The 51,663-nt window shown below is 59.0% G+C and carries 45 protein-coding genes and 2 pseudogenes; 5 read left to right on the top strand and 42 right to left on the bottom strand.

Annotation, left to right across the window (positions count from 1 at the left end; translation table 11 throughout):
* Positions 1-37 precede the first annotated feature (37 nt).
* Positions 38-952 (bottom strand): heme o synthase, encoded by a 915-nt coding sequence (locus CRD20_RS10955; RefSeq protein WP_172954651.1) that lies wholly within the window; start codon positions 950-952, stop codon positions 38-40.
* Between the two features lie 289 nt (positions 953-1,241).
* On the opposite strand from CRD20_RS10955, the gene tkt reads away from it, so the two are divergent.
* Together tkt and tal are read left to right on the top strand one after the other, a co-directional pair.
* A complete protein-coding gene (gene tkt, locus CRD20_RS10950) occupies positions 1,242-3,341 on the top strand; it encodes a transketolase (RefSeq protein WP_070653084.1) in 2,100 nt (699 codons plus the stop codon).
* 170 nt (positions 3,342-3,511) lie between these two features.
* The gene (gene tal / locus CRD20_RS10945; protein ID WP_187405398.1) at positions 3,512-4,627 is read left to right on the top strand and encodes a transaldolase; all 1,116 of its coding nucleotides are present in this window, start codon (positions 3,512-3,514) and stop codon (positions 4,625-4,627) included.
* Between the two features lie 268 nt (positions 4,628-4,895).
* Here tal and CRD20_RS10940 read toward each other — a convergent pair whose 3' ends face one another.
* The 3 genes from CRD20_RS10940 to CRD20_RS10930 are packed head-to-tail and all read right to left on the bottom strand — an operon-like array spanning position 4,896 to position 6,690.
* A complete protein-coding gene (locus CRD20_RS10940) occupies positions 4,896-5,615 on the bottom strand; it encodes a hypothetical protein (RefSeq protein WP_187405397.1) in 720 nt (239 codons plus the stop codon).
* Entirely contained in the window at positions 5,612-6,331 is a 720-nt protein-coding gene (locus CRD20_RS10935) for a hypothetical protein (protein WP_187405396.1), read from the bottom strand. Before CRD20_RS10935 ends, CRD20_RS10940 begins: the two co-directional genes overlap by 4 nt.
* Positions 6,328-6,690, bottom strand: coding sequence for a GntR family transcriptional regulator (locus CRD20_RS10930; protein ID WP_016422738.1), 363 nt, complete (start codon positions 6,688-6,690; stop codon positions 6,328-6,330). Before CRD20_RS10930 ends, CRD20_RS10935 begins: the two co-directional genes overlap by 4 nt.
* A 134-nt stretch (positions 6,691-6,824) precedes the next feature.
* Between CRD20_RS10930 and zwf the strand changes: the two genes are divergently transcribed.
* Genes zwf through pgl form a run of 3 tightly spaced genes read left to right on the top strand, consistent with a single transcriptional unit; the run spans position 6,825 to position 10,260 of the window.
* The gene (gene zwf / locus CRD20_RS10925) at positions 6,825-8,429 is read left to right on the top strand and encodes a glucose-6-phosphate dehydrogenase (RefSeq protein ID WP_070547093.1); all 1,605 of its coding nucleotides are present in this window, start codon (positions 6,825-6,827) and stop codon (positions 8,427-8,429) included.
* Between the two features lie 50 nt (positions 8,430-8,479).
* The gene (locus CRD20_RS10920; protein WP_016422736.1) at positions 8,480-9,496 is read left to right on the top strand and encodes a glucose-6-phosphate dehydrogenase assembly protein OpcA; all 1,017 of its coding nucleotides are present in this window, start codon (positions 8,480-8,482) and stop codon (positions 9,494-9,496) included.
* A complete protein-coding gene (gene pgl / locus CRD20_RS10915; protein ID WP_048731884.1) occupies positions 9,493-10,260 on the top strand; it encodes a 6-phosphogluconolactonase in 768 nt (255 codons plus the stop codon). The genes CRD20_RS10920 and pgl overlap by 4 nt, the downstream gene beginning before the upstream one ends.
* A 117-nt stretch (positions 10,261-10,377) precedes the next feature.
* Here the strand turns inward: pgl and secG are convergent, their stop codons facing one another.
* The 38 genes and pseudogenes from secG to CRD20_RS10725 form a co-directional block, all read right to left on the bottom strand.
* Complete coding sequence (gene secG, locus CRD20_RS10910; RefSeq protein ID WP_005510775.1) at positions 10,378-10,614, bottom strand: preprotein translocase subunit SecG; 237 nt, start codon at positions 10,612-10,614, stop codon at positions 10,378-10,380.
* 89 nt (positions 10,615-10,703) lie between these two features.
* The gene (ppc, locus tag CRD20_RS10905) at positions 10,704-13,532 is read right to left on the bottom strand and encodes a phosphoenolpyruvate carboxylase (protein WP_255468837.1); all 2,829 of its coding nucleotides are present in this window, start codon (positions 13,530-13,532) and stop codon (positions 10,704-10,706) included.
* A gap of 202 nt (positions 13,533-13,734) precedes the next feature.
* Positions 13,735-14,523, bottom strand: coding sequence for a triose-phosphate isomerase (tpiA, locus tag CRD20_RS10900; RefSeq protein ID WP_101687866.1), 789 nt, complete (start codon positions 14,521-14,523; stop codon positions 13,735-13,737).
* Positions 14,524-14,591: 68 nt separating this feature from the next.
* Entirely contained in the window at positions 14,592-15,803 is a 1,212-nt protein-coding gene (gene pgk / locus CRD20_RS10895) for a phosphoglycerate kinase (RefSeq protein WP_070602596.1), read from the bottom strand.
* 110 nt (positions 15,804-15,913) lie between these two features.
* On the bottom strand, positions 15,914-16,918 hold the full coding sequence (gap, locus tag CRD20_RS10890; protein WP_048731894.1) for a type I glyceraldehyde-3-phosphate dehydrogenase: 1,005 nt from the start codon (positions 16,916-16,918) through the stop codon (positions 15,914-15,916).
* A gap of 183 nt (positions 16,919-17,101) precedes the next feature.
* Positions 17,102-18,100, bottom strand: a complete 999-nt coding sequence (gene whiA, locus CRD20_RS10885) for a DNA-binding protein WhiA (protein ID WP_049190810.1) — start codon at positions 18,098-18,100, stop codon at positions 17,102-17,104.
* Between the two features lie 191 nt (positions 18,101-18,291).
* Entirely contained in the window at positions 18,292-19,239 is a 948-nt protein-coding gene (gene yvcK, locus CRD20_RS10880; protein ID WP_048731879.1) for a uridine diphosphate-N-acetylglucosamine-binding protein YvcK, read from the bottom strand.
* 23 nt (positions 19,240-19,262) lie between these two features.
* Positions 19,263-20,153, bottom strand: a complete 891-nt coding sequence (gene rapZ / locus CRD20_RS10875) for an RNase adapter RapZ (RefSeq protein WP_005510809.1) — start codon at positions 20,151-20,153, stop codon at positions 19,263-19,265.
* A gap of 112 nt (positions 20,154-20,265) precedes the next feature.
* Positions 20,266-22,314 (bottom strand): excinuclease ABC subunit UvrC, encoded by a 2,049-nt coding sequence (gene uvrC, locus CRD20_RS10870; RefSeq protein WP_187405395.1) that lies wholly within the window; start codon positions 22,312-22,314, stop codon positions 20,266-20,268.
* A gap of 29 nt (positions 22,315-22,343) precedes the next feature.
* Positions 22,344-22,838: a PH domain-containing protein gene (locus CRD20_RS10865; RefSeq protein WP_187405394.1), complete on the bottom strand. Its 495-nt coding sequence runs from the start codon at positions 22,836-22,838 to the stop codon at positions 22,344-22,346.
* Positions 22,839-22,840: 2 nt separating this feature from the next.
* Positions 22,841-23,323, bottom strand: coding sequence for a 6,7-dimethyl-8-ribityllumazine synthase (ribH, locus tag CRD20_RS10860; RefSeq protein ID WP_016422726.1), 483 nt, complete (start codon positions 23,321-23,323; stop codon positions 22,841-22,843).
* Positions 23,324-24,586 carry a bifunctional 3,4-dihydroxy-2-butanone-4-phosphate synthase/GTP cyclohydrolase II gene (locus CRD20_RS10855; RefSeq protein ID WP_070642964.1) on the bottom strand — a complete coding sequence of 421 codons (1,263 nt, stop codon included), beginning with the start codon at positions 24,584-24,586 and terminating at the stop codon, positions 23,324-23,326.
* An 11-nt stretch (positions 24,587-24,597) separates the two neighbouring features.
* On the bottom strand, positions 24,598-25,185 hold the full coding sequence (locus CRD20_RS10850) for a riboflavin synthase (protein ID WP_016422724.1): 588 nt from the start codon (positions 25,183-25,185) through the stop codon (positions 24,598-24,600).
* A 69-nt stretch (positions 25,186-25,254) separates the two neighbouring features.
* Entirely contained in the window at positions 25,255-26,307 is a 1,053-nt protein-coding gene (ribD, locus tag CRD20_RS10845; protein ID WP_016422723.1) for a bifunctional diaminohydroxyphosphoribosylaminopyrimidine deaminase/5-amino-6-(5-phosphoribosylamino)uracil reductase RibD, read from the bottom strand.
* Positions 26,308-26,323: 16 nt separating this feature from the next.
* Entirely contained in the window at positions 26,324-26,992 is a 669-nt protein-coding gene (gene rpe, locus CRD20_RS10840) for a ribulose-phosphate 3-epimerase (protein ID WP_070642965.1), read from the bottom strand.
* 11 nt (positions 26,993-27,003) lie between these two features.
* Positions 27,004-28,461, bottom strand: a complete 1,458-nt coding sequence (locus CRD20_RS10835) for an RsmB/NOP family class I SAM-dependent RNA methyltransferase (protein WP_187405393.1) — start codon at positions 28,459-28,461, stop codon at positions 27,004-27,006.
* Positions 28,462-29,436 carry a methionyl-tRNA formyltransferase gene (gene fmt, locus CRD20_RS10830; RefSeq protein ID WP_070602588.1) on the bottom strand — a complete coding sequence of 325 codons (975 nt, stop codon included), beginning with the start codon at positions 29,434-29,436 and terminating at the stop codon, positions 28,462-28,464.
* A 94-nt stretch (positions 29,437-29,530) separates the two neighbouring features.
* Positions 29,531-30,034 (bottom strand): peptide deformylase, encoded by a 504-nt coding sequence (gene def / locus CRD20_RS10825; protein ID WP_016422719.1) that lies wholly within the window; start codon positions 30,032-30,034, stop codon positions 29,531-29,533.
* 60 nt (positions 30,035-30,094) lie between these two features.
* Positions 30,095-32,131 (bottom strand): primosomal protein N', encoded by a 2,037-nt coding sequence (locus CRD20_RS10820; RefSeq protein ID WP_101687873.1) that lies wholly within the window; start codon positions 32,129-32,131, stop codon positions 30,095-30,097.
* A 49-nt stretch (positions 32,132-32,180) separates the two neighbouring features.
* Positions 32,181-33,398, bottom strand: a complete 1,218-nt coding sequence (metK, locus tag CRD20_RS10815; RefSeq protein ID WP_016422717.1) for a methionine adenosyltransferase — start codon at positions 33,396-33,398, stop codon at positions 32,181-32,183.
* Positions 33,399-33,516: 118 nt separating this feature from the next.
* Positions 33,517-34,797, bottom strand: coding sequence for a bifunctional phosphopantothenoylcysteine decarboxylase/phosphopantothenate--cysteine ligase CoaBC (gene coaBC, locus CRD20_RS10810; protein ID WP_070602584.1), 1,281 nt, complete (start codon positions 34,795-34,797; stop codon positions 33,517-33,519).
* Between the two features lie 27 nt (positions 34,798-34,824).
* Positions 34,825-35,103 carry a DNA-directed RNA polymerase subunit omega gene (rpoZ, locus tag CRD20_RS10805; protein ID WP_005510796.1) on the bottom strand — a complete coding sequence of 93 codons (279 nt, stop codon included), beginning with the start codon at positions 35,101-35,103 and terminating at the stop codon, positions 34,825-34,827.
* Between the two features lie 117 nt (positions 35,104-35,220).
* Entirely contained in the window at positions 35,221-35,793 is a 573-nt protein-coding gene (gene gmk / locus CRD20_RS10800) for a guanylate kinase (RefSeq protein WP_016422715.1), read from the bottom strand.
* 5 nt (positions 35,794-35,798) lie between these two features.
* Entirely contained in the window at positions 35,799-36,125 is a 327-nt protein-coding gene (gene mihF, locus CRD20_RS10795) for an integration host factor, actinobacterial type (RefSeq protein WP_016422714.1), read from the bottom strand.
* A 421-nt stretch (positions 36,126-36,546) separates the two neighbouring features.
* Positions 36,547-37,416 (bottom strand): orotidine-5'-phosphate decarboxylase, encoded by an 870-nt coding sequence (gene pyrF, locus CRD20_RS10790; RefSeq protein WP_049172959.1) that lies wholly within the window; start codon positions 37,414-37,416, stop codon positions 36,547-36,549.
* A 1-nt stretch (position 37,417) separates the two neighbouring features.
* Positions 37,418-40,777 carry a carbamoyl-phosphate synthase large subunit gene (carB, locus tag CRD20_RS10785; protein ID WP_070858626.1) on the bottom strand — a complete coding sequence of 1,120 codons (3,360 nt, stop codon included), beginning with the start codon at positions 40,775-40,777 and terminating at the stop codon, positions 37,418-37,420.
* Positions 40,778-40,801: 24 nt separating this feature from the next.
* Entirely contained in the window at positions 40,802-42,034 is a 1,233-nt protein-coding gene (carA, locus tag CRD20_RS10780; protein WP_255465687.1) for a glutamine-hydrolyzing carbamoyl-phosphate synthase small subunit, read from the bottom strand.
* Positions 42,035-42,072: 38 nt separating this feature from the next.
* Positions 42,073-43,434 (bottom strand): dihydroorotase, encoded by a 1,362-nt coding sequence (locus CRD20_RS10775; protein ID WP_016422710.1) that lies wholly within the window; start codon positions 43,432-43,434, stop codon positions 42,073-42,075.
* Positions 43,435-44,388 (bottom strand): aspartate carbamoyltransferase catalytic subunit, encoded by a 954-nt coding sequence (locus CRD20_RS10770; protein ID WP_101687877.1) that lies wholly within the window; start codon positions 44,386-44,388, stop codon positions 43,435-43,437.
* On the bottom strand, positions 44,385-44,954 hold the full coding sequence (pyrR, locus tag CRD20_RS10765) for a bifunctional pyr operon transcriptional regulator/uracil phosphoribosyltransferase PyrR (protein ID WP_016422708.1): 570 nt from the start codon (positions 44,952-44,954) through the stop codon (positions 44,385-44,387). Before pyrR ends, CRD20_RS10770 begins: the two co-directional genes overlap by 4 nt.
* A gap of 434 nt (positions 44,955-45,388) precedes the next feature.
* Positions 45,389-45,910 (bottom strand): annotated as a pseudogene (nusB, locus tag CRD20_RS10760) (transcription antitermination factor NusB); the annotation flags it as partial.
* A gap of 48 nt (positions 45,911-45,958) precedes the next feature.
* Entirely contained in the window at positions 45,959-46,522 is a 564-nt protein-coding gene (gene efp / locus CRD20_RS10755; RefSeq protein WP_016422706.1) for an elongation factor P, read from the bottom strand.
* A gap of 87 nt (positions 46,523-46,609) precedes the next feature.
* Complete coding sequence (locus tag CRD20_RS10750; protein WP_149420735.1) at positions 46,610-47,782, bottom strand: Xaa-Pro peptidase family protein; 1,173 nt, start codon at positions 47,780-47,782, stop codon at positions 46,610-46,612.
* Positions 47,779-48,255: a type II 3-dehydroquinate dehydratase gene (aroQ, locus tag CRD20_RS10745; protein WP_070438372.1), complete on the bottom strand. Its 477-nt coding sequence runs from the start codon at positions 48,253-48,255 to the stop codon at positions 47,779-47,781. Before aroQ ends, CRD20_RS10750 begins: the two co-directional genes overlap by 4 nt.
* On the bottom strand, positions 48,252-49,361 hold the full coding sequence (gene aroB, locus CRD20_RS10740) for a 3-dehydroquinate synthase (protein ID WP_149420736.1): 1,110 nt from the start codon (positions 49,359-49,361) through the stop codon (positions 48,252-48,254). Before aroB ends, aroQ begins: the two co-directional genes overlap by 4 nt.
* An 87-nt stretch (positions 49,362-49,448) precedes the next feature.
* Positions 49,449-49,970, bottom strand: coding sequence for a shikimate kinase (locus CRD20_RS10735; RefSeq protein WP_048731844.1), 522 nt, complete (start codon positions 49,968-49,970; stop codon positions 49,449-49,451).
* A 40-nt stretch (positions 49,971-50,010) separates the two neighbouring features.
* The gene (gene aroC / locus CRD20_RS10730) at positions 50,011-51,198 is read right to left on the bottom strand and encodes a chorismate synthase (protein WP_187400145.1); all 1,188 of its coding nucleotides are present in this window, start codon (positions 51,196-51,198) and stop codon (positions 50,011-50,013) included.
* A 94-nt stretch (positions 51,199-51,292) separates the two neighbouring features.
* Positions 51,293-51,663, bottom strand: a pseudogene (locus CRD20_RS10725) (hypothetical protein); the annotation flags it as partial.

The raw sequence follows: 51,663 nt of genomic DNA, 5'->3' as shown, positions 1-51,663 counted from the left end.
CCGGAAAGGGCCTCTTCAAAGGAGCTCAGCAGCTGACCTAGAACATGCTCGAAATTGTCTGCAATCCGAGTACGGCATCGAGAGAAAGCGCCACACAGACGATAGACAAGTAGTTGTTCGACATGAAGAACAGCTTCATCGGCTTGATCTTGCCACCGGTCTTAACGTGGCGGTGCAGGTCAATGGCGCCCCACAGGAACCAGGCACCAGCGCCAACGGCGCCAATCAGATAGATCCAACCAGCGTACGGAACCAACAGCAGAGTGGTGATCACGGTCGCGGCGGTGTAGTAAATAATGCGCTTGGAAACGACGATTGCCGGCTTGACCACTGGCATCATCGGCACGCCAGCGGCCTTGTAGTCCTCCTTGTAGCGCAGGCCCAATGCCCAGGTGTGCGGCGGAGTCCAGAAGAAGATAAGCAGGAACAGGATGAATGCCTGCCACCAGTGAGCCAGCCCCGTAATCTCCGGGTTGTTGTCAGTGATTACGGCCCAGCCGACCATCACCGGCATACACCCCGCAGCGCCACCCCAAATCACGTTCTGATCAGTACGGCGCTTCAGCCACAACGTGTAGACGAAGATGTAGAAGGCAATCGTAATCAGAATGAAAACGGCGGCCAGCAGCGAGTTACACAGCAACCACAGCCATAGGAACGACGCAATCATCAAGACAGTGCCGAAAATCGCTGCCGCTCGACGGCTAACCTGGTTGCGCGCGAGCGGGCGACGGCGAGTACGGCGCATCTTCTGGTCAATGTCGTAATCCATGACCATGTTGAAGGTGTGCGCAGCCGCTGCACCCAGCCAACCACCGAACAAGGTGAGAAGAATCAGTCCAACGTGAACATGACCGCGATCAGCCTGAAGCATTGCGGGAATGGCCGCGACGAGCAGGAGCTCGATAATTCTTGGCTTAGTCAGTGCAATATACGCCTTGACTGTTTCCAACAAAGCAATGTCCCTTTCACGCGCCATAAACAAACCCCCCGTTTACAGATAGTCGGATGTAACGGTCGGAAAGTTCCCGACGAGTTTTTCCGCAAAATTAAATGAGGGGCAGGCAATCAGTTTACCGGTAATCATAACGGTTCCAATAATGACCGTCGTAAAGCATGTGCGGCGCGCCCTCTGAGACTTATCTCTCAGCTATTCGGCCCGGTTTGAACCCGGAGCGCGCAATCCTAGTTAGTATGGAGGAGAATTTTACTAATCCATTTGGATACTAGGAGTCATTCACGTGACACTGTCGACTGAGCATGAAGCACGGGTTGTGCGCAACTACCCCTCGGACTGGTCTGACTTGGATACGAAGGCCGTTGATACGGCCCGTGTGCTGGCCGCAGACGCCGTTGAAAAGGCAGGTTCGGGGCACCCCGGCACTGCGATGAGCCTCGCACCGCTGGCTTACTCTCTTTACCAGCGCGTTATGCGCCATGACCCGAAGGATACGAAGTGGATCGGCCGTGACCGTTTCATTCTCTCCTGTGGTCACACCTCTCTGACGCAGTACGTCCAGCTGTACCTCGGCGGTTTTGGCCTGGAGCTCGATGACCTGAAGGCGCTGCGTACGTGGGACGCTCTCACCCCGGGTCACCCGGAGTACGGCCACACTGACGGCGTGGAAATCACCACTGGCCCGCTGGGTCAGGGGCTGGCGTCGGCTGTCGGTTTTGCCATGGCTTCGCGACGGGAACGTGGGCTGTTCGACCCGGAAGCTGCTCCGGGTGAGTCTCCGTTCGATCACTACGTGTACGTCATCGCTTCTGATGGTGACGTTCAGGAGGGTGTCACTGCCGAGGCCGGCTCGCTGGCCGGCACTCAGCAGCTGGGCAACCTGATTGTCTTCTGGGATGACAACGGCATCTCCATCGAGGACGACACCACCATTGCTTTCACCGAGAATGTCGCGGACCGCTACCGTGCTTACGGCTGGCAGGTCATTGAGGTCGACGGCGGCGAGGACGTCGCAGCACTCGAGGCTGCTGTCGAGGAGGCCAAGAAGGATACGGAGCGTCCGACCTTCATTCGCGTTCGTACTGTGATCGCTTACCCGGCTCCGACGAAGATGAACACCGGCGCATCGCACGGTGCTGCTCTTGGTGGCGAGGAGATTGTCGGCATCAAGGAAGCTCTCGGCTTCGATACCGACAAGAGCTTTGACGTCGCTGACGAGGTCATTGAGCACACTCGCAAGCTAGTTGAGCGCGGTGCTGAGGCTCATGCACAGTGGCAGGTCAAGTTCGACGAGTGGGCTGCGGCTAACCCGGAGCGCAAGGCTCTGCTGGACCGTCTGACCGCTGGCGAGCTGCCGGAGGGCTTCGACGCTGAGCTGCCGACTTGGGAGCCGGACGAGAAGGGCGTTGCTACCCGCAAGGCCTCTGAGGCCGCGCTGCAGGCACTGGGCAAGACCCTGCCGGAGCTGTGGGGTGGCTCGGCTGACCTGGCTGGCTCCAACAACACCGTCCTGAAGGGTGAGCCGTCCTTCGGCCCGAAGTCCATCACCACCGGTACCTGGACCACCGACCCGTACGGCCGCAATCTGCACTTCGGTATCCGTGAGCACGCCATGGGCTCGATCCTCAACGGCATTCTGCTCCACGGTGGCACCCGTCCGTACGGCGGCACCTTCCTTATCTTCTCGGACTACATGCGTCCGGCTGTCCGCCTAGCATCGCTGATGGGCATCTCCCCTATTTACGTCTGGACTCACGACTCCATTGGTCTGGGCGAAGACGGTCCGACGCACCAGCCTGTTGAACAGCTGGCTTCGCTGCGCGCTATCCCGGGCGTGTCCACTGTCCGCCCGGCTGACGCTAACGAGACTGCTCAGGCTTGGGCCGCTGTTCTTCAGGGCGAGGCAGGCCCGAAGGCTCTGGCCCTGACCCGCCAGAACGTTCCGGTCTTGGAAGGTACCAAGGAGAAGGCTGCTGAGGGCGTCCGTCGTGGTGCGTACGTGCTTGTCGACGGTGCCAAGGAGACCCCGGACGTCATCCTGATGGCTACCGGTTCGGAAGTTCACCTCGCTGTCGAAGCTGCTGACAAGCTGGCTGAGGAAGGCGTCAGCGCCCGCGTGGTCTCCGTTCCGTGTCTTGACTGGTTCGAGCAGCAGGACGATGCCTACCGCGAGCAGGTTCTGCCGAAGTCCGTCCGCGCTCGTGTCTCGGTTGAGGCCGGTATTGCAATGCCGTGGTACCGCCACCTGGGTGATGCTGGTCGCGCTGTCTCCCTGGAGCACTTCGGTGCATCGGCTCCGTACAAGGAGCTGTTCGAGAAGTTCGGCATCACAGCAGAGGCTGTTGTCGATGCCGCCAAGGAGTCCATCGAGGCTGCTAAGTAAGTTTGTTAAAACCTGGCGCTATCGGCCGTTGTCGGGACGGGATTTGTGAAAACCGTACCGCGCTCCGGTAGCGCCAGTATTGTTTGTGACGCACAGTAGTTTAAGGACATACAACTTTTAGCGAAGTCTTTAGGCAACGAAGCGGTATTGACAGAAAGGCGTTAAACACTATGGGAAACACCACGATGGAAGCGCTCGCCAAGGTAGGGACTTCGGCGTGGCTCGACGATCTTTCGCGCCAGCGCCTCACCTCGGGCGATTTGAAAAATCTTATTGAAGAGCTTCGGGTTGTCGGTGTCACTACTAACCCGGCAATCTTCTCTTCGGCGATGACCGCCGGTGAGGATTACGACTCTCAGCTGGCGCAGCTCACTGCAGAGGGTGCGAACCCGGCAGATGCTGTGTTCGCGATGGCAATCGACGACGTCCGCGATGCCTGTGACCTTTTCGCTGGTGTATCCGAAGAAACCGACGGTGTCGATGGCCGTGTCTCCATCGAGGTCGATCCTCGCTACGCCGACAACTACGAGGCCACGATTGCGCAGGCCCGTAAGCTCTGGGAGCGCGTCGGCAAGCAGAACGCGATGATTAAGATTCCGGCGACCGATGCTTCCCTGCCGGCTGTCACCCAGGCTCTGTCCGAGGGAATCTCGGTAAACGTCACCCTGATTTTCTCGGTGGAGCGCTACCTGCAGGTCATTGATGCGTTCATCGAGGGCATTGAGCGTGCGAAGGACAACGGCGTAGACCTGGCTTCGGTTCACTCTGTTGCGTCGCTGTTTGTTTCCCGCGTTGACACCGAAATCGATGCTCGCCTGGACAAGATCGGCTCCGAGGAGGCCGTGGCTCTGCGCAGCAAGGGTGGTCTGGCCAATGCCCGTGCAGCTTACGCCACGTTCGAGGAGACTTTCTCGGCGCAGAATATTCGCTGGGCACAGCTGGAAAACGCCGGTGCTAAGCCGCAGCGCCTGCTGTGGGCTTCGACCGGTGTGAAGAACCCGGCTTACCCGGACACCCTCTACGTCACTGAGCTGGCTGCACCGCAGACTGTGAATACCATGCCGGAGAAGACGCTGCGTGCTGCCGCGGGCTTCGAGGGCGAGGTTCGCGACGCCGTCAGCGGCCAGGGTGACGCAGCCAATGCCGTTATGACTCAGCTCAGCGAGATTGGCATCGACCTCGATGACGTCTTCGCTGTCCTGGAGCGCGAGGGCGTGGAGAAGTTCGTGGACTCCTGGCAGTCCTTGCTCGAGTCGATTGCACAGCGCATGGAGCAGCTGAAGTAAGCCTGCTGATTATCTAGGTGCCTGTTGGTAGTGGCTGCGTTTCTGGCTGGCGCCAGCAGGTCGCCTGGCGATCCGAGTTACTGACTGCGGTTATGTCAAAAACGGCCCGAAAAATAGCCTGAAGGTGTCATAAACTTGCACAGTTTCACATCTGCAGCCCGTAACTTTTGGGGTTGTCAGTTTCGGTTCGCCTGTTGTGTTACTTAACCCGCATGTTCAACGTTGGACATGAAAAAGCTCCCCTGCGCGGGGAGCTTTTCTATTGGTGCTAGGACGTGGCGAAGGTGGGACGCACAGAGGGCAGTGGGCGTTTGTCTTCCTTTAAAGCCCAGGCCATCACGAACGCAGAGATTACGGTGATGATTGAGGCAAAGATCGGCACAGCCGGCCAGGGGGCGCCCGGTACGGAGTCGGTCACGTCCAGCAGATAGCTAAAGAGGAAGAGCGTGACCAGGGCCAGGCCAATGGTGATCGATCCTGCACGAGTGCCCTTCGCGCCGGCGACGGTGCCGACTGCGGTGCTCGCCACGGTAGCCATGAGGAAGCTCAAAAAGACGCACAGCGCGGTGAGCAGAACTGTGGTGTAGTTCTGCCCGGAATCCTCAATCATGTACAGCTCCCCGTTAGTGTCCGGAAACAGGGCCGGTCCGGAGGTGACAATGAAGCTATCGAATCCGCGGTAGTAACCGGACTTGTTCTGTTCGATGACCATCGCCGTGACGATGAAGGCGGTAGCCACCAACGATGTGCCCAAGATTGCGATGATTGCGGAGCGTACCCAGCGGGCGGTGCTCACGCCGTAGTCACGCAGGGTGACCGAACGCCGGGCTGTGATGAGGAAGAGGATGCCCAGCGCGATAATGCCAAGCAAGGTGTTGCCGGTTCCGCTGCCCACGAGCATGCGCCCGAAGGCCGAGTACAGGATGGCCACGGCGGCAACACCGAGGAAGGTTTTCTTGTTGGTCGCGATGAAAGCTCCGGTGCTCATTTCTTGCTCCGTTCGATGTAGGAGGAGGTGCTTGCGAGGTCGATGAGGGCCGCGGGGTCGAGGTAGCTCACCTCAACGCCGAGGGCGCGGGCATGCGCAGCGGCAGACGAACTGAGCTCTGTAGCCAGGATTGCCTCGCAGCGCTCGCCGAGGGTTTTCTTAGCGAGCACTGGGCCGGCCACCTGCGCCACGAGATCCGTAGGGCCTCGCAGCACCGGATGGCTAGCGCGCAGCTTATCGACGTCATAGGGCCCGTACGCATCCTGCTTGTGGATGACAATCAAGGTGTCGACTAGGCCGGCTAGATCCTGGGAGTGCTGCGAGGTGACCACAATGTTGGCCGATTCGGCCGAGTCGATAAGCATGCCGCGCAATGTGGCGCGGTGCTCGACATCGAGGCCGTTGAAGGGCTCGTCGAAAAGCAATGCTTCCTTGCCCGATGCCAGGGTGGCAGCGGCGATGAGCAGCTGGCGCTGGCCCAGGCTGAGCTTTTTGATAGGGGTGTCAGCGGGGAAATCGAGGAGGGACTCCGCGTGGGGCACATCGAGCTGATCCCAGCCGGTGCGCAGGATCTGGAGATATTCGCGCGGGGTGGCACCGAAGACCTGGGTGTCGGGTGCAGCCTTCGCCAGGGCCGCCGTAGGCATCTGCGCGAGGGTACGCAGGTAGTAAGTCTTGCCGGCGCCGTTGGGGCCAATCACGCCGTAGATGCTCATTTCTCCTCCTCCAGCATGGCGATGATGTCGTGGAGCGTGAGGCCGAGAATGCCGGCCTCCGCTTTTAACGGCTCGATGTAGGTGCGCTGGAACGCTTCACGACGCTCAGCGCGAATGCGCTCACGGGCATCTGGAGTGACAAACATGCCGAGTCCTCTTTTCTTCTCTACAAGCCCCACCATCGACAGTTCCGTCATGGCCTTGGCGGCCGTGGTTGGGTTGACCTGATAAAACTCCGAGAGCTCCTTGGTTGAAGGGGCACGATCCTCAGCCGAGAGCTCCCCGGACAAAATCATTGATTTCAGATCCTCGGCGATCTGGACGTAGATGGGCCGAGGGTCCGCCTCCTTCGCCTGCATATCCACCTCCGTGGTTTATGGGTATACCACCTAGGTCATAAACCTAAGGCAGAAGAAAGGGACCCGTCAAGGCCCCATCGGAGGAATCGGAAACGATTCCACCGGACTTTTCTCGATATGACATTATGTAAACCGTGAGTGATTCTCTGCAACGCAACGATTCGAACTCCCCTACTGCCAGCTCTCCGCACAACGGAGACGACAGCACCAACCACGACGGATACATCAACCCGCTGCGCGACCCGCAGGATAAACGCTTGCCGCGTATTGCGGGCCCGGGCGGCATGGTGATTTTCGGAGTGACGGGCGATCTGGCCCGAAAGAAGCTTCTGCCTGCCATTTACGATCTGGCCAACCGCGGTCTGCTGCCTGCCTCCTTCGCGTTAGTTGGCTACGGTCGTCGCGAATGGTCGAAACAGGACTTTGAGGATTATGTGCGCACCGCAGTGGAACAGGGCGCCCGCACAGACTTCCGTGAGAGTGTCTGGCAGCGCCTGGCTGAGGGCATTCACTTTGTCACCGGTACCTTCACCGATGACGAGGCCTTCGATCGCCTGGCCGCACAACTTGAGGAGCTCGATCGCTCCCGCGGCACCGCTGGCAACTGGGCCTACTACCTGTCCATTCCGCCAGCTAACTTCCCCGATGTCTGTCATCAGCTCGATCGTTCGGGGCTGGCGCAGTCGGGCGAGGATTATTGGCGTCGCGTGATTATTGAGAAGCCATTCGGACACGACCTAGCCTCCGCTCAGGAACTCAACCGGATTGTGAACTCGGTCTTCCCAGAAGACGCTGTGTTCCGCATCGACCACTACCTGGGCAAGGAAACCGTCCAGAACATTCTGGCCATGCGTTTTGCCAACCAGTTGTTCGATCCGATGTGGAATTCTCACTACATTGACCACGTCCAGATCACCATGGCCGAGGACATTGGTTTGGGCGGTCGCGCTGGCTACTACGACGGTATTGGTGCAGCTCGTGACGTGATTCAGAACCACCTACTCCAGCTCCTGGCGCTGGTGGCAATGGAAGAGCCCATCGCCTTTACCCCGGAAGAGCTGCAAGCGGAAAAGATCAAGGTTCTGCGTGCCGTCGAGCCAGTGCGTCCGTTTTCGAAATACACCGCGCGTGGCCAGTACACGGCGGATTGGCAGGGCAGCAACTTCGTGCCGGGGCTGCGCGATGAGGATGGCTTCGACCCCGAATCCACGACCGAGACCTACGCCGCCTGTACGCTGCAGATCAACTCCCGTCGCTGGGCCGGTGTCCCCTTCTACCTGCGCACCGGCAAGCGCCTCGGCCGCCGCGTCACTGAAATTGCGCTGGTCTTTAAGTCCGCACCTCACCTGCCCTTCGCAGAGACAATGACTGCCGCTCTCGGCCAGAACGCAATGGTCATCCGTGTTCAGCCAGACGAGGGCGTGCTCATGCGCTTCGGCTCGAAGGTCCCGGGCTCGGCCATGGAGGTGCGCGATGTCAACATGGACTTCTCCTACTCCGAGGTGTTTACCGAGCAGTCGCCAGAGGCCTACGAGCGCCTGATTCTGGATGCACTTCTCGACGAGGCCAGCCTCTTCCCCACCAACGAGGAAGTCGAGCTGTCCTGGAAGATTCTTGACCCCATCATCGAGTACTGGGCCAAGCGCGGTCGTCCCGAGGGCTACCCCGCAGGTTCGTGGGGGCCTTCCTCCGCCGACCACATGCTCGAGCGCGACGGTCGCGCTTGGCGACGGCCATAGGTTGCCGACCTCTCAGTTCTTAAGAATTTTCTGACAGAAAGAACACTTTCATGATTGTCAATTTGCCAGACACTGACACCGCGAGCATTGCTCGTCAGTTGGTGCAGCTTCGAGAGCAGGGCGGCATCGTCACCACGGGCCGTGTCCTCACCCTGATTGTTTTGGCCAAAAGCGAAGACGACCTGGAAAACATTATCTCCACGGTCAACTCCGTTTCCCGCGAGCACCCATCCCGTGTGCTGGTATTGGTCTCCGATGATCCACGCCTGGACAATCGCCTCGACGCGGAACTCCGCGTCGGTGGTGATGCCGGTGCCGCTGAGATCGTCGTTATGCACATGTCCGGAGAGATTGGTCAGCACCACAGCTCTGTGGTGACTCCCCTGCTGCTGCCGGATACGCCGGTCGTGGCGTGGTGGCCGTCTGAGGCGCCGCAGGTCCCAGCGGCGACACCAATCGGCCGAATTGCCCAGCGCCGTATCACCGATTCACTCTGTGACCCGAATAGCAACGCTATCTACACGCGCCGTACGGGCTACACGCCCGGCGATTCCGACCTGAGCTGGTCGCGGCTGACGAACTGGCGCGGTGTGTTGGCATCCGCTTTCGACTTGCCGCCGCATTCGCCGGTGACCTCCGTGTCCATCTACGGCCCACAGGACTCGCCATCGGTCGAGGTCGCCGCCGGATGGTTGGCAGATCGCCTGGGGCTGCCGGTCAACCGTTACTCCACCGGTGAGAAGAAGATTCCGGTGGACGAAAAGGGCCGCGCCAAGCCACCGGTGACCTCCGTCGCCTTTGAGCGTGAAAATGGCCAGACTTTGCGCATCGATATTGAAAGCGCCACCACTGCATCGGTCACCAACGGAGAAAAACCCCCGTTCAAGGTCGCAGTATCGCGTCCAACACGCTCCGAATGTTTGGCAGAGGAGCTGCGTCACCTCGACCACGATACTGCCTACGGACGTGCCCTGCGTGGCCTCAGCCAGATTCACACGGTGGGAATGCAACCTCCGACGTCCACAACAACTAGCTTCGCTAACGAACCAGGAGTCTCTGACAAGTGACCACCGATAACGCGTCGAATACCGTCCCTGCCCCTCAGTTCCACCGCGCCGCTGACCAGGCGGGCATCGTCGAGGCTGCACGTCAGCGCTTCATCGATGCGGTTGTCGCCGTCCAACATGGCAACGCCTCTCCGGTCACCGATGACGGTTTCGTACGCGTCGTTCTCACCGGTGGCGGCGCAGGTACCGCTTTGCTCAGTGCGCTTGCCGACGATTCCGGAGACATCGACTGGAACCGAGTCCTGGTGTTCTTCGGAGATGAACGCTTTGTCGCTGCCGACTCGGCAGATCGCAATGCGTTGGCTGCTCGTAAGCGTCTCTTGTCCCCTGTCGGCGTGCCGGAGGAAAACATCTTCGAGTTTGCCGCTGCCGACAGCGGCGTGACCACCACGGAGGCCGCCGAAAGCTACGAAGCTATCGTTCGGGAGAAGGCTCCAAATGGCTTTGACCTTCACCTTCTTGGTATGGGCGGAGAGGGACACATCAACTCGATTTTCCCACATACCGCAGCGCTGGCTGAGCAGGAACGCTTGGTCGTGGACGTGCATAACTGCCCGAAGCCACCGCCGACCCGCATCACGTTGACGATGCCGGCCATCGCCAGCTCTCAGCGTGTGTGGCTACTTGTAGCGGGCGGCGAAAAGGCTGAGGCAATTGCAGCTATCGCTCAGCAGGACGACCCAGCGCAGTGGCCGGCGGCCGGGGTTCGCGGTGTTCAGGAAACCGTTGTCTTTGTTGACGATGCTGCGGCTGCGCAGCTCTAGGCTTCCGCTTCACCGCTAACAGCCCAGAAACAGCAAATTCCCGTCGATAAGCGAAATGCTATCGACGGGAATTTTTATTGCTTAAAGGCCTGCGGTGGGGCGTGCTGCGTGCGGAACCTACCAGCCGAAAGTATTGAACAGCAGCAACAGGACAATGCAGAGCAACCAGATAATCACGGTCACAATAGTGACGCGGTCAAGGTTCTTCTCCACCACAGTCGAACCGGACAGATTCGACTGCATGCCGCCACCAAAGAGGCTGGACAGTCCGCCACCCTTACCCTTGTGGAGCAGGATGAACAGCGTCATCAGGATGGATGTGATGACCAGGACAATCTGAATGGCGAGGTACACGCGCACTTCCTTTTGAAACGTCGCTTCTTTAAGAACTCCAACTATACTAGCGCAATTGCTCCGCTGGCTAGGTATCCCTAGCCGTATCCCTAGCCGGAGTTGCGCAGTGCAGTTGCCAGACCATTCATGGTCAGCTGAATGCCCCGACGCACCTTGTCGCGATTATCGCCGGCACGGTAGCGACGCAGCATCTCAAGCTGGATGATGTTCAGCGGCATAAGGTACGGGAAGCGCATGTCCACCGAGCGCCTGAGCAGCGGGTTGTCCTCCAGCAGGTGCTTGTACCCGGTTACCTTCAGGAACATCTCCAAAGTCAGGTCGAACTCAGCCTTGATGATGCCGTAGATGCGCTCACCGTCGGCCTTATCTTGGCACAGGCTAGCGTAGGCGCGCGCCAGGTTCAGGTCAGCCTTGGACATGACCTGCGCCATGTTCGACAGCACCGAATTGAAGAACGGCCAAATCTCGTTGAGCTGACGGAGCTCAGCCAGGCGGGAACCGTCTTCGTCCTCGCCGATCCACTCCTGCAGTGCAGAGCCGACACCAAACCAGCCCGGCACCATAGAACGCTGCTGCGACCAGGACAGTACCCACGGAATTGCGCGCAGGTCAGAAATGGTCTGGGTCTGCTTGCGTGAGGTCGGACGCGAACCGATGTTCAGGCTGCCGATCTCATCGACCGGGGTCGACGACGTGAAGAAGTCAATAAAGCCCGGGTCCTCGTGCATGAGCTTCGAGTAGGCCTCGCGAGACAGGTCGGAAATCTCCGACATAATCTCGTGGGCGCGAGCTGGGTTCTTCAGGTCATCGACGTCGAGCAGAGTCGACTCAATCGTTGCCGAAACCAGCGCGGCAAGGTTCCTGCGTGCCGCTGCAGGGTGACCGTACTTTGCAGAGATAATCTCGCCCTGCTCAGTGATACGCACGGACCCCTGGACTGCACCCGACGGCTGCGCCAGAATTGCCTCGTAGGACGGACCGCCACCACGGCCGACAGTACCTCCGCGCCCGTGGAAGAGACGCAGGCGAATGTCGTTGTCCTTCGCGGCTGCCACGATGGCGACCTCCGCGTCGTAAAGCGCCCAGTTTGCAGCGAAGTACCCGCCATCCTTGTTGGAGTCAGAGTAGCCGAGCATGACTTCCTGCAGATCTCCGCGTGCGGAGACGTATGCACGGTAGACCGGAATGTCCCACGCAGCACGCAGGACGTCGGCACCAGCCTGCAGGTCTTCGATAGTTTCGAACAGCGGGATGACGTCAACAGAACCGGTCGGCTGCGAGCCATTCGGGCGAATCAGACCGACTTCCTTGAGCAGAATCATCGGCTCCAGCAGGTCGGAGACCGATGTACACATCGAAATGATGCAGTGCGGTACCGCGTCGTGACCGTACTTGCGCACCGCACGAGATGCCGCACGCATAATGCCTAGCTCGCGAGCCGTAGCTTCGGAAAGATCTGCGGAAGTCGAAACCAGCGGACGGGAGGACTGCAGTTCCTTGGTCAGCAGCTCGACCTTGTCGGCTTCCTTCAATCCCGCGTAGTTGTCCACCACACCGGCAGCGGAGAACAGCTCGGTGAGAATTTCCTCATGAGAGTCCGAATTCTGGCGGATATCAATCGAGTACAGGTGGAAACCAAATACTTCGACTGAATCAATCAGATCGCGCAGGCGGTGATCGGCGATGAGGTCATCGTGGCTGGACCGCAGTGAGTCGTCGATAATCGAGAGCTCTTCAAGTAGCTCCTCGGCGCTGTTATACGGAGTGAATTCCGACCAGTCGCCCTCGATGATGGACTCGTCGAAGAAGTTCACCGCTGTTGCCGCCACGCGACCGCGGATACCGTGAACCGCACGACGGTACGGCTCATCTTCGCGGTTAGGTACGTCATTGTGGCCGCGGCTGGCCAGAGCGACCAGATCCACGGTGACCTTGGTCAGGCGGTCGCTGAGACTGAGCTCGCGCTCCAGCAGGTGCAACTGCGAGAAGTAGTGACGCAGAATCGTACCCGCCGCCCTATCGGAGGCATAGCGCAGCGTCTCCTCTGTCACGTATGGGTTGCCGTCGTGGTCACCGCCAATCCACGAGCCCATGCGAATCGTTGGGTTAGCCGGCAACTTGTTGCCGCCGAGCTGACGCAAGTGCTTGACGACGTCTCGGTTAATCTGTGGCACAGCTTCCAGCAGAGAAAGCTGGTAGTAGCGAAGACCAACTTCGACCTCGTCGCGAATATCCGGGCGGTTCATGCGAATCAGAGCCGTTTGCCACAGCGTCAGGATCCGGCGACGGATATCGGCATCAATCTCAGCGAGTCGGTCCGCGGTGCGCGCATTCATCGGGGCCGCCTGAATCTCGTGGCGGCGCCGCATTGCGGCCGTGATGTGCTTCTGCACATCGAACACTGTGCGACGACGAGTTTCCGTTGGGTGTGCGGTCAGAACCGGGACGACCTCAATGTGGTCCATCATGTCCGCAATGGCGCTGCTGGAAACCTTGGCGTCGCGAAGCTTCTGCCATGTTGCCTCCAGAGTGGAGTCCTGCGGTGGATCGCCAGCATCGAGAGATGCCTCGATGCCCAGCTCCTCGTGCAAATCCTCAGCGAGGTTAGCCAAAAGTGCGAAGTGCGTGAAAGCACGGATGACAGGGCTTGCCTCGGCTGGGTCAATATCGCGGAAGAGGCCGGTGAGCTTCTCGATGTCGCCATCGCCACGATGGAGTTCGAAGGCTGCACGGCGAGCATTTTCGACCAGGTTAAAGACCTCGTCACCCTCTTGCTCGCGGATTACCTGCCCAAGAATTCGACCCAGGTGGCGAATATCCTCCCAGAGCAAGTCCTGCTGCTTCGCGGTAGCGGTCGATGAAGATTGCTCACTGCTTGCAGTGTGTCGGTCAGTGTCACGATGTACTTGTTCGTTCATTGAGCACGTCCTTTGAAAATTGCCGGGCATTCCAAGTGGAAAGCCACGGGAAATGTATTGCGCTAAAACATTGCCAGTCGGTGTGCCTGGGTTGAGTCCGCCTAAAGGCAATAACCCCGAATCGGTTTTATGAGAATCAATAAAACCAATCCGGGGTCGCGCATGACGCCTATCTTATCAGTTGTTCTGAATTTATATGCACTTAGGCGTTCTGAGCGGCATCTGCAGCAAGTGCGCAGAGCTTCGCGAATGCTTCACCGTCGAGCGAAGCGCCACCGACGAGGCCGCCGTCGACGTCGGGCTTGCCGACGATCTCAGCGACGTTCTCGGCCTTGACGGAACCACCGTAGAGGATGCGCATCTCCTTTGCGATGTTCTCGTCCGCAATTTCTGCGACGGTCTCGCGGATAGCTGCACAGACTTCCTGCGCGTCTGCAGCCGATGCGACCTTACCGGTGCCGATAGCCCAGACAGGCTCGTAAGCGATGACGGTCTTGGCCAGCTCAGCGTTGGTCAGGTTAGCCAGGGATCCCTTGACCTGAGAGACAACGTACTCGACGTGCTCTTCGGCCTCTCGGACCTCCAGCGGCTCGCCGACACAGACGATTGGGTTCATGCCCTCGCGCAGTGCTGCCTTGGCCTTCTTTGCGACCAGCTCATCGTTCTCTGCGTGCATATCGCGACGCTCGGAGTGACCGACGACGACCCAGGTGCAGCCGAGCTTTGCCAGCATCGATGCGGAAATCTCGCCGGTGTAAGCGCCGGACTCGTGGACTGAGACATCCTGCGCGCCGTAAGTGACGCCGAGCTTATCGCCCTCAACCAGAGTCTGGACCGAACGCAGGTCGGTAAACGGCGGGATGACAGCGACGTCAACCTTGTCGTAGTACTCCTTCGGCAGAGCGAACGCGAGCTTCTGCACCACACCGATAGCCTCGAGATGGTTCAGGTTCATCTTCCAGTTACCAGCAATAAATGGTGTACGTGCCATAGTGGTGGAATTCACTTCCCTATCAATTAGCGGATTTTTAAGCGATGAAAATCCGGTGGTGAAAAAACTTAGTCTTCCAGGACGGAGACGCCCGGCAGAGTCTTACCCTCGAGGAACTCCAGCGACGCGCCACCACCGGTTGAGATGTGGCTGAAGCCCTCCTCGTTCAACCCCAGGGTACGTACTGCCGCTGCGGAGTCACCGCCACCGACGACGGAGAAGCAACCGTTGTTTGTGGTGGCATCGATGATCGCCTGTGCAACCTCGCGGGTACCAGCTGCGAAAGCCTCCATCTCGAACACGCCCATCGGACCGTTCCAGAACACAGTCTTGGACTCAGCCAGCACCTTGCCAAATGCCTCGGCGGAAGCCGATCCGATGTCCAGGCCCATCCAGCCTTCCGGAATCTCGGTGGCATCGACGACCTTGTTTTCAGCGTCAGCAGCGAACTTGTCGGCCACGACTACGTCGGTTGGCAGAACAATCTTGTCGCCGTAGCGGTCCAGCAGATCCTTACAGGTGTCAATCATCTCTTCCTGCAGCAGGGATGCACCAACGGCGTAGCCCTTGGCAGCCAGGAAGGTGAAGCACATGCCGCCGCCGATGACCAGGGAGTCAACCTTCGGCGCGAGAGCCTCAATAACGCCCAGCTTGTCGGAAACCTTGGAACCGCCGAGCACGACGGTGTACGGCTTCTCCGGGGTCTCTGCAACCTTGCGCAGAACCTCAAGCTCAGCCTGAACCAGGTTGCCGGCGTAGTGCGGCAGCTTCTTAGCGACGTCGAAGACGGAAGCCTGGGCGCGGTGAACAACACCGAAACCGTCGGAAACAAATGCTCCGTCCGGAACAAGTGCGGCCAGCTCGGCTGCGAACTCGGCGCGTTCTGCCTCGTCCTTGGAGGTCTCGCGCGGATCGAAGCGGACGTTCTCCAACAAGAGTACATCGCCCTCGGTCAGACCATTTGCGCGCTCGTGCGCGTCCTCACCGGAGACATCACCGGCGAGCGCGACGTACTGCTCCAGGCGCTCAGACAGCGCCTCAGCGACCGGGGCCAGGGAGAACTCGGACTTAACCTCGCCCTTCGGTCGACCCAGGTGAGCCATAACAACGACCTTGGCACCGGCCTCGACAAGCGCGGACAGGGTGGGCAGCGAAGCATCGATTCGACCCGGATCGGTGATAACGCCGTCCTTCAACGGAACGTTAAAGTCGGAGCGGACGAGGACGTAACGGCCTTCAATACCTTCGTTGATCAGGTCTTTGACAGTCTTAACAGTCATCTCAATGAAATCCTTGTGAAAGTGTGTAAAAAACGGGCCGTGGGTGGCGTGCCCTACTCAGGCGCAACCACCCCGGCCCGTTCGGGGTCTGGGATTAACCAGGTGAGTTATTAGAGGCGCTCACCGACGTAGACAGCCAGGTCGACGAGGCGGTTGGAGTAGCCCCACTCGTTGTCGTACCAGGAGACAACCTTGACCTGATCGCCGATGACCTTGGTCAGCGGTGCGTCGAAAATCGAGGAACGCGGGTCGCCCTCGATGTCCTTGGAAACGATTGGGTCCTCGTTGTAGCCCAGAACACCCTTGAGCTCGCCCTCAGCAGCTTCCTTGATGGCAGCATTGACGGACTCGACGGTGACCTCGCTCTTCGCAGTGAAGGTCAGGTCGGTGACAGAGCCGGTCGGGGTCGGAACACGCAGTGCGTAGCCGTCCAGCAGACCCTTGAGCTGCGGCAGAACCAGAGCGACTGCCTTTGCAGCACCGGTGGAGGTCGGAACAATGTTCAGTGCAGCAGCGCGGGCGCGACGCAGGTCCTTGTGCGGAGCGTCGTGCAGACGCTGGTCACCGGTGTATGCGTGGATGGTGGTCATGAGACCGCGCTCGATGCCGAACTTGTCGTCCAGGACCTTAGCCATCGGAGCCAGGCAGTTGGTGGTGCAAGAAGCGTTCGAAATGATGTTGTGCTTCTCTGGGTCGTAGTCAGTGTGGTTGACACCGACAACGAAGGTTGCGTCTTCGTTCTTAGCTGGAGCGGAGATGATGACCTTCTTGGCGCCAGCCTCGATGTGAGCCTTGGCAGCGTTGGCATCGGTGAAGAAACCGGTGGACTCAATGACGATGTCGACCTCGTGCTTGCCCCACGGCAGGTCCTTCGGGTCGCGCTCAGCGTATGCCGCGATGCGCTTGCCGTTGACGGTGAGGGACTCATCGTCGTAGGTGACCTCTGCGTCAAGCTTGCCCATGATGGAGTCGTACTTGAGCAGGTGAGCCAGGGTCTTGTTATCAGTGAGGTCGTTTACAGCAACGACTTCCAGGTCAGCGCCCGCAGCGAGCAGGGAGCGGAAGAAGTTGCGGCCAATGCGACCAAAACCGTTAATACCTACACGAACCGTCACAATAATCTCCTTAATGGATTGGCGAATCGATGCCACTTGTCAGGGCGCTGATTGCGCTCCAACAGGTTCACTACAGAAGTGTACGTTGGGTTTTTCATTCGCGCAGCGGTGGTTTGGTGCGAAAACCCCAAATAAACGGAGATTTATCAAAAATTACGCACCTGACTAGGCATAACAGGTGCTTTACTCGTCAACTTCTTTGTCAAAAAGTTCGTCTGTAACGACTGCAGTTGTGGGGGGAATTCCGAGTTCGTTTGCTCTTTTGTCCGCCATGGAGAGCAAACGGCGGATGCGTCCTGCGACGGCGTCCTTGGTCATTGGCGGATTGGCCAGCTGCCCAAGTTCTTCCAGTGAAGCCTGCTTGTGCTCGATGCGCAGCTGTCCTGCAGACACCAAATGGTCTGGTACATCGTCACCGAGAATCTCTAAAGCACGCTCTACTCGCGCTGCTGCAATAACGGCCGCACGAGCCGAGCGCCGCAGGTTGGCATCGTCGAAGTTTGCCAAGCGGGTGGCCGTCGCTCGCACTTCACGACGCATACGCTGTTCTTCCCACTGCAGGCGAGTAGTCTGGGCCCCCATTCGCGTCAGCAGCGCACCGATTGCATCGCCCTCCCGGATGATTACGCGATCGCCACCGCGGGACTTATTCTCCTTGCTCTTAGCCGTAATTCCGAGCCTACGAGCACATCCCACCAATGCGAGTGCCGCTTCAGCAGAAGGAGCAGTGACTTCCAAAGCTGAGGAACGCCCCGGCTCAGTCAGTGAACCATGTGCCAAAAAAGCACCCCGCCATGCAGCTTCTTGATCAATTTTCTGCCCCATGATCAGCTTGCGTGGTAGCCCACGTACGGGACGTCCCGCAGAGTCAATCAGGCCAGTTTGCCTAACGACGAGTTCCGCGCCATCAGTTACCCGCACGATGTACTTCGAGGTCTTTCGCAAGCCACCGGGAGACAAGACATTGAGGCTGGCTTTGACATCGTAGAGTTCGGCCAGCATGGAGCGCAGGCGGCGTGCGACAGCGCCGGAATCCAACTCAGCCTCCAGCACAATCGAACCTGCCACCAGGTGGAGTCCTCCTGCGAAGCGGAACAGGGTCGCAATCTCCGCTGCCTGAGCGCTTTCCTGCGAAACTGACACGCGGGCTAGTTCGTCTTTGACCTTCGCCGTCAATGCCACGATGCTGTCCATCCTCATTTCATGTGTACGAGCTGGGTTTGAGCCTGGTTAATTTAGGTGAAATTAACCCCATTTGAGCTTTAGCAATAAACCTCAAGGATAGTATCCGGAACCAATCGAGTGGCAATTAGTTGATTGTCTGTTGCATCCTCGCAGGAGAATGCATAAAAATCCTCGATTGGCCGGACGCTTTAGAGGAACTGACGAAGTGCGACAGCTAGTTTCTCCGGCGAATGCCGACCCGTCAGAGCTCCGTGGTCATCAACTTCTTGCACATCGGCGAAGACAACCTGCGCGTCTAGGCTATCCGCCGCTCGCTGCAGGTATTCTCGTTCGGTATCCGCGAGCGGCGTGTTGTCGTCGACAAGCACGTAATTGAGCTTCAAGTTAGGTGCATGCTGCGTGAGCATATGGATGTGCCGTTCGGAAGAAAAACCGGCGGTCTCCCCCGGCTCGGCGACAAGATTCAGCACCACGACGGTTGTGGCATTGGTTTCTTGCAGAGCATCCCGCAGCCCGGGCACCTGAAGATGTGGCAGAACCGAAGTGAACCACGAACCCGGACCCAGCGTCACCAAATCGGCATTGAGGATAGCTTCAATGGCCTCCTCGGATGCCGGCGGAGTCTCAGGAATCAGCCGGATTCGGCGCACCTGGCCAGGTGTCGTGGCCACTGCGACCTGGCCACGGACCTGGCGCACAACGCGAGCATCCTGCTCCAAGCCAACGACTTCGGCCTCAATCTCTAGCGGGATCGGCGACATGGGCACGACGCGACCCCGGATTTGCAGCAACCGGCCAATTTCGTCAAGCGCGTCGACTTCATTTCCCATCACACTGGTGAGGCCAGCGATAATCAGATTGCCAATCGCATGCCCTGCCAGTGCGCCAGTTCCGCCAAAGCGGTGCTGCAGTGTCTTTTCCCACAGATCGCCTTTTTCCGTATCTGCGGAAAGCGCGGCGAGTGCCATGCGAAGATCTCCAGGGGGAATCTGCCCCAGCTCACGACGAAGGCGACCCGAGGATCCGCCGTCGTCGGCAACTGTGACCACCGCTGTGACATGGTCCGCAACCTGACGGTCAGCTCTCAGCGTGGCAAATAGACCATGACCGCCACCCAGACTGGTAATTGATGTCAATTTCTACACCTCCACGAAAACCGCTAGTTGCGGTCAATATCGCGGTGGACGACGTTGACGTTGATCCCGGAAACTCCCTCGAGCTTCTTAGCCAGCGCCTCCGACATGGCCACACTTCGGTGATGGCCTCCGGTGCATCCCACAGCGATAGTCATAAAACCCTTGCCCTCACGGCGGTACCCGGGCAAAACCAATTCAATCAAGTTTGTGACGTTGTCCAAAAACCCCTGAGACTCAGGTTGGGACAGCACGTAGTCGGCCACGGCTTTGTTGGTACCGCGGCCCGCACGCAGCTCAGGTACCCAATAGGGATTGGGGAGAAAACGGACGTCGAAAAGCATGTCGGCATCGCGCGGCGCACCGTGCTTAAACCCAAAGGATTCGATGGTGATCTGCTGAATCTTGCTAGCGGTATCCGACAACTGATGCTCTAACTCACGGCGCAAATCGTGCACGCTCATGTCAGAGGTATCCACTACTAAATCCGACATGCCCTTTATTGGCAGCAACATCTGACGTTCAGCGGCAATACCCTGTGAAAGCGTGCCATTTTCCTGCAGCGGATGGGTGCGGCGGACAGAGTCGTAGCGGGCGATGAGGGTGTCGTCGTTGGCATCAAAGAAGATGACATAGGGCTGGCGCCCCTCATTGCGGAGTCCGTCGAGCACCTCCCCCAAACTGCCGGCGAACGCGCGCGAGCGCACGTCGGTGACGATAGCGAGGCGCTCTACTGGAGAGTCCGCTTCAAACGACAACTCGACCATGCGCATAATCAACTCCGGGGGCAGGTTGTCTGCGACATACCAGCCCATCTCCTCCAAGACGCTGGCGGCCGTATTGCGTCCGGAACCGGACATGCCGGTAATCAACACAAGTGACTTTTCAGCCTGAGGGGAATAACCCGAAGTAATCATGCCATCACTCTAATACAATTCCGCCCAACCGCTCTCGGTTTTACTAGCGGAAGTAAACCCCCTAGCACTGTTTCAAGTGCGGTTTTAGCCACTTGTTTACCTACTTCTACGCCTACTCTCCCGGACCGACATCCGAGTTTGGCTCTGACGACTTCTCGTCTGGATGGAGGTAATCGTAAACAGTTTTCGCGAGCATCGGCCCGAAACCAGCCACTTCTTCGATCTGCTCGACGCTGGCCTTCTTCAGCGCCGCAACGGAACCAAAGTGCTTGACCAACTCACTGCGGCGTGCTGGCCCCAGCCCCTTAATGCCATCAAGCATCGACGAGCGCATGCGTTTAGATCGCTGCTGACGGTGATAATTAATGGCAAAGCGGTGCGCCTCATCACGAATTCGCTGGATTAGGTACATCGCTTCCGAATTACGCGGCAGAATGAGCGGCTCATCATCGTCGGGAATCCACAGCTCTTCTAAGCGCTTGGCAATTCCCACCAACGTCACATCGGTGACCTCGAGTTCATCGAGGACCGCCTGTGCGGCTGCGACCTGCGGTGCACCACCGTCGACGATGAACAACTGTGGCGGGTAGGCAAACTTGCGGTTACTCCGCGACTGCTCATCGACGGCATCAGTCGTCTCTTCGACGAACATCTCGCTTGCATCATCGGGCATGGCGAGCTTGTCCTCGTTATGGCGCAGAAAACGACGGCGCACCACCTCAGCGATAGAACCGACGTCGTCCGAGCGACCGTCACCCGCTGCATCTTTGATTCGGTAGCGGCGGTAGTCGGACTTCTTGGGCAATCCATCCTCGAAGACCACCAACGAGGCCACCACATCGGTGCCCTGAATATGCGAGATGTCAGTGCACTCGATGCGCAGCGGCGCTTCATCCATAAATAGCGCGTCCTGGAGTTCGGAGAGAGCCTGCGATCGAGTAGTTAGATCTCCACTTCGCTTTAGCTTGTGCTGGCGTAGCGCTTCAGCTGCATTTTTCTGCACGGTCTCCATGAGCGTCCGCTTGTCACCGCGTTGTGGGACGCGAATATCTACATTGGTGCCACGAATATCGGCCAAAAATGCAGTAACCTCGTCAAGATCGTCGGGCGTGGCCTGAACGAGAATTTCGCGTGGCACAACCTGGGCGGCAGTGGTTGATTCATCGCCGTCGACATCCGCGTGCTTGGCGGCGTCGCCATAGAACTGTGTCAGGAACTGCGTTAGCAGCCCACCCAAGCTGGGGTCAGTTTCTCCCTCTCGAAACTCCGTAGTCGCGTACTCGCCGGACTTCTCCACTACCCAGCCGCGCTGACCGTAAATGCGTCCCGCCCGAACATGGAAAATCTGCACGGCCGCTTCCAGTTCGTCGGTTGCTAGCGCAATAAAGTCGGCATCGGCGGCGTCGGAAAGCACGACTGACTGCCGCTCCATGACCTTGTCGATGGCAGCGAGGTTGTCGCGCAGACTAGCGGCGCGCTCGAAGTCTAACTCGCCGGCAGCTTCCTCCATTTCCTTCTTTAAGCGCCTCGTGACCGGGCCCGTATTTCCCGACATGAAGCTGGTAAAACCACGGACAATTTCGCGGTGTTCCTCGGCACTGACACGGCCGACACAAGGCGCCGAGCATTTGTCGATATAGCCGAGCAAACAGGGCCGCCCCAGGGCTTGCTGCCGGTTGAAGACTCCCTTTGAACAGGTGCGGGCTGGGAAAACTCGTGTAAGCAAGTCGAGCGTTTCTCGGATAGCCCACGCGTGTGAATAAGGCCCGAAATAACGCACGCCCTTCCGGCGCGGTCCTCGGTAGAGAAAGAGCCGCGGGTACAGCTCTCCAACGCTGACGGCCAACATCGGATACGACTTGTCGTCGCGGTACATCACGTTGAACCGCGGATTAAAGCGTTTGATCCAGGTGTACTCCAACTGCAGCGCTTCGACTTCATTGTGGACGACAGTCCACGTCACCTTCGAAGCGGACTGCACCATCTGGCGGGTGCGGGGATGAAGCCGAGTTAAGTCCTGGAAATAGTTAGACAAACGCGCACGGAGATTCTTCGCCTTGCCGACGTAGAGAACGCGCCCGGTTGAATCGAGAAAACGGTACACCCCCGGCTCCGTGGGAATGGTGCCGGGGGCGGGACGGTACTGAGAAGGGTCAGTCACTTACGGTGTCCTTAAAACGTGTCCTTGGGTTAGTCCTCCGGCATGAACTTGTCTTCAAGTTCACGGAACCGGCGGATGTCTTCCACGACGCGGCTGCCGTCGGCCGACTGGATCGCGAGCATCGGCACAAACTCAAAGTCAGGCAGCTCCAAGCGAGCCCAGCGGGACTTCTTTGGAAAACTCAGGCCGTAGATATCGGCCCACGGGTAAAACTTCGCATTGAGTAGATTGCGGACTTCCACACCCCTGGCATTTACGCGAACGCGAGCCCGAGTCAGCAGCAGGATTACCCCGGCGATGATCAAACCAATCATTGGGAAAGCCAGCTGGTCAATAAAGGTCACCGAAGCTCCGGTGTTACCAAAGTCCACCACGATACCCATGAAGATATGGATAGCGAAAACCATAACTGCAGCGATAATCGCCCACAGACGCAGCTTTTGCGAGGTGATTTCCAACAGCCATTTGTCTTCGCTACCGGTGTCGACGGCAGTCGAATTGCTGTGGCGTTCGGAGTTACCCATTCTTACTCAGCTCCACCTTCACGAAGGGACTTCAACACTGCGACGGTATGCAGCGCTGCGGCCATGGCCTCGCGACCTTTATTCTCCGCGGCGCCCTCACCGCCGGCACGATCAATTGCCTGCTGTTCAGTGTTGCAGGTCAACACACCATTGCCAACTGGCGTTTCACAGTCCAGTGCGATCCGCGTCAGGCCCTCAGTCACCGAGTCGCAGACATAGTCGAAGTGCGGCGTACCACCGCGGATAACGCACCCCAGCGCCACCACGGCGTCGTGAGTTCGCGCGAGCTGTTGCACCACAACCGGAATCTCCAGAGCACCGACGACAGTCACATCCGTGACTACAGCGCCGACCTCCTCGGCCTGGGACAGCGCTTCACGACGAAGCTGCCCAGTAATCTCCTCGTTCCAGTGAGAGGTGACCAGACCGACGGTCACACCAGTGGAATCGGGAACGGAAATTTCAGGAAGACCTGCGCCACTCATCTACTGTGCTCCTTCTGTCGAAATGCCGTGGGTCTCCATGTACTCATCCAACCAAGGAAGTTCATGGCCCATGCGTTCGCGCTTTGTCAACAAGTATTTCAAGTTATCCTCGTTGACCTCAACTGGCACCGGGACTCGGCGGCTCATCTCCAACCCATATCCGCCTAGGCCGGCACGCTTGGTCGGATTGTTCGTCAGCAGCGCCATAGTGGTGACTCCAAGATCCTGCAGAATCTGTGCACCAGTGCCGTACTCACGTGCATCCGACGGCAAACCGAGCGCAAGATTGGCATCAACGGTGTCAGCGCCTTCATCTTGCAAGTGGTAGGCCTGCAGCTTCGGCATCAGACCAATGCCTCGGCCTTCGTGACCGCGCATGTAGAGGATGACGCCACGCCCCGCTTCGTGAACCATGCGCATGGAGTTGCGCAGCTGCTGACCGCAGTCGCAGCGGCGAGATCCCAGTGCGTCGCCAGTGAGGCATTCGGAGTGCACACGCACGAGGACGTCCTGACCATCGTTGGAAGACACATCCCCCACAACGAGAGCGACATGCTCAACACCGTCGATAAGGCTGCGGTACCCAATGGCACGGAACTCGCCGTAGTCGGTCGGCAGCTTGGTTTCGACAACGCGTTCAATCAAGTGCTCGTTGTGGCGACGGTATTCGATCAGCTGCTCAATGGAGATCAGCGCTAAATCGTGCTTGTCGCAGAAGCGACGCAGTTCCTCCGCGCGCGCCATACCGGTCGGGTCTTCCTCGGAGACAACCTCACACAGCACGCCAGCAGGACGAAGCCCTGCCAGGCGGGCGAGATCGACCGCAGCCTCGGTGTGGCCGGCACGGACGAGGACGCCACCATCGCGAGCTCGCAACGGGACCACGTGTCCTGGTCGGGTGAAATCGTGCGGGCTCGACGTGGGGTCAGCCAGAGTACGAATGGTGTTCGCACGATCTGTGGCGGAAATACCGGTCGTACCGGTGTTGGCATCCACGGTCACTGTGTATGCGGTACCGCGGGCATCCTCATTCTCTGACACCATCGGTGGCAAATTCAGACGCTCGCAGTCCTCGGCGGTCAGCGGCGCGCAGATGTAACCAGAGGAATAGCGAACCATAAAGGCAACAAGTTCAGGCGTTGCCTTCTCGGCGGCGAAGATGATGTCGCCCTCGTTCTCACGATCTTCATCGTCGACGACGACCACGGCCTTACCGGCTGCGATGTCCGCAATGGCCCGCTCTACAGAATCGAACTTAATCACAGTCTTGTAGCTTATCTTTCCAACATTTTCTCGACGTACTTGGCTAGCACATCGACTTCCAAATTGACCTTGGCGCCTACCGCGGTCGAACCAATAACGGAGTCCGTCAGCGTCGTCGGTATCAGGCTGACCTCAAAGAACCCCTCGCCTACTGCAGAGACGGTCAACGAAGTACCATCCACGGCAATTGAGCCCTTTTCCACGACATACTTGGAGAGATGCTCCGGCAGCGAAATCCGCACTACTTCCCAGCGCTCCCCTGGCGTGCGCGAAATAACCTCGCCGGTGCCATCGACATGTCCCTGCACGATATGGCCGCCGAGGCGTTGACCCACTGCGGTTGCACGTTCGAGGTTGACCTTGGAGCCGACCTCAACCTGGCCGAGGCTCGACCTATCCAGAGTCTCTTGCATGAGATCAGCGGTAAAGAAATCATCGCCAAACTCCACGACGGTCAAACAAACACCATTGACAGCAATGGAATCACCGTGGTGCACGTCGTCAAGCACGGTGGTCGCGCGAATGGTCAGAGTAATGGAATCGGCTTCGCGGTGGATTTCGCGAATTTCGCCGAGTTCCTCAACAATTCCCGTAAACATAGTGGTCAGGAAAATCCTTTACCGTTTGTTATAAATTGAAAGATTTTTACAAAATTAACTCTAGCCGGTCTACCCGCGATCTTTGCCACTGCGGAGTGCCGTAATCAAAATGTCATCCCCCAGAGTCTCGACCGCGACGGTGCGGAAACGGGAGATGTCAGTGATGGTGGTCTCATGATTGGCCGATGTCACCGGCAGACCAGCTCCGAGAAACGCCGGGGCAATGTAGGACTCAATCGCGTCGACAGCATCGGCTTCCAAGAAAGCGCTGGCGAGCCGTGGGCCGCCTTCTACCAGGACGTCAATAAGGCCCATATCCGCCATTGTCTCCAGCGCCACTTCCACATCGTGAGTGCGAATGTGGCGGAAGTTATCGCCGCGGATATTCGCATCGGCGGCGACCTCCGAGGTGCCGATCGCGATGCGCAGGGGTTGCGTTGACAGCTCCTCGCCGTCTGGTGTGCGCGCGGTCAATCGCGGATTGTCAGCGAGCACTGTTCCCGTTCCGACGACAATCGCTTGCCGACGTGCACGATCGATATGTACCCGTGCCCGCGCCTGCTCCCCCGTAATCCACTGCGAGGTGCGGTCGGTAGCGGCGGCGAAACCATCCAGCGTGCCCGCCGTCTTCAGCGTGATGTGTGGGCGCCGAGTGCGCTGCCAGTGTAACCATGGACGCAGATAGCCATCCGCCACACGATTGCGTTGGAACTCCTCGACCACGTCGATTCCCTTGTATCGCAACCACTCGCTGCCGCCAGCGGCCACGGGATTAGGATCGGCGACCGCAAATATGACGCGGGAAACTCCGGCTGCCGCAAGTGCCTCGGTGCACGGTGGTGTACGGCCGATATGATTGCACGGCTCTAGTGTGACCACTGCAGTACCGCCCTGAGCTCGTGCCCCCGCCATTTCTAATGCTTGTGGCTCTGCGTGTCGGCCACCTACCGGCTCAGTTCCGGCCACTCCTACCGCAATCCCTGCGGTATCGAGGATGACGCAACCAATCGGTGGATTGGGATAGGTGGTGCCCCGAACTCGCTGGCCGGCTTCTATGGCCAATGCCATAGCTTGAGCGTCAGTCAGCGGCTGTGCGGAGACGAGATCCGGAAACTGTGCCACCGTGCTTCACCGCCGTCTACTTAGTTGCAGCAGTAGTGGCCAATGCGCGCAGCTCATCGACAGCCGCCGCACGATCATCAGCGCCGAAAACGGCCGACCCTGCAACGAAGGCGTCGCAACCGGCGGCGGCAGCGGATTCGATGGTCTTGGCGGAGATACCACCGTCAATCTCGATCAGAGTATCCAGACCTTCGGCATCAATGCGCTGACGCAGCTTCTCGACCTTGGTTAGCTGATCCGGCATAAAGGACTGGCCCCCGAAACCGGGTTCGACACTCATGACCAGCACCTCGTCGAATTCGGCGAGGTGATCCAGCCACGGCTCAATTGGGGTACCCGGGCGCAGCGAGAACCCGGCCTTCACGCCCTGGGAACGAATGTGGCGTGCCAGTGCGATGGCGTCGTCGGCGGCTTCCACATGGAAAATAACGGAGCTCGCCCCCGCCTTAATGTAGGTGTCGACCCACTTCTCCGGGTTCTCAATCATGAGATGGACATCCAAGTACTTGTCCGTCACCGCAGCTACGGCCTCCAGCACCGGAGCGCCGAAGGACAGGTTGGGAACGAAGTGGCCATCCATGACGTCGATATGCAGCCAATCTGCATTGGCTACAGCCTCAACCTCGCGGTCGAGGCGAGCGAAGTCAGCAGCGAGAATGGACGGGGCAATAATTGGTGCGCTCATAACCTCTGAGCCTAGTCGTTCTTGCGCAAAACTGAGAAGAACATCGCATCGGTACCGTGGCGGTGTGGCCACATCTGCACAGATGGATACGGTCCGACATCGGTCATCGGCGTTACCAGCTCGTGTGCCTTCAGCTCCGTCACCGGCAATTCCGTCACTGCCCTATCGACAATGCCCCTGGTTTCACGCAGATGCGGAGAACACGTGGAATAGACGATGATGCCACCCGGCCGTGCCAGATGCACAGCTTCACTGAGCAGTTCAAACTGCAGCGCAGTCAAGGAGTTCAAATCGGACGGCGACTTCCGCCAGCGCGCTTCCGGGCGACGGCGGAGCGAGCCCAAGCCAGAGCACGGTGCGTCTACCAAGATGCGGTCAAAGCCTGCCTCCAGCCCGGTATCGCGACCATCCGCAACGGTTACAGTCACTGGCAGCCCGGCCGTGGCCTTCTTCACCAGTTCTGCGCGAGTCGCCGATACCTCAACAGCGTCGAGCTTCGCGCCCTCAATAGCTGCGATGCCGCCGATGAAAGCTGACTTACCACCGGGGCCGGAACACAGATCTAACCAGCGGCCGCTGTCTTCACCGGCAACGGGTGCCATGGTGACGGCACGCGCAATGAGCTGAGAACCCTCGTCCTGCACCGCAGCCAAGCCCTGTCGGACCGGCTCCAATTCTCCTGGGGCACCGGAATCCAAGCGCACGCAGTACGGCGACCACGGTCCCTCTTCACCGCCGGTAATCAGTGCCAATTCCTCAGCCGTAATCTCGCCCGGACGAGCGACCAAGTGCACCAACGGGCGCGCATCGTCGGCAGCGAGTGCCTGCTGCAGCTCACCGGCTTGTGCACCGAGTGCGCGGGCAAACTCCATCGCAATCCAGCGCGGGTGGGCATGCTTCATCGCTACGTAGCCAATCGGATCGGTCGCAGGATTCGGCGCAATCTCAGCCACCCATTCGCTTTCGGTCTTCGAGGAAACCTTCCTCAAAATGGCATTGACAAAGCCGCGCGCACCAGGTCCCGCCACCTTCGCCACTGCCCGCACCGAGGTATCGACCGCAGCGTAGGCGTCGACGCGCGTACGCAGCAGCTGGTACGTGCCCAGGCGCAACACATCCATCACCGGTCCAGCAATATCGCTTAACGGGCGTGACGACGATGCCTCAATCACGGCATCCAACAGGCCTTCCGCCCGCAGTGTGCCGTACGTCAGCTCCGTTGCAAAAGCAGCATCCCGACCCTTGAGTTTGTGTGCCTTCAGCAACTTGGGCAGCAGCAGGTTCGCGTAAGCATCATTCTCGCGAACGTCGGCTAGTACCTTCAGTGCGACCTTGCGCGGCTGGTCAATGCCACCGCGATTGTCCCCACCTCGGTTGTCACGGTTACGGTTGCGGTCATTGCGGTTCTGTCCGCTGCGGTTGCCGCGCTGCCGTCCGCCACCGGTGTGGCGGGGTTTGTCGTTGCCCATTTACTCGCAGACCTTTCCGCCGGGTTGGCTACCTCGCGCCCAGTCGGACGCATCCATCATCTTCTTACCCTGTGGCTGCACCTTCACCAGCTGCACATAGCCATCGGCACAACGCACAGATACTCGGTGCTTCTCCACTACCAACTCACCCGGTGTGGCGGCTGCCGCCTCCGGAGCAGCTGCCTTTCGCACCTCGTCGACCGCGGCGCTGTCCTCGTCGGAAAGCGGGGTGAGCTCTCCGACCTTCAAACGTGCACCGTCGAGAGTCGTCCACGCACCTGGGGCAGGCGTGAATGCACGAGCGCGGCGGTCAAGAAGATGTCGCGGCTGAGTCCAAACGATTCGGGCATCCTCCGGCCCGAACTTAGCGGCGTAGCTGACATCCTGTTCTGGCTGAGCGGTCGGACGCAACGCACCGGCTTCGATGCCGTCCATGGTGGCGGCTAGAAGATCCGCGCCGGAGTATGCCAGGCGGGTCAAGAGGTCGTCGGCATTATCGGTCGGGCGAATCGCTTCGGTGACGGTACCGAAAACTGGTCCGGTATCCAGGCCCTTTTCAATCCGGAAGGTACTGGCACCCGTGACCTCGTCGCCAGCGGCGATAGCTGCCTGCACCGGCGCGGCACCTCGCCAAGAAGGAAGCAGCGAGAAATGCAGATTGACCCAGCCGTGCGTCGGTACATCGAGCAAATCCTCCGGCACGAGATTGCCGTAGGCGACCACCGGGATGCAATCGGCATTTAGTTCGCGGATTTGCTGTTGGATCTCCCCATCGCGCAGGGTCGTCGGGGTGAGCACGGGAATGTCGTGTTCCAAGGCCAGAGCCTTCACCGGCGAGGGCGAAAGCGACTTGCCGCGGCCACGGCGGGCATCGGGGCGAGTGAGAACAGCGACGATGTCATGACGGGAGTCTTCGAGCAACTTCTTCAGGGCAACGACAGCGGGTTCCGGGGTTCCGGCAAAAATCAGGCGCACAGTAAGTGGATTCCTTCCTGGTGGACCTAGTTGTTCTAGTTAATCTAGTGATGAAACTCGGGGCGCCACACCCAGGGGGCTAGGCGCAGGTGAGTTAACCGCGGTTGAGGAACCAGTCCTGCTCACGCAGAGAACGCATCGCGGTCTTGCGCTCGTCGCCCTCGAGACGCTTCAAAAACAGCACACCGTCCAGGTGGTCGCTTTCATGCTGCACGCAGCGAGCCAGCAAATCATCAGCTTCGAAGCTCACCGGTGTGCCGTGGCGATCCTGGCCAGTAACGCGCACACGTGCGTGTCGAGTCACGGGTCCATTAATACCCGGGATAGATAGGCATCCTTCGATTTCGTGGACAGTCTCGTCGCCGATGGCTTCCCATTCCGGATTGACGATGTGCCCGCGGGTGCCATTGCAGTCGTAGACGAAAACGCGCTGCAGCACACCGACCTGGTTTGCCGCGAGCCCGACGCCCTGTTGCTCGTCCATCGTGTCGAACATGTCATCAATCAGGTGCGACAGCGTCGCGTCGAAATCAGTGACGGTATCCGCCTTGGACAGCAACACCGGATCGCCGAAAAGACGTACCTCACGAACTGCCATGAACTTAGAGCCTCCAAGAAAACTGGTGTGAATCAAGCGATAACGCGCTCATTTTAGCAGCTAGCCGAAATTAATCGGATCGACGACAACGCGCACCGGCGTCGGGTCCTTCCTGGTCGCTCGAACGACCTGTGCTGCCTTCAACGCCGCTCCCACCGCCCGTGCTTGCCGACGGTCACAGCGCACCAACATCCGCTGAATAGGTGTACCCGGTTCCACGCCTGCTGGTGGTCTGGCGTTGCGGGGAAGGTCTACCGGCCCCAGGATTTCCGCGCCCGATGGAACCTCCAGGGACTCCATGAAGTTACGCAGGCCCTCTTCAGTCCCGTCCACCGCTGCCACGTGAAAGGCCGGAGGCAGAGCGGCGGCTGTACGGTCGGCCAATTCCCTGTTCGCAGCGCCTACCGCGTCCCATGCCAGAAGATCGGCCACAGTCGGGACTGCAGCATCCGCATCGATAACCACTGCCCCTCCTCGCTCCCGCGGGCGCGCAAGCGTGACAGCTCGAGACCAATGCGCATAGGCCTCTTCATGAGCGCGCAAGTCCTGCCGGCCGAGCATCGCCCAAGTGTCCAGCAGCATCACTGCTCCGTAGCCCTCCGGCGCATAAGGCTCGGCTCCCGGCGTGGCCACCACGACCCTCGGGCCTTCGGGAATGTCGTCAACAATCCGTTCGCCAGAGGAAGCGACGACTGGGAATGGACTGAAAATACGACCAAACTCTTCCGCCGTACGTTCACTGCCGACCACGACTGGCCGAATCTTGGTGGAACCGCAGCTATGGCAACGGTGGTGGATGTCGATGCGGCCACACCACCGACAGGTCGGCGGCGCCGGATCGTCCGGGTTATCGGACGGTGGAATTCCCAGTGGACCGTTACACCAGCGACAGCGCGCAGGCGCGCCACAGGAGCGACACGACAATGTCGGTACATATCCCTTGCGGGGTACCTGGACCAGAATCGGAAGCTCTTCGCGCAGCGCGGCTTTTGCCCGTCGAAAAGCGATGGCAGGAAGGCGTCCCCTACTCACGTCATCCGGGTCTTCGGAAGTGTCCGTGGAGGCAATCATCTCCGGCATGGATTCAGCGAGGGCGTCGGCGCCTGCAACCAGATTGTGCGCCCAACCTGAGGAGACCAGCAGCTGCACCTCTGCTGTACGGCTATACGATGCAAAAATAAGAGCGCATCCCTCCTGCGCACTTCGCGTGACCAGCACCTCGCGAGAGTGGACGTAGGGTGCGCGGGGGTCTACGAGGTTGTCATCGCCATCATCGACAATCACTGCTAAACGCAGATTCTGCACTGGGGCGTACGCTGCCGAGCGCGTTCCGACGACTATGCGCCCCTGGCCGTGCAGGATATCCAGGTAGCGGCGATAGCGGGACTCGGGACCGAGACCAGCCCCGAGAAGAGTGAGCTGACGGGCAGAAATGAGCTCGCGAAAAGCGCTCTCGAAGTGTGCCTGCGTGCGTGCGTCCGGCACAATGATGAGAACACCGCCACCATCGCGGGCGACCGAAACGCTGAGCGCGGCGAGCATGGCTGCCACCTGTTCCCCTGGAACTGGCTGCCACGCTGCGCGTGCCGGGGCGCCCTTGCGGACGGAATCGACAAAGGATTCGCCGAAGACATAGTTGCCCCAAGCGGAAAGATCCGGATCCTCGGTGGCAAGCTTTCCCAATTCCTCCCACGTCGGGGGCATGTTCTCCTTGCGGGCACGTTCGGCCCGTGCATGGCGGGTTGGGATGGCGGAGCGAATGATGTTTGAGCGTGTTGCGCCGTAATACTCCGCCAGAGAATCCACCAACCGTCGAAGCTGCGGCGGATAGACAACCTCAGAGCTGATGACATCCTTGAGATAGGACAGTTTGCCGTCGTGAGTGGGCGTGGCACAGCGCTCCAGCACCAGCGCATTGACCAATTGGCCGTGGAATCGAATCCGTACCCGGCAACCGACAACCGCTTCCTCCGCTAGCGCGCGCGGAACCAGGTAATCGAAGGGGCGATCCAACTGCGGCAGCCCCAAAAGTGGAAGCACCCGCGCGACTGGCAGATTCTCAGCTGCGGCGGCGGGTGCGAAGGGGGCGTCGGTCATAGAATCTTACTCTACTTCCCCACCCCAGGGTCATGCTGGCGGGTGGTGTTTATCCCAGGCCAGCGGCTGCGCGGAGCTCTTCAACACGGTTGAGTTGCTCCCACGGCAGGTCCAAGTCAGTTCGGCCGAAGTGACCGTAGGTGGAGGTCTGCGCATAAATCGGGCGCAGCAAGTCCAGGTCACGAATAATAGCGGCCGGACGAAGGTCGAAGACCTTGTTGATAGCCTCGCGGATGGCGTCGTCTGAAACGTGACCGGTGCCGAAAGAGTCGACGTAAAGGCCTACCGGGCGAGCGCGGCCGATAGCGTAGGCGACCTGAATCTCCAGGCGGTCAGCCAGACCCGCAGCCACGGCATTCTTCGCAACCCAACGGGTGGCATAAGCGCCGGAGCGGTCCACCTTTGACGGGTCCTTACCCGAGAATGCGCCGCCACCGTGGCGAGCCATACCGCCGTAGGTGTCGACGATAATCTTGCGGCCGGTCAGGCCGGCATCGCCCATCGGCCCACCGATAATAAATTGGCCAGACGGGTTGACCAGCAGCTTCAATTCATCGGTAACAAAGCGCTCGCGCAAGTTAGCGTCGTCGAGCACCCAATCGACTACGTGAGTCTTAATCTGCTCGGTAATCCACTCCTGGGTCACATCCGGGTCGTGCTGCGTGGACACCACAACAGTGTCCAAGTACACCGGGTTATTGTCTTCGTCGTAAGCGAAGGTGACCTGAGTCTTACCATCCGGTCGAAGCGATGGGACGATGCCTTCCTTGCGTACCTGCGTCAAGCGGCGAGCCAGGCGGTGTGCCAGCGCAATCGGTAGCGGCATGTACTCCGGAGTTTCGTTGGTAGCGTAGCCGAACATCAGCCCCTGGTCGCCAGCGCCCTTGAGATCTTCTGCTTCGACTTCGCCATCAGAGCTGCGTGCTTCCAGAGAAGTGTGCACACCGTCGTGAATATCTGAGGACTGCTCACCGATCGAAACGGAGACGCCGCAGGTCTTGCCGTCAAAGCCCTTTTCAGAAGAATCGAAACCGATCTCCTTCAGTCGACTCCGGACAATACCGGGGATGTCAACGTAGCTCTTCGTGCGAACTTCGCCAACAACATGGACTAAACCGGTAGTCACCACAGTCTCAACGGCGACCATCGATGCAGAATCCTGCGCGAGCATAGCGTCAAGGATGGAGTCCGAAATCGAGTCGCAAATCTTATCTGGGTGCCCCTCGGTAACAGATTCACTGGAAAACAGCCGAAGATTAGAGGCCACGAGCAGTACAACTTTCTTCTAGATCATTTCCCCACGCCTGCGGTGTCGCTGCGGCGTGGGTTTTCGTTTGATTCGATAATTATAGACCAAGCGGTTCAGTCGCCGTAGTAGGCACCGGCTACTCCGCTGGCTGAGGTTCCTGTCGCAGCTCGGAGACTGCATCCAAAATCGAACCGGCTACCGAGAACTTTGAGCCTCGCGGCACGTCCCACTGCTCGCCATCGAGAGACAGCAACCATCCGACATTGTCCGGCGCACCAAAAGTTTGCCCACCCGAGACGTCGTTACACATAAGCAAATCGCAGCCCTTGCGCACAATCTTCTGCTTCGCAAGCTCGAGCGGCGTCGTCGTCTCGTCGCCGGTCTCAGCTGCAAAGCCCACCATCGTCGTGGTTGCCGGAATCTCGCCCGCTTTACGACGCTCCACAGTGGTAGCCAGAATGTCAGGGTTTTCTACGAGCTGGATGTTGCTCAAAGCGTCGTCTGCGACGCCCTTCTTCATCTTGGCCCCAGCGGTCGATGCCGGACGGAAGTCGGCGACGGCAGCGGCAAAAATGCAGACATCGGCCAACTTGGAGTGTTCGTGGGCGGCCTCGGCCATCTCCAAAGTGGAATCAACCTTTACAACATTCGCGCCCAGCGGTGTCGGCAACTGATCTGTATGTCCTGCCACCACAGTGACCTGAGCGCCACGCTGTGCTGCCATCTCAGCTAGCGCGAAGCCCTGACGCCCTGAGGAGTGGTTGCCGATAAAACGTACCGGGTCGATAGCCTCACGGGTGCCACCGGCAGTAATCATGAAGCGCACGCCCTCGAAGTCGCGGCGGAAGTGGCGCGGATTCTCGACTGCCGCTAATGCCAGTGAAACTATCTGCTCTGGCTCTGGCAAACGACCTGGACCGGTGTCCTTACCAGTCAAACGGCCATGGGCCGGATCGAGGACAATAGCGCCATGGCGACGAAGAATCGCGACATTATCCCGCGTAGCTGGATGGTTCCACATCTCGGTGTGCATGGCAGGGGCCAGAACCACCGGGCAGGTCGCCACAAGCAAAGTTGCGGTGAGAAGGTCGTCGGCACGCCCGTGTGCGGCACGCGCCATAAAGTCGGCAGTCGCGGGAACCACGACGACGAGGTCGGCCTCCTGCCCCACCCGGACATGCTGAACTTCATCGACTGCGTCAAAAACCGTAGTCGACACCGGGTTCCCCGACAGCGCCTCGAAAGTAGCCGCACCTACAAAGTTCAATGCGGACTTGGTGGGAACGACGCGAACATCGTGACCGAGTTCCTTGAAGCCACGAACAACGTGTGCGGCCTTATATGCAGCGATGCCGCCGGCAACCCCGACGACAACCTTTAAACATTCGGATACGTCAGCATTACCGGCGGCATGCATACAGATATCTCCCCTTAAGGAAATGCTCTAGCCCTCAGTGTGGTCCAGCAGACCAGCGTTGATTTCACGAAGAGCGATGGACAGAGGCTTCTCAGCGACCCCCGGAGTAACCAGCGGGCCAACGTACTCCAGCATGCCTTCGTCAATCTGCTGGTAGTAGTCATTAATCTGGCGTGCACGCTTGGCAGCGAAGATAGCCAGAGCGTACTTCGAAGAAGCCTTACCAAGCAGCTCATCGATCGGCGGATTGGTAATACCAATTGGCGGGTCGAACACTGCCTCGGTGGCGGTATTTTCCTGGGTCACGAGAAATCTTTCCTCAATAGAACGTGAGTTACTGGGGTGACAATAGGAACCGTCGTAGCAATAGAAACACCATTGCTTGGAAACGATTTCTACTATCGATGATGTGGAGTCGCCCTGTTACTTGCCAGTAGTCAGCGCCCGAGCGATGGCCGCCACAGCATCATCGACATTGTCGTTGACAACAACCTCATCGAATTCGTGCTGAGCATCCATTTCCACTCGCGCGGTTTCCAGGCGACGCTTGACTTGCGCCTCGGTTTCCGTGCCACGACCAGTGAGCCTGCTGACGAGAATCTCCCAGCTTGGCGGAGCCAAGAACAGCAGGTGAGCATTCGGCGCTACCTTACGGATGGAGCGGGCTCCCGCCAGATCCACCTCAACGAGTACCGGACGTCCCTCGGCGAGAGCTTTATCCACCGGGCCACGCGGCGTACCAGAACGCTGCAGACCACCGTGGATTTCAGCCCACTCGAGCATCTCTCCTGCATCAATATGCTGTTGGAACTTCTCCGGGGTCACGAAGAAATAGTCGCGGCCATCGACCTCACCCGGCCGTGCGGCGCGGGTGGTCATAGAAACGCTGAAGTACAGTCCGGGAACCTCGGCACGGAGCCGACTGACAACAGTGGATTTTCCCACACCGGCAGGGCCGGCGAGGACTACCAGCTGACCGTTTTCATTCCCGGCCACTGCGACTAGTCCTCCACTGCGTAGCCGAAGCGCTCCAGCAGAGCGCGACGCTGACGGTCACCCAGGCCACGCAGGCGGCGGGTCTGAGCAATCTCCAGGTCATTCATGATGTCCTGTGCCTTGACCTTGCCGACCTTCGGCAGAGCCTCGAGCAGAGCGGAGACCTTCATCTTGCCGATGATCTCGTTCTCGTCAGCCTGCTTGAGAACCTCTGGCAGGTCGATAGCGCCACGCTTCAGCTTGTCCTTGAGCTCTGCGCGTACCTTGCGGGCCTGAGCTGCCTTCTCGAGTGCTGCTGCACGCTGCTCCGGGGTCAACTGCGGAAGGGCCACGTGTTCCTCCGTAAAAATAGATTGGTTAGCTTCTTATTTACTTGCACGAGCCTCGCGTCCACCAAGGGCAGGCAACGACACCGTGCTTAACGATTGGAGACCGTACCGCACTTACCGGTTGTTGAGGCAAATGCTGACGGGGTGTCGATAAAAATGACACCAGGGCTTTATCCGCCCTACCTTTCGGTCGTGGTCAACCAACTCCGGCGATTGTAGCACCGTTTGCCCAGGAGAATGGAAATTGACCACGGTTTTTGTACGAAATCTTCCAGGAATCGTCACAGTAACTTGCCTATACCTACTCCGCCGCCACCTGAGGCTCATTAGGAAAATCTCGGCAGCTAGGTACGGAAGAAGCCCGCAGGGGCACCTGTTCTATGAGGTGCGCCCTGCGGGCTTCTGCCAAATCGTCGATTCGCTGCTAACTCTCGGATAGGAACGGAGCCGCAGCTTCAATAGTTGCGCGCCGCAGCGCAGCAGGATCAGGCCCAGCGGAGAGAATTGCACGCGAAATATTTGGCAGTGCAAGCCCCTTGGATTCCCCTGCCAGACGATCTACATCGGCCGGGGTTCCACCCTGAGCTCCCACACCGGGCATGAGAATGGGACCGCGCAGGTCACTGAGCACCGGGGCGTCGTCAAGCGTTGCGCCAACAACAACGCCGATGCTGCCCGCCTTTGCACCAGCGTCAATCTGGCGGGCATTAATAGCGGCTGCCTGGTTGACCATGGTCTGAGCCAAACTCTCACCCGAAACCGTCGCCTTCTGTACGGACGCACCTTCCGGATTGGACGTTGCGGCCAGCACGAACAGGCCGCGTCCGTTCTCCAACGCCAACGAAACCGCCGGATCAAGAGCACCGAACCCAAGGTACGGAGATACCGTCAGTGCGTCGGCGGCTAGCGGCGAGCTATCCGACAGCCAGGCATCAGCGTATGCAGCCATCGTCGAACCGATATCGCCCCGCTTGGCATCTGCAATCGACAGCGCACCGGCGTCCTTCAGATCCGCCAACGTCCGCTCCAGGACGGCAAAGCCCTTGGAACCGTAGGCTTCGAAGAACGCCACCTGGGGCTTGACGACGGCAACGATGTCACCGAACGCCTCGACGCATGTGGCGGCAAAACGCTCTAGACCGTCAGCCGAATGCGGCAACTGCCAGGCATCCAGCAGCCCCGGGTGCGGGTCGATGCCCACGCAGAGCCGACCGCGCTCGGCGACAACCTCGCTGAGGCGATCGCCGAAACCTTTGACTGTCCGCACTGCGGAACCTTCAGCCTTCGCGGTCATGTTAGGCCTGCTCCTGAGCAGCCAACTCTGCCGGGTGGAGTTCCTGCAGAGCCTTAACGCTCATCTCACCGTTGCGCAGTGCCAGAATGCCCTGCAGTGCGGCGACGGCCCCCTGAGCGGTGGTCACACAAGTTACGCCCTGGCTCACAGCAGCAGCGCGAATCTCATATCCGTCAGAGCGTGCGCCAGCAGAACCGGACGGGGTGTTGATAATGATGTCAACCTCACCGTCGCGAATCATGTCGACGATGTCGCGCTCGTCCGTCGGTGCTTCGGAATCAGTCGTACGCTTTGCGACGACCTCACACTCAACACCGTTGCGGCGCAGCATACCGGCCGTACCCTCCGTTGCCAGGATGCGGAATCCCATATCCGCCAGCGTGAGGATCGGGAAGACCAGAGTGCGCTTATCGCGGTTGGCCAGCGAGACGAAGATCGTGCCCTCGGTCGGCAGCTCACCGAAACCGGCCAGCTCGCCCTTGGCGAAAGCGGCACCAAAGTTGTCGGCCAGGCCCATGACTTCACCGGTGGACTTCATCTCCGGGCTCAGCAGGCTGTCGAGAGCGCGGCCCTCGAAGTCGCGGAAGCGGTTGAACGGCAGGACGGCTTCCTTAACCGCAATCGGAGCGTCAGCAGGCAGAGAGCCACCGTCGAAGTTGGACGGAATCATGCCCTCTTCGCGCAGTTCCGCGATAGTAGCGCCCATCATGACGCGGGACGCGGCCTTAGCCAGCGGAACTGAGGTTGCCTTGGAGACAAACGGTACGGTACGAGATGCACGCGGGTTGGCCTCGATGACGTAGAGCGTCTCGTCCTTGAGTGCGTACTGAACGTTCATCAGGCCCTTGACACCGATGCCGTGTGCCAGTGCCTTGGTGGATTCACGCACCTTGTCGATGATGCCTGCAGACAGAGTCATCGGAGGCAGCGCACACGCGGAGTCGCCGGAGTGAATACCGGCTTCCTCGATGTGCTCCATAACGCCGCCGAGGTAGACCTCTTCCCCATCACACAGTGCATCAACATCAATCTCGATGGCGCTGTCCAGGAAGCGGTCAACCAGTACCGGGTGCTCATTGGACAGCTCGGTAGCGCGGTTGATGTAGTCCTCCAGAGTGGCCTCATCGTAGACGATTTCCATGCCACGGCCGCCGAGGACGTAGGACGGACGGACCAGCACCGGGTAACCGATACCAGCGGCAACCTGGCGAGCTTCTGCGAAGGAGGTGGCGGTACCGAACTCCGGCGCCGGCAGCTTGGCCTCAGCCAGCACCTTGCCGAACTCACCGCGGTCCTCAGCCAGGTCGATTGCCTCTGGGCTAGTGCCGACAATCGGAACACCTGCGGCCTGCAGACGCTCCGCCAGGCCCAGCGGGGTCTGGCCACCGAGCTGAACAATGACGCCTGCGACCTTTCCGGACTGGCTCTCAGCGTGGTAGACCTCGAGGACATCCTCGAAAGTCAACGGCTCGAAGTAGAGGCGATCTGCGGTGTCGTAGTCGGTGGAAACCGTTTCCGGGTTGCAGTTGACCATGACGGTCTCGTACCCAACCCGGGAGAGCTCGAGCGCCGCGTGGACACAGGAGTAGTCGAACTCAATACCCTGGCCGATGCGGTTAGGACCGGAACCGAGGATGATGACCTTTTCCTTTTCGGTCTGCGGGGCGACCTCGGACTCAGCAGCCGGGTCCAGCTCGTATGCCGAGTAGTGGTACGGAGTCTGTGCTTCGAACTCGGCGGAGCAGGTATCGACAGTCTTGAATACGGGGTGGATGTTCAGGCGCCAGCGCAGCTCGCGCACGCCGTCTTCCCCGGCCAATTCCGGACGCAGCGCAGCAATCTGGGCGTCGGACAGTCCCCAGTACTTAGCCTCACGCAGCAGGTCGGAGGTCAGCACCGGAGCGTCGATAAGCTCCTTGCGGATATCCTGCAGGTTTTCCATCTCGGCGATAAACCACGGATCCAGGCCGGAAGCTTCGTGGATCTGCTCGATGGATGCACCCAAACGCTGAGCCAGCTCAACGTCGTAGATGCGGCCTTCAGTCGGACGCTTCAGATCCTCAAGGACAGCGTTGACATCGCTTGCGCGCTCACCTGCGAAGTCCTCATCCGGAACAGTCCAGAAACCAGCTGGCTTGTTCTCCAGCGAACGCATAACCTTACCGAGCGCGCCGATGTAGTTACGGCCGATAGCCATGGCCTCACCGACGGACTTCATGGTGGTGGTCAGCGTGTCGTCAGCACCTGGGAACTTCTCGAAAGCAAAGCGTGGAGCCTTGACAATCACGTAATCCTGCACCGGCTCAAACGCTGCCGGGGTTTCACCGGTGATGTCGTTGGTGATCTCATCGAGGGTGTAGCCGATAGCCAGCTTGGCAGCAATCTTTGCAATCGGGAAACCAGTTGCCTTGGAAGCAAGCGCCGACGAGCGGGAGACGCGCGGGTTCATCTCAATGGTGATGATGCGGCCGTCATTCGGGTTGATGGCGAACTGGATGTTACAGCCACCGGTGTCAACGCCGACCTCACGCAGAATTGCGATGCCCTGGTCACGCATGGTCTGGAACTCGCGGTCGGTCAGAGTCATCGACGGAGCGACAGTCACCGAGTCACCCGTGTGGACACCGAGGGCATCAACGTTTTCAATGGAGCAGACCACGACAACGTTGTCGTCGCCATCGCGCATGAGCTCGAGCTCAAATTCCTTCCAGCCGAGGATGGACTCCTCGATCAGAACATTGGCCTCGGGCGATGCGGCCAGGCCGCCACCTGCAATACGGTCGAGGTCTTCCTGGTTGAAGGCCAGACCGGAACCCAGACCGCCCATGGTGAACGACGGGCGAACAACGACCGGAAGACCGAGCTCTGCAACAGTCTCATGGACTTCTTCCATGTTGTGGCAGACGCGGGAACGAGCGGATTCGCCACCAATCTTGGCGACGATGTCCTTGAACATCTGGCGATCCTCACCGCGCTGAATGGCCGGAATATCAGCACCAATCAGCTCGACATTGTACTTCTCCAGAATGCCCTCGCGGTCCAGCTGAATAGCTGCGTTCAGTGCAGTCTGGCCACCGAGAGTTGCCAGGACAGCGTCAATCGGGTTGCCCTCTGCAGCTTCCTTGGCCAGGATCTTTTCGATGTACTTGGTTTCAATCGGCTCGATATAGGTGGAGTCTGCGAACTCCGGGTCAGTCATAATCGTTGCCGGGTTGGAGTTGACCAGCGTGACTCTCAGGCCCTCTTCGCGCAGCACGCGGCAAGCCTGGGTGCCGGAGTAGTCGAACTCGCAGGCCTGACCGATAACAATCGGGCCGGAGCCGATAACCAGTACGTGGTTGATGTCTGTACGACGTGGCATGGTGTTAGGTCCCTTAGCCCTTTCCTACTTGTTCGAGTTTCCGGTTGCGGACTTGTTGAAATCGACCTTCTGGATCAGCGCCAGGAAGTCATCAAAGAGAGAGTGCGCATCGTGCGGGCCGGCTGCGGACTCCGGGTGGTACTGCACAGAAAAGGCCATGCCGTTCTTCAGTGCGACACCTTCCACGACGTCGTCGTTAAGGCAGGTGTGCGTAACCTCTGCCTCGCCCCACGGGGTATCGAAACTCTCGCCGGCCTTGCCTTCAAGTGCGAAGCCGTGGTTCTGAGCGGTGATAAAAATACGGCCAGTGCGGTGGTCCTTCACCGGAACATTGACGCCGCGGTGACCGAAGACCAGCTTGTAGGTATTCAGGCCGAGTGCGCGGCCAAGAATCTGGTTACCGAAGCAGATACCGAATAGCGGCATGCCGTCATCGAGGGCAGCCTTGGCGACCGCAACCATTTCATCAGCAGTTGCCGGGTCACCCGGGCCGTTGGACAAGAAGACACCGTCCGGCTGGTATTCCTTCTTAATATCTTCGTACGGAGTGTTAGCCGGAACAACTACGACTTCCAGGCCACGCTTAGCCAGCTCACGCGGGGTGTTGGACTTGATGCCCAGGTCGTAGGCCACAACACGTGCCTTCTTCTCCCCCTGTGGTTCCACGACATAGGCCTCATCGGTGCTGACCTCGCGAGCCAGGTCCGCGCCCTTCATCGCAGGCTGAGCGCGAACGATTTCCACCAGCTTATCGACGGGCTGCTGTGCGTCCTCACCGGAAAAAATACCAGCGGCAATCGAGCCATTGTCGCGCAAATGGCGAACCAGCGCGCGGGTATCAATCTGGCGGATACCGATGATGCCCTGTGCCTTCAGTTCATCTTCCAAGCTGCGCTCCGAGCGCCAGTTGGAGGGAATGCGCGACAAATCGCGGATAATAAAGCCAGCTGCCCAAATCTTGTTTCCGCGGGACTCGTAGTCCTCATCGTTCCAACCGGTGTTGCCGATCTGTGGTGCGGTAGCCACAATCAGCTGGCGGTGGTAGGACGGGTCCGTCAGGGTTTCCTGGTAGCCCGTCATAGCGGTGGTAAAAACTGCCTCACCCAGGGTTGTACCGGTGGCGCCGAAACCGCGTCCGCGGAACACTCGGCCATCTGCCAATACCAGGACTGCCGCTGTAGCGGCCGCGGCCTGCGACTCGTTGCTCACGTTATTGCCTTTCAGTTGGGTAGCGTGCGAGGAATTTACATTAATCATACGGGACGCATGTGAATGTTTATGCGTTGACATGAATATTATCCAGCGACCTCTCCGTTAAGAGCGGTCACCTTACCGCGCAGCACGGTAGCTGCCACGGACACGGCCATCTCCATTTCCTCATATGGAGTGTTCTCAGACTTCGACGCCAGGTCTTCGCCGCGGACCGTCCACTTTTTGCCCGGGTCAACAACGGTCAGGTTGGCAGGCTCACCGACAGCAATCGGACGGCCGTGCCCCGGTAGCTTCACGATTTGAGCGGGACGCTCACTCATGACCTTGGCCAGCCAGCGCCAATCACAATCGCCCTTCAAAACGAATTCTTCGGCGATGATTGGCATCGAGGTCTCCAGACCAAGCATGCCGGGCTTAGCGTGCTCGAACTCGCAGCACTTTTCTTCAGAGCCGTGCGGAGCGTGGTCGGTAGCGACACAGTCAATGATCCCGTCAATCAGAGCCTGACGCAGAGCCAGGGTGTCGCGCTGCTCACGCAGCGGCGGATTGACGCGGTAGACGCCGTCGTAGGTCTCCAACTTCTCATCGGTGAGAATCAGGTGATGCGGGGTAACCTCGGCGGTCAGCGGAATATCATGCTCCTTTGCCCACTTGACCAGCTCAACCGTGCCTTCGGTGGAAGCGTGGCAGATGTGCATGCGTCCGCCGTAGTCGCGAGCCATAATGGCATCTCGGGCCACGATGGACTCCTCAGCTACGCGCGGCCACCCGGTCAGGCCGAGTCGTGCGGCGGTCGGACCTTCGTGAGCCGATGCATCTGCGGTCAGACGCGGATCTTCGCAGTGCTGCGCCAGCAATACGTCTTCGCCGCGGGCGTATTCAATCGCGCGGCGCATAATCAGCGGATTGTCAACGCACTTACCGTCATCGGAGAACATGCGTACCTTCGCCTGCGAGTCTGCCATCATGCCGAACTCAGTCAGCGTCTCGCCCTTCAGCCCCTTAGTAATGGATCCGACCGGGTGAACGTCGCAGAGGTTCAGCGCCTGGCCCTTGAGCCACACCGACTCAGCAATCGAGGGGTCATCGGTTACCGGCGCGGTATTGGCCATAGTGAACACTGCGGTGAAACCACCGCGTGCTGCGGCAGCGGAACCAGTGGCCAGGGTTTCCGTATCTTCACGACCCGGCTCCCGCAGGTGCACATGGATGTCAACCAGGCCTGGCAAGAGAACGAGGGAGTCGAACTCCAGGACCTCTACCCCGTCCTCGGCCGTGAGATTTTCTCCAATCTCAGCGATAACGCCATCTTCGATCAAGACGTCGACGTCTTCGCCTTCACCGTAGGGACGCACACCCTTCAGCAGCAGCTGTCCCCGTGCGGGTGCTGCCAATGGTCCTACCTCGGGGTACGAGGCTTCGTCATACTCATTGCGATTCGACATTTATGCCTGCCCTTCCAAGTTGGTGGAAACACCTGAGGTCAGCAGTGTGAAAAGAACTGCCATGCGGACGTGGACACCGTTGGCTACCTGCTGCAGCACGGCAGTGCGCGGCAAATCAGCGACGGCATCGTTAATTTCCATGCCACGAAGCATCGGGCCTGGGTGCATCACAATGCAGTCGTCGCGAAGCATCTTCTCGCGAGCCTTCGACAGCCCGTAGCGAGTGGCGTATTCGCGATGGGATGGGAAGAAGCCTCCGTTCATGCGCTCCTGCTGAACGCGGAGCATCATCACGGCATCAGCATCGCGGATCTCGTCTTCCATGCGGTAGGCAACACGCACCGGCCAGGTCTCGATGCCAAACGGCAGCAGCGTCGGTGGCGCGACGAACACGACCTCGGCGCCGAGCTTGCTCAGCAGATCGGCGTTAGAGCGAGCGACGCGAGAATGCAAAATATCGCCAACGATGACGACCTTGCGCCCCTCAATTCCACCGAGGCGCTGACGCAACGTCACCGCGTCCAGGAGAGCCTGCGTCGGGTGCTGGTGCTTTCCGTCACCCGCGTTGATGATCGATGGGCCGTTGCCAAATTCCTCAGTCCACTTGGCGATCAGCTGTGCCGCGCCCGACGATGGGTGCCTAACGACGATGGCATCGCCGCCGATAGCATCCAAAGTCAGCGCGGTGTCTTTCAGACTCTCGCCTTTCTTCACAGAGGAAGAGGAAGCCGAGATATTAATAACATCGGCGCTCATCCACTTACCCGCAGTCTCAAAAGAAGAGCGGGTACGCGTGGAATTCTCGTAAAAGAGGTTGTAAATAGTGCGGCCACGCAGGGTCGGCAGCTTCTTAATTTCCCGACCGCGGATGACCTCCTTGAAACGATCGGCCTCATCCATCAGGCCGACAATTTCATCCTTGGTCAAATCCGCAATGCTAATCAGGTGTTTCACTGTTCCTCCGCCCGGGTGAGAATAACCGCGTCACGGCCGTCAAGTGCCTCTACCAGCACATCGACGTCTTCGTCGCGGGAAGTTGGCAGATTCTTACCGACGTAATCGGCGCGAATTGGTAGTTGACGATGACCACGATCAACCAGCACTGCAAGCTGAATTACTCGTGGGCGACCGATGTCAGCAATAGCGTCGAGTGCGGCGCGAATCGTGCGACCTGAGAAGAGGACATCGTCTACGAGAACAACGGTGGTGCCGTCGATTCCGGAGTTTGGAATGTTCGTGGGCTGCAGGGCGCGGTGCGGGCCCTTGCGCAAGTCATCCCTGTACAGGGTGATATCAAGCGATCCAGTTTCCGGGCGAATGCCGGAGAACTGTTCAATCAAATCGGCTAGCTTCTCCGCCAGCGGTACGCCACCAGATGGAATGCCGAGGAGAACTACGCGCCCAGCATTTGGGCTATCCAGCGCAGTTTTTTCAATAATTTGGTGCGCGATGCGCGCGATGGTACGTGCAACTTCGTCTGCATTGAGCAGCTCGGTTGTTTGCGGCGTTCCTTCGCTCATCGTGACCTCCTTCCCCGCCTCTCAGTGCGGTCCGTTAAAGGATGTCTTGATTGTGGATATTTGATTATCAGTTTGCGTGACCCGCAACTACGGTCGCGGTGCAAACTTCCGCTGACCAGAATAGCACTCACACTTAAATTGCCTCTAAATGCAACAAAACTCCAAGCCCCCAAAAAAGGGACTTGGAGTTTCAGACAATCCGCGAGAACCGACTGTGATCGGCTCGCAGTGAGCCCGGCCGCTTTGATTGGCTAGGACCCGTTCTCGCTCTTAGCCACGTCTTCAGCCACCAGCTTGGCAATATCGCTCATGTCCAGGCCGGTAATCTTAGCCATCTCATCGGAGTCAGCCAGTGCCTTGTCAGCTTCCTCATTTGCAGCAGCCTGTGCCTGAATAGCCTCGTCGAACTGGGACTCGCCCACCGAAGTGCTAACAGCTGCTGCTGCCAGGCGTGCCTGGTCGGCAATCTTGGCCTCGGCATCGAGAACTGCGTTGATGTACGGTGCCGCCACATCAGTGGAGTATTCCGATGCCAGCTCAACGCCTTCCACCACGGCCACACGCGGAGGCACGTCGGAGTTGTAGAACAGCTCCCAGGTGGAAAGACGCAAAATAGCACGGTCGACTGCTGGTAGACGGCGCAGCGGCCACTCCTCCGTCAGGTACGAAGAAATCGTCGAGTCGATACCGATAATTTCCGCAGCTACACCGCGCACGATCTGCTCGGTGTACTCCGCAATTGGATTCACATCCAGATCGGGATTACGGACCATTTCCAGCCGCTCTTCAAGAAGCTTGACGACGTCGACGCCTCGCTGCTCGGCCTCAAATAGCAGATCTACCGCACGACGGCGCGCACGGTAGCGCGCGCCGTGGCGCTTGTAGTTAGGTTCGCGAACTTTCGCGGACTCCTGCGCATCCGGGGTCTCGACGGACTTGTGATCCTTTTCAGTCATGGATGTGTATGTATCGCTCTCAACAAAAGGGTGAACTAGATGAGGGAATTAGTGGTTGACGCGGGACAGGTAGGAGCCGTCACGGGTGTCGACCTTCAGTACGTCGCCGGTTTCGATGAACAGCGGCACCTGAATCTCAGCGCCAGTCTCCAAAGTTGCCGGCTTGGTGCCACCGGTGGAGCGGTCGCCCTGCAGACCCGGGTCGGTCTGCTCAACCTTCAGTTCAACCGAAACAGGCATTTCAGCGAAAAGAACGTTGCCCTCATGGAAGGACACCTGGCAGGTGGTTTCCGGAAGCAGGAACTTAGCACCCTCCGGCATCTGAGCGTCCAGGATGGAAATCTGGTCGTAGGTCTTGTCGTCCATGAAGACGTATCCTTCACCGTCGTGGTACAGGTACGTCATGTCGCGGCGGTCGACGGTAGCAGTCTCAATCTTGACGCCAGCGTTGAAAGTCTTGTCAACAACCTTGCCGGTCAGAACGTCCTTCAGCTTGGTGCGGACGAATGCCGGACCCTTACCTGGCTTGACGTGCTGGAACTCCACGATCTGCTGAAGCTTGTTGTCGTGCTTGATAACTAGACCGTTTTTAAAATCTGCGGTGGTAGCCAACTAAACTCTCCTGAAATTGTTAAAAAGCTCTCTGACGAAACCACGATACTCCGTATCTCATCGAGAGAAAAATAAAACGCCGTGATGTTAGGCTCGCGGTTTCGACAGCTGCGTAATAATTTCCGGCTCGGTGTCGGTGATAATCAACGTATCTTCGATGCGCACACCGCCGAACCCCGGCACATAAATACCAGGCTCGATGGTCAACGTCATGCCAGCTGCCAACTTCCCCTTGCCGGTGCGACCAGCAAATGGAGCCTCATGCACCTCAATACCGATTCCGTGGCCGGTGGAATGAACGAAGTGCTCCCCATAACCAGCCTTTTCAATAATGTCCCGGCATGCTGCGTCTACAGCCACAACATCAGCCCCTGGCACGGCCGCTTTTACGCCAGCCAGCTGGGCTTCCAGCACGACATTGTAAATCTCTCGGGCCTTCTCGTCTGCGAACTCCACCCCGGCAACAATCGCGCCGTCCAAATCTGACGACGTATTGTTCGAATCGTTTTCGCTTGACGACGTTCCCGCCTCACCGGCAAAGAGGGTACGTGTCATATCTGAGTTGTAGCCCCCGGCAAAGGCGCCAAAGTCAATAGTGACCAGGTCACCTGCCTCGATTACGCGATCTTCCGCTCCGTGGTGTGGCTTGGCGGAATTCGGGCCGCTCGCGACAATCGTGTCGAAGCTAGGCCGATCGGCGCCATGCATGCGCATGCGGTACTCCAACTCTGCGGCGACTTCGCGCTCCGTGCGGCCGGCGACCACGATGCCGTCGTGAAGCAAGTCCTCGAATGCGCGGACCGCGATGTCGGCGACGTGGCGCAGAGCGACGAGTTCCGTATCGGACTTGACCTCCCGCAGTTTAGAGACGACGCCCGTAGTCGATACCAGCTCGAGTGCCTGTGGCCGGGCATCCTCTAGCTCTTGGTAAGCGGCCATAGTGAGGAACTCAGATTCAACACCAAGACGCGAGATATCCAGCTTTCGGCATTGACCGACGAGTGCCACGCCGGTGTTGCGAGCGGTGAGTAACTCCACGTCCGGTGCCTGTTTGCCAGCCTGAACCGTATAGCGGCCGTCGGTGGAAAGCAGCGCTTCCCCACTGGCCGCAACAATCAAACCAGCATTCGAGCCGTGGAATCCCGTAAGCCAGCCAACATGCGTCGGGTCGACTGTGAGGAAACCGTCGCAGTCGTTGTCGGACAATGCGTCGATAAGAGCAGCTCGGCGGGCGGCGTAGTTCGTGGAGATATCTGTCATAGTGTCGTACTCACCCTTCTCAGTGCCATGGAATAGCCATCAGTTCCGCACCCGACGATAACGCCCGCGGCAAGCGCTGACAGGTACGAGTGGTGCCGAAACTCCTCCCGGGCGTGAATGTTTGAAATATGGACCTCGTGGAAGCCCGCACCGTCGGCAACTTCGGCAAGCGCGTCACGCAGGGCGACGGAGGTGTGTGTCAACCCTCCTGGATTGATAATGACTGGCCAACCGTAGTCGGCAGCTTCATGAACCCACTCGATGAGTTGACCTTCATAGTTGGATTGGCGGCAATCCACTACGACGCCAAGCTCCTTGGCTAGGGTGCGAAGTTCAGATTCGACATCGGCCAAAGTAGTGGCACCGTAAATTTCTGGCTGACGCTTGCCCAGACGATCGAGGTTCGGGCCGTTCAGAACAAGCACGGTCGGAATCGCCGTTGTGGCATCAGTTGCTGCGCGAAGAGAGGTCATGAGCGGGCTGACTCCTCCGATGCGGCGTACCCATTGTTGCAGAGCAGTTCGTATGCACGCTCGAGGTCATCCATTCCCGGGCCTTCAAGACGGGCTGTTTCACCGGGGTTTTCTAGAATAACGAATCGGATCGCACCGTCGCGGTTCTTCTTATCCCTGGTCATCGCATCGTAGAGCTCGGTAAAACGACCTGTCTGGTAGGTCGTTGGCAGACCAATGGACTCTAGGATGCGACGGTGGCGGTCTACGAGTTCCTGATCAATATGTCCGGTGATCTTGGCCAGCTCGGCAACATAAACCATGCCTACAGCTACGGCATGGCCATGGCGCCAGCGGTAGTTTTCAAAGTGCTCAACGGCATGACCGAAAGTGTGGCCATAGTTCAGGATCTCACGGAGGCCAGATTCCTTCAGATCCTCAGCGACCACGCGTGCCTTGACAGCAATCGCGCGCTCGACCAGTTCTGGCAGGTCACCGTCAACATCGAGGCAGGCCTGCGGGTTTGCCTCGTAAAGATCGAGAATCTTCGTGTCCGCGATAAAACCAGCCTTGATAATCTCTGCCGAGCCCGCAATCAGCTCGGCCTTCGGCAAGGTGCGCAGGACGTCAAGGTCACAAAACACCGCGGCAGGCTCGTGGAAAGCGCCGACCAGGTTCTTGCCGGCTGCAGTGTTGATACCGGTCTTACCGCCGACAGCCGCGTCGACCATGCCGAGCAGCGTCGTCGGGACCTGGATAACCTTCACTCCACGCATCCACGCGGCGGCGACGAATCCACCGAAGTCTGTAGCTGCACCGCCGCCAATCGCGATTACCGCGTCACGCCGGCCCAGACCGCGTTCACCAAAAGTGTCCCAAACTGTTTCAGCAACTGCGAGCGTCTTGCCCTCCTCCGCATCCGGAATCTGGATGCTAAAGGCGTCGACTCCTTTGTCTGCCAGAGCCTTGATGACGCCGAAGCTCAGCTCTTGAACGCTCCCCTGGTGAATTACCGCAACCTGGGAGGCAAAGGTAGCGGCCTCCGCAATCTGCTCGGTGAGTCCATGCCCCATGGTCACCGTGTACGGCGATGGGCCTTCAACACGGATTGTGCGGGTTGAGTTCATTGTCAGTCCCTAGTCGTTAGCGTAAGAAATGTATGGAGTTGCTGGTTATACGGCAGTGATTAGCTGCCGCCTTTTAAGAGTCGCCAGTTAAGCCTCGTCGCAGGTTTCATCGAGGTAACTGAGGATCTCGGCTACAACGCGCTGCGGGGAACGTTCGTCGGAACGCACCTTGAAAGTGGCTGCATCTTCGTAGAAAGCGCGGCGAGCCTCATAGAGCGCGCGGTAATGAGCCTCAGGATCATCCGCCTGGAGCACCGGGCGCGAATTGTTACCCGCTGTACGACGGACCCCCTCTGCAATGCTGATCTCGAGGTAGACGACGTTATGGTCTGCCAGCAGGTCACGGGTCGCCTGCGAAATCACGGCACCACCGCCAAGTGAGACGATCCCGTCGTGGGTCAGAGCCTCCGCCACGATCTGTTCCTCGATACGGCGGAATTCCGGCTCTCCCAGCTCGGAAAAGACTTCCCCACAAGTCTTGCCCATGCGCTGTTCAATCATCTCATCGGTATCGGTGAGTCTTGTGCTCAATGCACGAGACAGTCGACGACCGATGGTGGACTTTCCCGATCCGGGCGGTCCGACAAGGACAATAGTAGGAACGGACATTCCCCTCGTTTTACCCTTCTTCGTGTGCGCGACTGTGGCGCTATTTCCAATCAAGGCGACGTCGAGTCTGCTCCAAGTAGCCCTCAACGTTACGCTTGGTTTCCTCCAGGCTATCGCCGCCGAACTTTTCCATCACTGCACGCGCCAGTACCAGCGCGACCATTGCCTCTGCGACAACACCGCCGGCCGGGACCGCGCAGACATCAGAGCGCTGGTGGATTGCGGTAGCTGCATCGCCGCTGGCCATATCGACGGTCTTCAGCGCACGCGGAACGGTCGAAATTGGCTTCATCGCAGCACGCACAACGAGAGGTTGAGCATTAGTCATGCCACCCTCCAGGCCACCGGCGCGGTTAGTTTCCCGATCCACGCCGTCGTCGGTACGCACCATTTCATCGTGAGCCTCGGTGCCACGGCGACGGGCTTCCTCAAAACCGTCGCCGATCTCCACGCCCTTGACGGACTGAATTCCCATCAAGGCAGCCGCAAGCTGCGAATCCAGACGGGCATCACCGGAAATGTGCGATCCCAGACCCACCGGCAGACCGTGGACAACGACCTCGACGATGCCACCGAGGGTGTCGCCCTGCTTCTTGGCGGCCTTGATTTCGTCAATCATCGACTCCTCCGCAGCTGCGGAGAATGCACGCACTGGCGACTCGTCAATCTTGTCCTGATCAGCGAAGGTCGGCAGTGGCCCCTCGTAGGGCTCCGAACGACCGATGGAAATAACGTGGCTGACAACTTCCACACCGAGAGTCTCACGCAGAATTGAGCGTGCCACAACCGATGCCGCCACACGTGCTGCAGTCTCACGAGCCGATGAACGCTCCAGGATGTTTCGAGCATCGGTGTGGTTGTACTTCAGCATGCCGTTGAAATCGGCATGCCCCGGGCGCGGGCGGGTTAAGGTGGCGCCACGAGCTGTATCCAAAACAACTGGGTCAACTGGATCCGGGCTCATGACCTCAGTCCACTTGGGCCATTCGGAGTTGCCGACCATAATGCCAATCGGCGATCCCAGCGTCTCACCATGTCGAATGCCAGTCAGCAGGGTGACCTCATCAGCCTCAAACTTCATTCGCGCCCCGCGACCATAGCCGAGGCGGCGGCGTGCGAGGTGGCGTGATACGTCATCTGTAGTCAGGGGAAGTCCGGCTGGCGCGCCTTCTACGAGAGCGATAAGCGCTTTGCCGTGAGATTCACCCGCGGTAGTCCAACGAAGCATAGGTATCATAATGTCACGTTTGCCGTACTTCTTGTGCATTTGGGGGCATACAAGTTTCAAATATGCCCCAATTCATCGCCCCTGGTCTACCGCTTCAGGGGACTTGTAGGTACCCTCCGCTTATCCCCCACACAATGGCGGTTGCTGCAAGCATCGCAGGCCCATGAGGCACGCTCGCCGGTACAGGCGCTGTTTTTGCTTTACGACGGTCACCCCAGCCCCGCTTTCCCGCGGTGACTCCTGCCATGAGGAGAGTGAGTCCGGCAGCCAACAGAATTGCCACTGCAATCCAAATTGCTGTCGCCACTGGCTCGCCCGATACCAGACCGACACCGCCCCCGAGAATTGCTGCGAGCTTCACATCTCCAGCCCCCATAGAGCGTGGGTTGAAGATGAAGACTGCTACATAGAGGCCAAACCAGAGGCCTATTCCTGTTCCTATGGCTGCGACTGCACTGGCGAGAT

Source organism: Corynebacterium sp. LK33 (assembly GCF_014334955.1).
GTDB classification, from domain to species: domain Bacteria; phylum Actinomycetota; class Actinomycetes; order Mycobacteriales; family Mycobacteriaceae; genus Corynebacterium; species Corynebacterium jeikeium_D.
Note: the sequence above shows the minus strand (reverse complement) of the source record. Positions and strands in the feature narration are given on the sequence as shown.

Bases quoted from the DNA above. Each gene is read 5' to 3' on its own strand.
- tal (WP_187405398.1), top strand. From the start codon at position 3,512: ATGGGAAACACCACGATGGAAGCGCTCGCCAAGGTAGGGACTTCGGCG.
- CRD20_RS10735 (WP_048731844.1), bottom strand. From the start codon at position 49,970: ATGTCCGTTCCTACTATTGTCCTTGTCGGACCGCCCGGATCGGGAAAG.
- carB (WP_070858626.1), bottom strand. From the start codon at position 40,777: ATGCCACGTCGTACAGACATCAACCACGTACTGGTTATCGGCTCCGGC.
- CRD20_RS10850 (WP_016422724.1), bottom strand. From the start codon at position 25,185: ATGTTTACGGGAATTGTTGAGGAACTCGGCGAAATTCGCGAAATCCAC.
- pyrF (WP_049172959.1), bottom strand. From the start codon at position 37,416: ATGACCGCGAAGGCTGAAGGTTCCGCAGTGCGGACAGTCAAAGGTTTC.
- CRD20_RS10835 (WP_187405393.1), bottom strand. From the start codon at position 28,461: ATGGGCAACGACAAACCCCGCCACACCGGTGGCGGACGGCAGCGCGGC.
- rapZ (WP_005510809.1), bottom strand. From the start codon at position 20,153: ATGATTACTTCGGGTTATTCCCCTCAGGCTGAAAAGTCACTTGTGTTG.
- aroQ (WP_070438372.1), bottom strand. From the start codon at position 48,255: ATGACCTCTCTTCGCGCAGCAACTGATGCCACAACGGCGATTCCGACC.
- rpe (WP_070642965.1), bottom strand. From the start codon at position 26,992: ATGAGCGCACCAATTATTGCCCCGTCCATTCTCGCTGCTGACTTCGCT.
- CRD20_RS10775 (WP_016422710.1), bottom strand. From the start codon at position 43,434: ATGTCGAATCGCAATGAGTATGACGAAGCCTCGTACCCCGAGGTAGGA.
- CRD20_RS10935 (WP_187405396.1), bottom strand. From the start codon at position 6,331: ATGAGCATCTACGGCGTGATTGGCCCCAACGGCGCCGGCAAGACTTAC.
- carA (WP_255465687.1), bottom strand. From the start codon at position 42,034: ATGATTAATGTAAATTCCTCGCACGCTACCCAACTGAAAGGCAATAAC.
- coaBC (WP_070602584.1), bottom strand. From the start codon at position 34,797: ATGCATGCCGCCGGTAATGCTGACGTATCCGAATGTTTAAAGGTTGTC.
- ppc (WP_255468837.1), bottom strand. From the start codon at position 13,532: ATGAACGAACAAGTACATCGTGACACTGACCGACACACTGCAAGCAGT.
- CRD20_RS10750 (WP_149420735.1), bottom strand. From the start codon at position 47,782: ATGACAGATATCTCCACGAACTACGCCGCCCGCCGAGCTGCTCTTATC.
- CRD20_RS10920 (WP_016422736.1), top strand. From the start codon at position 8,480: ATGATTGTCAATTTGCCAGACACTGACACCGCGAGCATTGCTCGTCAG.
- CRD20_RS10865 (WP_187405394.1), bottom strand. From the start codon at position 22,838: ATGGGTAACTCCGAACGCCACAGCAATTCGACTGCCGTCGACACCGGT.
- CRD20_RS10820 (WP_101687873.1), bottom strand. From the start codon at position 32,131: ATGACCGACGCCCCCTTCGCACCCGCCGCCGCAGCTGAGAATCTGCCA.
- pyrR (WP_016422708.1), bottom strand. From the start codon at position 44,954: ATGAGCGAAGGAACGCCGCAAACAACCGAGCTGCTCAATGCAGACGAA.
- aroB (WP_149420736.1), bottom strand. From the start codon at position 49,361: ATGAACTCAACCCGCACAATCCGTGTTGAAGGCCCATCGCCGTACACG.
- def (WP_016422719.1), bottom strand. From the start codon at position 30,034: ATGGCAGTTCGTGAGGTACGTCTTTTCGGCGATCCGGTGTTGCTGTCC.
- CRD20_RS10940 (WP_187405397.1), bottom strand. From the start codon at position 5,615: ATGAGCACCGGAGCTTTCATCGCGACCAACAAGAAAACCTTCCTCGGT.
- tpiA (WP_101687866.1), bottom strand. From the start codon at position 14,523: ATGGCACGTACACCATTTATTGCTGGTAACTGGAAGATGAACCTGAAC.
- ribH (WP_016422726.1), bottom strand. From the start codon at position 23,323: ATGAGTGGCGCAGGTCTTCCTGAAATTTCCGTTCCCGATTCCACTGGT.
- pgk (WP_070602596.1), bottom strand. From the start codon at position 15,803: ATGACTGTTAAGACTGTCAAAGACCTGATCAACGAAGGTATTGAAGGC.
- aroC (WP_187400145.1), bottom strand. From the start codon at position 51,198: ATGCTTCGTTGGACTACCGCGGGTGAATCTCACGGCAAAGCGCTTATC.
- CRD20_RS10930 (WP_016422738.1), bottom strand. From the start codon at position 6,690: ATGCAGGCGAAGGAGGCGGACCCTCGGCCCATCTACGTCCAGATCGCC.